Genomic DNA, 57,671 nt, shown 5'->3' with positions numbered 1-57,671 from the left:
TGAAGGTCAGATATATGGAGTGTTCGTACCTGGCTACGTCGACGCCACCGAGGTGCCGCACGTCGCCGTGCATGCCGATGGCACCCGGATCGGTATCGCGCCCGCGACCGACACCCTCGACCTGGCCCCGGTTTCCGACCCGGTGATGCCCGAGGCACTCCCGGCCGGTTCCACTCGGCGCGCCGCGCTCGGCACGATCGCCGGCGCCCGCAGCGGCGACAAGGGCGGGTCGGCCAACGTCGGGGTGTGGGTACGCACTGACGAGGCGTGGCGCTGGCTGGCCCACACGCTGACCGTCGACAAACTTCGCGAATTACTGCCCGAGACAGCCGATCTGCCGGTCACCCGGCACGTGCTGCCGAATCTGCGGGCCGTCAACTTTGTGATCGAAGGCATTCTCGGCAAGGGCGTCGCGTATCAAGCCCGGTTCGATCCGCAGGCCAAGGGGCTGGGCGAATGGTTGCGCAGCCGTCATCTCGATATCCCGGAGGAACTCATCAAGTGAGCATCTGGACTTCGCCCGAGCGTGAGGCATTGCGCAAGACCGTGCGCAGTTTCGCCGATCGCGAGGTGCTGCCCCACGCCGACGAGTGGGAGCGCACCGGCGAGCTACCGCGCGAACTGCACCGCAAGGCCGGCGAGGCCGGCCTGCTCGGGGCCAATTTCCCCGAGTCGGTCGGCGGTGGCGGCGGTGACGGCGCCGACGCGGTGATCATCTGCGAGGAAATGCATTACGCGGGTTCACCCGGCGGCGTATTCGCCTCGTTGTTCACCTGCGGCATCGCGGTGCCGCACATGATCGCCTCGGGCGATGAGCGCCTGATCGAGACGTATGTGAAGCCCACGCTGCGTGGGGATCTCATCGGATCGTTGGCCATCACCGAACCCGGTGGCGGCTCCGACGTCGGGCACCTCACCACGAAGGCCGCCCGCGATGGCGATGATTACATCCTCAACGGCGCCAAGACCTACATCACCTCGGGTGTGCGGGCCGATTACGTCGTCACCGCGTCCCGCACCGGCGGTCCGGGCGCGGCGGGCGTCTCGCTGATCGTGGTGGACAAGAACACTCCCGGGTTCGAGGTGAGCCGCAAGCTCGACAAGATGGGTTGGCGATCGAGCGATACCGCCGAGCTGTCCTACACCGATGTGCGGGTGCCGGTGGCCAACCTGATCGGGGCCGAGAACTCCGGCTTCCTGCAGATCGCCGCGGCATTCGTGTCCGAGCGGGTCGGGCTGGCCGTGCAGGCCTATGCCAGCGCGCAGCGCTGCCTGGATCTGACCGTCGAGTGGTGCCGTAACCGGGAGACCTTCGGCAAGCCGCTGATCGCCCGGCAGTCGGTGCAGAACACGTTGGCCGAGATGGCCCGGCGGATCGACGTGGCCCGGATCTACACGCGCCATGTGGTCGAGCGGCAGCTTGCGGGCGAGACGAATCTGATCACCGAGGTGTGCTTCGCCAAGAACACCGCCGTCGAGACCGGTGAGTGGGTGGCGAATCAAGCCGTCCAGTTGTTCGGCGGTATGGGCTACATGGCCGAGTCCGAGGTCGAGCGTCAGTACCGTGACATGCGCATCCTGGGTATCGGCGGTGGCACCACCGAGATCCTGACCTCGTTGGCCGCAAAGACATTGGGGTTCCAGTCGTGACCACTCTGAAGTCCACCATCGATCCCCGCTCCCCCGGGTTCACCGAGGCCGCCGAGGCGATGGCGACCAAGCTCACCGAACTCGACACCGAGCACGCCAAAGCCGTGGCCGGTGGCGGGCCCAAGTATGTCGACCGCCATCACGGCCGCGGCAAGCTCACCGCCCGCGAGCGCGTCGAGCTGCTGCTGGATCCGGACGCACCGTTCCTGGAGCTGAGCCCGCTGGCCGCCTGGGGCAGCGATTTCACCGTGGGCGCCAGCGTCGTCTGCGGTATCGGCGCCGTCGAAGGTGTCGAGTGCCTGATCGTCGCGAATGATCCGACGGTCAAGGGCGGCACCAGCAACCCGTGGACGCTCAAGAAGATCCTGCGCGCCAACCAGATCGCGATGGAGAACCGGCTACCGGTGGTCTCCCTGGTCGAGTCCGGTGGCGCCGATCTGCCGACGCAGAAGGAGATCTTCATCCCGGGCGGGCAGATGTTCCGCGACCTGACCCGGCTGTCGGCGGCCGGCATCCCGACCGTCGCTTTGGTGTTCGGCAACTCGACCGCCGGCGGCGCGTATGTGCCGGGCATGTCCGATCACGTGGTGATGATCAAGGAACGCTCCAAGGTGTTCCTGGCCGGTCCGCCGCTGGTCAAGATGGCCACCGGTGAGGAGTCCGACGACGAGTCGCTGGGCGGTGCCGAGATGCACGCCCGCACTTCGGGTCTGGCCGACTACCTGGCCAACGATGAACTCGATGCCATCCGGATCGGCCGGCGCATCGTGGCCCGACTGAACTGGCGCAAGGAGGGACCCGTCCCCGCGCCGGTGGTCGAGCCGCTCTTCGATCCGGATGAGCTCATCGGCATCGTGCCCGCCGATCTGCGTATCCCGTTCGACCCGCGCGACGTGATCGCCCGCATCGTCGACGGCTCGGATTTCGACGAGTTCAAGCCGCTGTACGGGTCGTCGCTGGTGACGGGATGGGCCACGCTGTACGGCTACCCGATCGGCATCCTGGCCAACGCCCGCGGCGTGCTGTTCAGCGAGGAGTCGCAGAAGGCCACCCAGTTCATCCAGCTGGCCAACCGTTCCGACACCCCACTTCTGTTCCTGCACAACACCACCGGCTACATGGTGGGCAAGCAGTACGAAGAGGGCGGCATGATCAAGCACGGCTCGATGATGATCAATGCCGTGTCCAATTCGACGGTGCCGCACATCTCGCTGCTGCTCGGCGCCTCCTACGGTGCAGGCCACTACGGCATGTGCGGACGCGCGTATGACCCGCGATTCCTGTTCGCCTGGCCGTCGTCCAAGTCCGCCGTGATGGGCGGCACCCAGCTTGCCGGGGTGCTCTCGATCGTCAGCCGCGCCGCCGCCGAGGCCCGCGGCCAGGCGGTCGACGAGGCCGCCGACGCCGCGCTGCGCGCCGCCGTCGAGGCACAGATCGAGGCCGAGTCGCTGCCGATGTTCCTGTCCGGCCGGCTGTACGACGACGGGGTGATCGATCCCCGGGATACCCGAACCGTGCTCGGAATGTGCTTGTCCGCCATCGCCAATGGCCCGATCGAGGGGACGTCGAACTTCGGCGTCTTCAGGATGTGAGGCGCGTCATGACTATCTTGCGCACCGAGACTACGCATTCTGACGAATTTCGGCCGAAATCCATCACAAACCGTATTGCCGACGGAGAAACGAAATGAAAACAGTCCTCGTCGCCAATCGCGGCGAGATCGCCCGCAGGGTCTTCGAGACCTGCCGCCGCCTGGGTATCGGTACCGTCGCGGTCTACACCGATCCTGACGCCGGTTCCCCACATGTCGCCGAGGCCGACGCCCGGGTGCGTCTGGAGGGCAACAACGGCTACCTCGATTCCGCCCAGATCATCGCCGCGGCCCGGGCCTCCGGTGCCGATGCGATCCACCCCGGTTACGGGTTCCTCTCGGAGAACCCCGATTTCGCCGCCGCCGTGATCGATGCCGGGCTGACATGGATCGGTCCGCCGGTGAAGGCCGTGCAGGCCATGGGCTCCAAGATCGAGGCCAAGAAGATGATGGCCGCGGCCGGCGTTCCGGTGCTGGCCGAACTCGATCCGTCCACCGTGACGGCCGATCAACTGCCGGTCCTGGTGAAGGCATCCGCCGGCGGCGGTGGCCGCGGCATGCGCGTCGTGCGTGAACTGGCGGATCTGCCAACCGAAGTGGCCGCAGCCCAGCGTGAGGCACAGTCGGCGTTCGGCGACCCGACCGTGTTCTGTGAGCGCTACCTGGCCGCCGGTCACCACGTCGAGGTGCAGGTGCTGGCCGATCAGCACGACACGGTGTGGGCGGTCGGCGAGCGCGAGTGCTCCATCCAGCGTCGCCACCAGAAGGTCATCGAGGAGGCCCCCTCTCCCCTCGTCGAGCGCACCCCGGGTATGCGGGAGAAGTTGTTCGACGCGGCCCGCCTGGCCGCGGAGGCGATCGGCTACGCCGGTGCCGGCACGGTCGAGTTCATGGCGGACGAGAAGGGCGACTTCTACTTCCTGGAGATGAATACCCGCCTGCAGGTGGAGCATCCGGTCACCGAGGCCACCACAGGCCTCGATCTGGTCGAGCTCCAGATCGCAGTTGCCGACGGCGGCCGGCTCGACGCCGAGCCTCCGGCCTCGCACGGTTCGGCCATCGAAGTCCGCCTCTACGCCGAAGATCCGGCCAAGGGCTGGCAGCCGCAGGCCGGCACTGTGCATCGGTTCGACGTACCCGGGCAGGTCCGCGTCGACACCGGTATCGAGGACGGCTCGGTGGTGTCGATCTTCTACGACCCGATGCTGGCCAAGGTCATCTCGTACGCCCCGACCCGCCGTCAGGCCGCGACCGTGCTCGCCGACGCGTTGGCCCGCACCCGGATTCACGGACTGCGCACCAACCGCGATCTGCTGGTCAATGTGCTGAGACATCCGGCGTTCCTGGACGGGGCCACCGACACGGCGTTCTTCGACACGCACGGCCTCGACGTCCTGGCTGCCCCCCTGGCAGATGCCGGAGTGGTGACGCTTTCGGCGATCGCCGCCGCCCTGGCCGGCGCCGCTCACAACCGCGGCAGCGCACGGGTTTTCGCTGCCGCACCGAGCGGCTGGCGCAATCTGCCCTCGGGATACCAGTCCCGGACCTACCGCGATGCCGCGGGCGAGGACGTCCCGGTGCGCTACCGGTTCACCCGCGCCGGAGTCGAGTTGCCCGACGACGACGGCGTTTCCCTGGTGTCGGCGACACCGGACCGCGTGGTGCTGGCCATCAACGGCGTTGAGCGTGCGTTCGACGTGGCGACGTACGGCGATCAGGTGTTCGTCGACTCGCCGCTGGGCCCCGTACAGCTCAATGCGCTACCCCGCTTCCCTGATCCCGACGATGCGGTGGCGCACGGCTCACTGCTGGCGCCGATGCCCGGTTCGGTGGTGCGAGTCGGCGCCTCCGTCGGCGATACCGTCACCGCCGGACAACCCCTGATCTGGCTGGAAGCCATGAAGATGGAGCACACCATCGCCGCCCCCGAAGACGGGGTGCTCGCCGAACTCAATGTCGCCGCAGGCCAGCAGGTCGAGGTCGGCGCTACGCTAGCCCGCTTGGAAATCGGCGCAACCACTGAAGGAGAACAGTCATGAGCTTCATCGAGACCGAGGAACAGAAGGCATTGCGCCAGGCGGTCGCCGCGATGGCCGCCAACTACGGGCAGGACTACTACCTGGAGAAGGCCCGCTCCGGTCAACACACCACTGAATTGTGGAACGAGGCAGGCAAACTCGGCTTCATCGGGGTGAACCTGCCCGAGGAGTACGGCGGCGGCGGCGCCGGCATGTACGAGCTGTCCATGGTGATGGAGGAGATGTCGGCGGCCGGGTCGGCGCTGCTGATGATGGTCGTCTCCCCCGCGATCAACGGCACGATCATCTCCAAGTTCGGCACCGAGGAACAGAAGAAGCGCTGGATCCCCGGTATCGCCGACGGGTCGATCACCATGGCCTTCGCGATCACCGAGCCGGATGCGGGTTCCAACAGCCACCGCATCACCACCACCGCGCGCCGCGACGGCAGCGACTGGATCCTCAAGGGCCAGAAGACGTTCATCTCCGGCATCGATCAGGCGCAGGCCGTGCTCGTCGTCGGACGCACCGAGGACCACAAGACCGGAAATCTCAAGCCCGCGCTGTTCGTCATCCCGACCGACACTCCGGGCCTGAGCTGGACCAAGATCGAGATGGAGATCGTCAGCCCGGAGAGCCAGTTCCAGGTGTTCCTCGACGACGTCCGGCTGCCTGCCGATGCGTTGGTCGGTTCGGAAGATGCCGCGATCGCGCAGCTGTTCGCGGGGCTGAACCCCGAACGCATCATGGGCGCAGCCAGCGCGGTGGGTGTGGGCCGGTTCGCGATCAACAAGGCGGTCGACTATGTGAAGACCCGCCAGGTATGGAAAGTGCCGATCGGCTCGCACCAGGGTCTGTCACATCCGCTGGCGCAGAACCACATCGAGGTGGAGCTGGCCAAGTTGATGATGCAGAAGGCCGCGACGCTGTATGACGCCGGCGACGACTTCGGCGCCGCCGAGGCAGCCAACATGGCCAAGTACGCGGCAGGTGAGGCGTCGGTGCGGGCGGTCGATCAGGCCGTGCAGTCCCTCGGCGGCAACGGCCTGACCAAGGAGTACGGCATCGCCGCTGCGGTGACTGCGTCGAAGCTGGCCCGGATCGCGCCGGTGAGCCGCGAGATGATCCTGAACTTCGTCGCACAGACCTCACTGGGCCTCCCCCGGTCGTACTGACATGACGACCCTGGTCCACTACACGGTCAAGGGCAGCGTCGCGCGGTTGACGCTGGACTCCCCGCACAACCGCAACGCGCTGTCCACGGCTCTGGTCGAGCAGTTGCTCCAGGGCTTCTCGGATGCCGCCGACGAACCCGGGGTCCGGGTGGTGGTACTCGGACACACCGGTGGGACCTTCTGCGCGGGAGCAGATCTCAGCGAGGCTGCCGGTCAGGATCCCGGTGACATCGCGGTGGACCGGGCCCGGGAGATGACCAAGCTGCTGCGGGCCATCTTGGAGCTGCCGTTGCCGGTGATCGGCGCGATCGAGGGACACGTGCGGGCCGGCGGGATGGGGCTGATCGGTGCGTGCGATCTCGTCGTCGCCGGTGCGCAGAGTACGTTCGCGCTGACCGAGGCACGTATCGGCGTTGCGCCGTCGATCATTTCGCTGACGCTGTTGCCGAAGATGTCGCCGCGGGCAGCAGGACGTTACTTCGTCACCGGTGAGAAGTTCGGCGCCGCCGAGGCGGCCGAGATCGGACTGATCACGCAGGCTGCTGACGACGTCGAATCCGCGGTGGCCGCGCTGGCGGGTGAGATCGCGAAGGGTTCACCGCAGGGGCTGGCCACGTCGAAGGCGCTGACGACGGCTTCGATCCTGCGTCGGTTCGATCGTGACGCTGAAGATCTGACCCGGCTGTCGGCACGGTTGTTCGTCTCCGATGAGGCACGCGAGGGCATGATGGCGTTCCTGCAGAAGCGCCCGCCGAGCTGGGCGGGCTAGCGGCACCACCCGTCACCCACTCCAGAATCCGCAACCTCCGCACTATTGTCAGTTCGATGACGCGAGTCCGGCTGATCACCGCGGTGACGCTATTTGCCGTGCAGCTGACGGGGTGTTCAACCGCGATCGCGGGCAACGCGATGAAGGCCCAGCCCAGCCCGGTTGAGCGTGGGATGCCGACCCTCCCCGAGTTGGGGCAGACCCTAGGCGAGTCTGTGCAGGTGACCTCGCCGATCCAGGTCGGTGGCATCGAGGTGCTGAGGGGCGACCCGGAAAACATCTCGCCCGCTGAATGTGCAGCGCTCACCCACGCCAGAATCCGCTTTGTGTATCAGCATGTTCCGGCCGGTGCCGCCGCCACCGGTATCTGGGAATCACCAAAGGATGCCCGCAGTGCTCGGTCTGTCACGGTGTCGATCGCCGTCATCGACGTGGACACACCAGACGATGCACGTGCCTGGTACCGCGACACCGCTCCACAGTGGCAATCATGTCGGGGCAAGACCGTGACCCAGCCGATGGACGCTATAACCCTCAGCGACAAGGTCATCCAGGCTGACGACGCAGACGGGTTCTTGACGGCCAACCTGGTGGTGTCGACAACAGACGGCATCATCACACCGATGCCGCTACAGCGCGCCGTCACCACGGCGTCCCACTACATCGTGGATGTCGATGTCCTCGGCACCGCAGCAGCAGGCGACACGGCTTCGAACGCCGACACCGCAGTCGCTGTCGCGCGCCTCGTCGCCAAAAAGCTCACTTCGGCCGGATAGGCGCGGACCGCGCAGCGCAATGGCGCGGTCCTGACGCTCCGCGCGCCGCCCCGGCCCGTCGGCGCCGGACCGAATCCCAGGGCAAAATCTGCGGCACCGGTCGACACCTCCGCGGCAGACGCAGCAGCTCAGACATTGCGCGCGAAGTTGACGGTAATTGCCTGTGACAGCAAACGCTGCGGCGTCTCTGTCGCATTGCTGATCGCGGTTCTACCGTTTCTTGTGCGGACGTCCTCTGCCGTGCGGTTTCCCCATGAAAGGCCGGAATCATGGCCGATGATCAGAACAAGGCGATTTCCCGACGCATCTGGGAGGTATTTGCCTCCGGCGACCTCAGCGAGCTGGACGATCTCGTCGCTCCGGGTGCCGCCTTCCACGACACCCAGGATCCGTTCGGCGACCAGCGCGGCCCCCAACACATGAAAAGCCTCATGGGGATGTATCGGACGTCTTTCTCCAACATGCGATTTGACGTCAAGATGCAGATCGCCGAAGGCGATCATGTCTGCACGATGATCGAGGCACAGGGCGACAACACCGGCGAGATCATGGGCCAGCCCGCCACCGGCAAGCACAGCCGGATCAACCTGACCAATGTCGACCGGATCGAAGACGGCAAGATCGCCGAAAGCTGGGTCACCTGGGACACCCTGGGCATGTTGCAGCAGCTCGGCCTGATACCGGCTGGGGCACAACAGAAGGCACCCGCTTGAGCTAATTGTCCGGTGGGTCCGGGGCCGGCCGCGGCCCTGGACCCACCACCTCCGATGCTCGAAGTTGTCCGCGTGGGCAACGCGATGAAGGCTGTCCACGACAGCGCGAGCACCTTCCAGGCCCCATAGTCCGCCGGTGGTTGCTGACGAACCAACGTCGCGCCACCCGTGACTTCACCATTTGTTCGAGGGCCTCATAAGTTTGCTAGACGAGCACCCATTTCTCGGTGCAGGTGGGGGCCTAGATGCGGCTGCGATCAACGCGGTCGAAGTTCTCAGGTTCGCTGCCGGATCGCCCAACTCAGACGCAATTTGGACGCCTGCGCAAATTTGCAACGTGCCAAAAATACGTTGCTACAGTGTGCGAGCACTGTAGGCCACATCACACTCCAAAGGCGGCGCGCTTGATGTCACAGCCCACCTCTCCCCGTCTGCACAAAGCGAAGGCAGCAGCCACCGCGGCGGCGATCGTCGCGACTACGGCGGCGCTGACCGCCGGCGTCGCCTCTTCCGCGCCGGAGGCGCTGGCGGCCCACAACCGCAGTGTGCAAGCGGATGTCGAGCTGACCGCGTCCTCCGACATCGGCAAGATCCCCGACATCGTCGGGATCTACGGGGTGGGTCCGATCTTCTGGACCGCGCAAGCCCTCGGCATCACGCCCGAGAACGTGATCAAGGCCGCCGGCGGCTTGACCGGCAATACCGCGTTGGCCGACACCGTCATTGGGCTGCTGAACCTGCTCGACGCCGTTTCACCGATCGAGGCCGGGGTCAAGGGCCCGATGCCCGATGACGTCTACAACGCGGTCAACGGGCTGGACTACACCCTCACCGGCCTCGCCAAGATGTTCGGCCTCGACGGGGTGCCCTTTATCAACCAAACCCTCGCGGGACTGGTCAAACAGTGGCCGATCCTGAATCAGCGCCGCTCCATCATTCTCTCGGAGAGCCTGGGCGGGCTCACCACGTCGCTGGCCTACCGCGACATGATCAATGCGGTGCAGTCCAACGACCCGAACTGGGGCGATGGGGTCACCGGCCAGTGGCTGATTTTCGTCAACAACCCCAGCCGCCCCGGCGGGGGATTGTTCGCGCTGGCAACACCTTTCACCAACCTGTTCGGGCTCGATCTCACGACGCCGGATGCGGGCAGCTACACCAACGAGGACGCCAACGGCGGCAAGATCACCAAGGTTCTCAACACCTCGATCCTCGACATCACCTGGGCCTACAATCCGCTCTCGGATGTGCCCACCACGCTGAGCCCACTTGCCTGGGCGAACTCGGCTGCGGCCGGAGTGTTCCTCACCTACCTCCTGCCCGACGAGGGCAACAACATCGGCAGCCACGTCCTGCCGAATTTGATCGGCGGTATCGCTGACGGCGTGAAGGTGATGATCGACCCGACCGGCGGCCAAGGCGTGCAGATGATCCCGGTCATCGGCGACTTGCTGAAGCTCTTCAACGTGAACTTCCTCGACTTCCCCGGCAAGGCCACGTACATCACCTACGATTCAGGCAATCTCCCGTTGCTCGAGCCGTTCCGGATGGTTCCGCATCTGGCCAATCTCGTTCCGGGCGTTCATATCCCGACCCCATTGACCGACAGCGTCGAAGACGCGCTGCGCAAAATGGTGAACATGGGGTACCAGGACGTCAACCCCGCGAACCTGGAACGCACCTTCGCCGAAGCCGGCGACCAGGCCTACCTATGGCATTCCCCGCTCACCCCGACGCAGCAGCTGGCGGCCAATGAGATCGTGTTCGACGCGCTGATCGACGGTATTCAGGCCCACGCCCTGAACCCGGATGCCTGGGTCCCGGCACTGCCGGGGGCGGACTTCAAACCGATCGTGAAGAACGCCGTGTCGGTGGCAGTCGCCAAGGCCTTGTCTGACGCCTTGGAGGCCGTGCAGAAGGGTGCCGACCCGGTCTTCGATGCCGTCGAGAAGGGCCTGGCCCCGGTCACCCATGCGCTCGATGACGCGAATGCTCAGATGGAGGCCGCCATCGACAGCATGCTGAAGGTCAACGGATCCACGGCCGACAAGCAGTCCGCCAAGAAGTCCCTCACCTCGGCCCCATCGGGCGACGGCCTGCTCAAGACTCTGAGCCTCGAGGCGCCCACCGCCGGTCAAGAAGGCACCGACAACACCGACGCCAAGCCGACTCCGGCCAAGGACGTCCTCAAGGCCTTTGGGGTGGACAAGGACTCGCTGAAGGCCAAGGCCAAGGCGCGCCATGCCGCCGACGCGAAGGACCCGGTCAAGAAGACCGTCCAAGAGACGGTCGCCAAGGTGCGCGACGCGGTCGACAGTGCCGCCAAGGACGTCAAAGACTCCGTCGATAACGCGGCGAAGGACATGAAGGACGCCACCAGCGGCAAGAAGGATACGAACAAGGCGAAGAAGCCCACGACCAAGAAGGTCAAGGCCGAGAAGAAGGAGAAGTCGGCCAACGCGGCCGCCTAATTGCTGACAGCCCCGGTGACGCGTCGGTAGCGTGGCGGGCATGCCACGCACTGTGCTCGTCACCGGGGCGAGCGGCACTCTCGGCCACCATGTGGTGCCCGAGGCGACCGATGCCGGTCATCAGGTCCGCGCGTTGAGCCGCCGGGAGCGGGTCGGTTACACGGGCGTGCACTGGCACCAGGCCGACCTGCTGTCCCCCGGCGGTTTGAATGCCGCACTCGACGGCGTGGACGTCGTCGTCCATTGCGCCACGCAAGCCACCGGGAGCAAGGACGTCCGGGCGGCCCGGAACCTGATCGAGGCCGTACGACGCAAGGGCGTCGGGCACCTCATCTATATCTCGATCGTCGGGATCGACGACATCCCGCTTCCTTATTACAAGACCAAGTTGCGGGTCGAGCAGGCGCTCGAGACGTCCGGGGTCGGGCACACGATCCTGCGCGCGACGCAGTTCCACGAGCTAATTGAAAAGACGTTCTCGGCACAGCGATTTTCACCTGTTTTGTGGGCGTTGCGCGACGTCCGATTCCAGCCGATCGACACCCGGGATGTGGCCTCCCGACTGGTCGCGCTGATCGATTCAGAGCCGGCCGGGCGGGTGTCCGACATCGGCGGCCCCAGCATCCACAGTCACCCAGAGTTGGGACAGATGTATCTGACAGCACACAACAGCGTGCGTCGGGTGGCCAGATTCACCATCCCCGGCCGGATCGTCGCCGGTTACAGGTCGGGGGCCAATCTGACCCCGGAAAATGCAGTCGACGGCATTTCGTTCCAGGACTATCTCGTAACTGGCGGATAGATCACCGGCGCCGGGCAGGGTCCACTTCCTCCACCCCGGCGACACAGTTTGGCTACTGGTCTTGCATGTGACAGCGATAGTCGTAGGCTCGACAGCGATGAGCACTTCAGCGCCGCAGGACAGGTCGATGCGGGCTGCCGACACCGACCGCATCCAGGTGGCGCAGCTGCTCACCGATGCTGCCGCCGCGGGCCGGCTGCCGATGAACGAATACGAGGACCGGCTAGCAAAGGCCTACGCGGCGCAGACCTATGACGATCTGGCCCGGCTCAGCCGCGACCTTCCCGGCGCGGTGAACTGTTCGGCCGGACACTGTCGCCCCGCCCCCTCGACGCTGCTGCTGGCGATCATGAGTGGGTTCGAGCGCCGCGGCCGGTGGAACGTGCCGAAGAAGCTGACGACGTTCGCGCTCTTCGGTGGCGGAGTGGTCGATCTGCGCTATGCCGATTTCACCGCACCCGACGTCGATGTCCGCACCTATTCGATCTTCGGCGGGCAGACCATCCTGGTGCCACCCGAGGTGAATGTGGATGTCGATGGTGTGGGCGTGATGGGGAACTTCGATCACAGCGTCGACGGGGCCGGCACGTCCGGGGCGCCGCGGGTCCACATCCGCGGTTTCTCCCTGTGGGGCAGCGTGAGCGTCAAGCGCAGGAAGCGCCGTAACCAGACCGATTGAAAGACAGAACGGGCGGGCCCGAAGGCCCGCCCGTCGTGGTATCAGGTGAACGTCAGCAGCTGGCTGCCTGCGCGCTCACCTTCATGCCGCCCGCCGCAACGCAGTTCGACGGCTTGGCGGTGGAACCCGACTTGGCCGAGGCCGTCGAGGTGTTACCGCTGGCCAGCTTGGGCAGGACGCCCGGCAGGTTCTTCTCCTCGGGCAGCGCAAGGCCGCGCGCCTGGAGGTCGTCGTAGTAGTACTTGCCGGCGTTGACGTTCAGCTCGCCCTTGACGACGCCGTTGGTGCCCGGATCAACCTTGCCTGTCTTGGGGTCGACGACGCCCGTGCTCGAGGTCCCGTAGTTCAGGTGGTAGACCTTGCCCAGATCGCTGTCATCGAGGGCCTTGTTGACCGGGGTCTTCTGGTTGAAGACCTGATCGCCGACGGCCTGCGTGACACGCACGCCCGGCGCCGGGTTACCCAGATCAGGACGCCCCACAGCGTCGGCGGACGGGTTACCGGTGTTGGTGGGTACGGCGAGCGCCATCCCGGCCGGCCCAGTCATCGCCAGCGCACCGCCCGCGAGGATCCCACCTACCAACGTCCGGCCTCGTACCGACCGCTCGGAGATCTTCCGATGTTTTGCCATGCCTGTAACCTCTCGTGATTGGCGTTGCGCCACAGCTGAATTGGAGCCAGGCAGCTGACATAGCCACTGGCCCGCCAGCGAACCTAAGGCACGGCGAGCAGGCGCGATAGGTAGTGGCGACGTTGTTCATTTGCTGTTCGGCACATGATCACGAGAATTCACAGGGCGTACACAGGTACCGCCCAAGAACATGAAAACGCAACGGCCCCCTCCGTTTTGGAGGGGGCCGTGACGTGAGTCAGGTGCTACTTGTCGCTCTTCTTGTCTTTGTCGCCGGAATCGGAATCGGCGTTGCCGTCCTTGGCCTTCTCGTGCGTGTCCGCACCGGCCTTGGTCTTAGGCGTGGCCTTGAAGGCCTTCTCCAGATTCTTCGTGGCGTTATCGACGAACTTCTCACCGGCCGACTTCTTGCGCTCGGCGGACTTGCGCTCGGGCTTGGCCACCAAGCTGTCGCGGACCAGCGAGCTGCCGGTGCCGGACTTGCTCTCGGCGCCGGGCTTGGTCTCGGTGCCGGGCTTGGTCTCGGTGCCAGCCTCGGTGCCGGACTCGGCGTCGGTGCCAGTCTCCGTCGAGGCCGCGGTCTCGACGGCGTCCACGGTCTCGATCGTGCGTTGCGGCAGCTTGATTTCCGGGAGCTTGATCTCGGGCAGCTTGAGCTCAGGAAGCTTGGGCGCCTTGACTTGTGGAGTCTCGGGGTTCGAAACCTCAACGACGGGCGTGGCTGCCTCGGTGCCGCCCTCGGCGGTCTCGTCGACCGTGGTGTCCTCGGTCTTGAGGTCGAGAGTCTTGACGAGCTTGGACTCGGCGGGCCCCTCGAGCTTCTCCACGAGCTTCTTGAACGGCGACTCGACGTTGGTCGGCAGGCTCAGCAGCTTGCTGAGGTTCGGCAGGCTGGTGGACGTCACGGAACCCGGCTCGGCTTCCGTCTTCGCCGTGGTTTCCTGCTGCGCCGACAGGAGGCTGAAGCTGTCGCCCTCTGCTGATTCGGGCGGAGCAATCAGCTCCCTCACGGTGTCAACGATGTAGGTGACGGCGGCGGTGATGCCCGTGGCGTCGCCGTACCCGAAGAAGAACGAGTTGCTCAGATTCTGTACAAAACTGCCATCCGGCAGGTTGTCGTTGAGAATGCTACCGACGACCGTAGCTGCCCCGCCCCCGAAGAACTCGTCGACGCGCTTCGACAGCTGGAGACGTTGGGTCGGGTCGAACGCATCGACGATCGAGGCGCCGATCACCGAACCGAGATAGGCGAATTCGGTGGCGCCGGCCTCGAAGAAGATGTTGTCGAAGACGTCGAGAGGCAGAATGTTGTCGCTGAGGTAGTACGCCAGACCGGTGAAACCGTCATGGCACATCGCGCCGGTTGCGGAGCAGTTGCCCGGGTCGTAGAAGTTCTCGTTGACCTTTTTGCCGGCCGCGTCATAGAACTGGACGTCGTCGCCCATGTCCCCGACCGTGGCGAGGATCTTGCCCTCCGCGTCGCGGTAAAGGGGCTTTCCGTCCGGACCGAGGAGAGCCGTGGAGTCCGGGGTGTCTTCCCCCGGAGCTACGAGCTTGCCCTCCTTGAGGATGTAGCCGGGGGTGGGGGCGGGAACATAGCCCTGGTAGTAGTAGCCGCCGTAACCATCGAGGAAGGAACCCAAGGCTCCTTCCAGCGAAAGCGCCACGAGACTGATTTGCTCCGCCGTCATGGTCCGGTGCACTGGGGCTTCGGCACTCGAGGCGGCGACCGTGATCTCGTCACGCGGAACGAACAGCGCAGGGGTACCGGCAACCAGCGCACCGGCGCTGAGCAGGGCCACACCTGTGGTGACGAGTGGACGGACTGCCATGTGGGTGTGGCCCCTTATCTCGAGCGCGGGGCGGATTCCTGAGAATCCGTCCCGCGTATCTGCGTATTACCTTAAAAGTCCTTGAGAAGGGTAATTCCCGCCACCCCCTCCCGCAACCTCTCTCGACGCGGGACAGGAGCCCCTGACGCGCCGCCGCAGCGCCGCTTTTGCGGGACGACTCCGACAAATATTTCGATGCCGAACGCGAAATTCCCGATCGATTCACGTTCAGCTAATTTCGCATTCCGTTGCCGCCGCGCTCGTCGGGCACAAAAGTGCGGGTTGGCGCGTACGGAATCCGCGGCGCAACCGCCGGAGGTACCGGTCCGGCACACTCGCGCGCCCGGCCGGGCCTACGGGGCGCAGACCCCGAGGCGAGACCACTCATATCCCTAGGTCAGCGCGCATGGCACCGGCACCGGCCGTCACCGATCCGCCGTGAGTCGGGTGCGGGCCCCGCCCCGGCGTGGCGCCCACCCTGGCCTCAACGGCCCGCGGCCGTCAGCCCGCCAAAAACCCCCGCCGAAAGCCAGCTCTCTCCCCTGGCGAAAAGCGATCGTGGCCGCCATTTATTGGGGCGGCATTTGCCGATGCAGAACGACGCCGAGAAACACCGGCCAGACTTCGCCTTACGTAGCAGTCAATAAGACCAGGTCACGGGCGTGAGCGAACATCCGTGACCGTCGTCAGATACTGAGAAAAAGCTGAGACCGCGCTCAGTTTTCGTGACGCACCGGCTACTTGTCGCCGCCGCCGTCGGTTCCGTTGTCCTTGCCGGCGCCGGTGGCATCCTTGATTGCCTTGTCCAGCTTCTTCAGGAACTTGCTGCCGTTGGACTCCCCCTTCGGGCCGCCGTCGCCGAAGAGGATGGGTGGGGTGACCTTGTTACCGGTCTTGGTGTTGACACCCGTGTTCGTGTCGCCTTCCACCGCAGGCTCTTTGTCCTTGACCGTGCCCTTGGGCGTGAGGTCGGGCTTCAGTTCCGGAGCCTTGAATTCGGGTGTCTTCAGCTCCGGCACCTTGAACTCGGGAACCTTCAGCTCCGGCACCTTGAACTCGGGCGCCTTGGGCATTTCGAACTTCGGGGCTTCCGGCGTCTGAATCTCGCCGCCCAGGGGAATGGCTCCGATGCCGCCCTCGACCGGGTTCTCGGGGCCCTTCACCACGTCCTGTTCGGTGGCGTCAAGGTCCGTGACGAGTTTGGTCTCATCTGCGGCAGGAGCCTTGAACGGCAACTTCAGCAGGTCCTTGAACGGCGACTCGAACTTCTTGGTCGACAAGGTCAGCAGCGACCCCGGCCCGGGCAGGGTGGTGGAGCTCAGGCCGGTGTCCTTCTTGGCCAGCAGCATGGTGTCGCTGTTGTTCTCTTCCTCGGTCGAGAGCAAGGAAGGGCCGGAGTCGAGCGGATTGATCAGATTCGGCGTGGGAGTGGGAGTGCCCTGGGCGATGGCATCCACCACGTAGGTGAACGCTGCGTAGACGCCGGAGTTGTCGCCGTACCCGAAGAAGAACGAGTTGGTCAGACCGTAGGCGTAGCCGTCCTGTGGCAGGTTGTCGAGCAGCAGGTTGCCGACGAGTTGCGTTGCGCCACCTTCGAAGAAGTCGTCGACACGCTTGGTCAGATCGAGCCGGCCGGTCGGGTCAACCGCATCGATGGCCACGGCTACGGTACGGATGGCCTGATGCGCGAGTTCGGTGAACCCGCCCTCGAAGAAGATGTTGTCCACGTCGCCCAGCGGCAGGATGTTGTCACTGAGGTAGTACGCGAGCCCGGTGAACCCCTTCTGGCACACCGCGCCTTCCGCAGTGCAGTCCCCGGGTGCATCGACCATCACCGGGTTTCCATCCGCGTCGGTGACGATTTCGCCGGTGACCGGATCGATCTCGGGGACCTTGCCGGGAATGTAGATACCGCCGTACCCCTGGGTGAACGACTGCCACGCGCCCTGCAGCGACAGCGCAAGCAGATCGACCTGCTCCTGCGTCAGCCTTGTCGGGGCCAGCGCCGAGGTCGGCGCGGCGATGGTGATCTGATCACGGGGGACGAACAACGCCGGAGTCGCGGCGACGAGTGCGCCGGCGCTGAGCAGTGCGGCACCAGTGGTGATGAGCGGACGTACAGCCATGCGGTGGACCCCTTGACTAGAGGACGAAACGGCCGTTTCCGAGAATCCGCACCTGCACCAGCGGCAACTTAGAAACTCCTGAGAATGCTAAGGGTCGGCCTGCCCTCCTGCAACCGATAAACGCAGGAAAACATTATCCAATCCGGCGACCGCAGCCCACAATCAAGATCGACAGATTGCGTTCCAATTGGGCCATATCGTCACCAGCGTGTTCGACGCATATCCATACCCGGGCATGCACACCGCACGGCGCGAGGGCCCGCCTCTCCACCACCTACCCATTCCCCAGGTCAGCGCAATATTCTTCCCGTGCGGTCACCTCAAATCGCCGGGATCGGTCGATCACCGGCAGCCCATTTGATTGCCAATGCAATGAATCAAATCAGCCGCCTCCGAACGGCCTGATAATTGTTGCAGTACGCAAGAGTTGCATCGCCGAAACGTGGCTAAGCCCTCCGCCGCGGCTCGTTTTATTGCCAATGCAATCAAAGGAGGGGTCACAGTCAGATTTTGGGCAATTTGCGTGGGTGTTACGGCATTGTTCCGCGCAGGCATTTCCTCAGGGGGTGGCCGCATCGGCCACCAGATTGCCCGGCTCCAATGCGCGCAACGCGGAGACCAGCGGCAGGCCTCTCACCTCAGCGCGGCATCGCGATCCGCAACCCTGCCAGCATCACCTGCGCGTCGGCCATGAAGGTGGGATTGTTGGGCGCCGTGCTCTGCGCCAGCGCCACAATGTTCCAGACCTTCGCTCCGAGCGGCACCATCACCGATACGGAAGTCACGTAGCTCGTCTTGCTGATCTTGTCGTCGGGCGGCGTCGTGTAGTTGACCATCAACGCCGGGAAGCCACATATCTCGGACGGCACCTGGGTGATGTTCTCCGCACCTATGGATTGGAAGCCCTTGATGGTGTCATTCAGCAGGTCCTTGGGTGGACGGTCCCCGTCCGTCGCATCTCCGATCGACACCGAGATGGCCGGATTCGTCACACCGTCGCTGAGGGATTCATTGCGTAGTACCAATTTGACTGGGCCCTTGGCGAACTCAGGCACAGGGACCCAGCCCGGCGGTTGCGCGACACGCACCCTTGGCTCGTCGGGCCCGGTCCCTGGAACTTCGATCCAGGCATCCGAGTGCAACTGCTCGCAGGTTTGGGCCTTGTACCCGGGTGCTCCTGACGCTGCCGACGACGACCCCCCGGGTGGTTCGAACCCGGCCGTCGCGGTGCCGTCGGTCATCTGCGTGCATCCGCTGAGAATCAGTCCGGCCGCCAACGCGACCACACCCGCAACGCGTTTCATGACCCCCATCGCTCCCAGAGACTACGCGAGCCCGAAAAAGCTACCGCCGACGCGAGTGCAGGTAGTCGCCGACGACGGCGGCGCCCAGGCCGTCGAGATCGGGCACCACCACCCGGCCCTGCACGCGGCGGGCCACCTGGTCGATGAACCGGGCCAGGCCGGGATCGGAGCCCAACCGGAAGATCGTCACCTGGGCGCCGAGACGGGCCACCTCGTCAAAACCACGCACCGTGTGGGCGATGGTGCGCGGATGAGGTGGGTAGTCGAAGAAAACGGACGATCCTTCGCCGTCCCCGAAATCCTCCAGATGCGCGGTGGGCTCGCCGTCGGTCACCACGAGCACGACCGGCTGGGCATTGGGGTGACGACGCAGGTGCCGCGTCGCCAGGGCCAGCGCGTGGTGCAGATTCGTGCCCTGCTCGTACACGCCCTCCAGCCCGGTCAGCTCACCGGCGGTCACCGTGCGCGCGTAACGGCCAAAGGCAATGATCTGCAACTCATCTGAACGGAACCGGGTGCTCACCAGATGATTGAGCGCCAGCGCCGTCCGCTTCATCGGCAGCCAGCGGTTCTCCATCACCATCGAGAACGAGGTGTCCACCAGCAGCGCCACACAAGCCTGGGTGCGGGTCTCGGTCTCAGAGATCTCGACATCCTCGACCGCGAACCGGATGGGCCCTTCGACGATCCCGGTACCGGCCTGGCGCAGCACCGCATTGGTCACCGTGCGGGTGACGTTCCACGGCTCGGTGTCGCCGAACTGCCAGGGCCTGGTGGCCCCGGTCAACTCCCCGGCCGCACCGGCGCGACGGGTGTCCCGCTCGCCGTGTCGACCCGAAAGCTGTTGCGCCACATCACGCAATGCGGTCTGGCCGAGCTGCCGCATGGCCTTGGGTGAAAGCCGCCACTGCCCGTCGGAGCCACGGTCGATGAAGCCCTGGTTGACCAGGGCTTTCTCGAGTTCGGACAGGGTGCGGGCGTCGATCGCGGCGTCGTCGCCGAGCTGGCGCGCCAGCGCCTCAAGGTCGACGTCGTCCATCGACGCCCCGGCGTAGCTCTGCGACAGCGCGTCGGCCAACTGCTCCAACTCGGCAATGTCGGACAGCGCCTGGGCGCCCTCCCCCATACCCAGCGGGTCGCCACCGGAGAACCGTTCCGAACCGTTCCAGTCCTCACCGGGGCGCGCGGCCTGGAGGTGCGAGTCGAGCCGGTTCAACGCGTTCATCAACGACGGTGAACCGAAAGCCTGCTGTGCCAAGGCATCCAGCTCGGCACGCTGCTCGGCCGACAGGCTGTTGCGGAACCGCTGCGCGGCGGCGGCGCGCTTGGCCAACGCATCCAACAGTTCGTCGATGTTCTGCGGATTTTCCGGGAAGTACTCGCCGTGCTTGTCCATGAAATCTTGGAAGTCCTCAGGCGAATCTTTCCCCTGGGCGTGCTTGTCCAGCAGATCATTGAGGTCATCGAGCATGTCGTTGACCCGCTGCCGGTCCTCGTCGGTGGCGTTCTCCAACGCCTCCTTCATGCCGGCAAAACGCTGATCCAGCATCTCGCGGCCCAGCAGATCCTTGATCTGCTCGTACTTCTGCCGCGCCTCGGGGCTGCGCCAGTCGTAATCGGCGAGCTCCTGCACGGCCTTGGCCGGTGACGGCGAAAGCGCCTCCATCTGCAATTCGCCGAACCGTGCGTTGTCGTCGAGGGCGCGGGCCAACTCCTTGCGCTCGGCGAGCACAGCCTCGTCGAGCAGCTTCTTGATCTCCTGCAACGTGCCGTCAAGGTTGTGACGCTGCAACAGCTCCCGGCGTTTGCGGTTGGCCTCGGCAGCCAGCCGGTCGGTGCCGCGCATGCCCTCGGTGCCGCGACGCATCAACTCCGAGAGCGCGCGACGCGGCGAGCTGCCCTCCATGACGCTCTGACCGATCTGCTCGAGCGCGTCGCGCAGATCGATCGGCGGTGCCAGAGGGTCCGGGCCACCGGTGTATCGCGAATACCGCGAGGTGTGCCCATGCCTCCGACCGGGATCAGCCATAGACCGTCTCGCCCTCCCCCGTCATCTTGTCCACACGCTTGGCCAGATACAGCGCCTCCAAAGCCAATTCGATGGCCGCGGCCCGCTGACCGACCGACACCGCGCCCACCCTGGAGGCGAGCGCGTCGACCACGGCCAGATCGGGCAGGGCGGCCAGGACGTCCTTGGCCGACACCCGCTCGCCGGTGGTCACCGGCGAGCCCTCCTCGACCGCGGCCACCAACGGGGCGACGTCGATACCGCCCAGCAGTCGTTGCGCGGTATCGGCGGTGGCACGCCGCAACAGGTGCTCCAGCACGGCCTGCTCACGTCCCTCCTCGCCGGACTCGAACTCCAACTTGCCGCGCAGCACGTCGATCACGGTGTCCAGATCGACCACCCGGGCCACCGGATCATCCTCGCCGAGAATGGCGGAGCGGTGCCGCGCCGAGGCCGCCACCGTCTCGGCGGCCGCGATCGCGAACCGGGCCGACACACCGGAACGCTGGTCGATCGAACTCGATTCACGCAGATTGCGGGCGAACCGGGCCAGCACACCGAGCAGGTATTCCGGGACCTCGGCGGCCAACTGGGCCTCCTGGCGGATCACCCCGACCTCGTCGTCGATCTCCAACGGGTAGTGCGTGCGGATCTCGGCACCGAACCGGTCCTTGAGCGGGGTGATGATCCGGCCGCGGTTGGTGTAGTCCTCGGGATTGGCGCTCGCGACCACGAGGACGTCGAGCGGCAGCCGCAACGTGTAGCCGCGGACCTGAATGTCGCGCTCCTCCATCACGTTGAGCATCGACACCTGAATCCGCTCGGCCAGGTCCGGCAGCTCGTTGACGGCCACGATGCCGCGGTGCGCCCGCGGGATCAGCCCGTAGGCGATCGTTTCCGGGTCGCCCAGGCTGCGACCCTCGGCCACCTTGATCGGATCGATGTCGCCGACGAGATCGGCCACGCTGGTGTCCGGGGTGGCCAGCTTCTCGGTGTAGCGCTCACTGCGGTGGCGCCACTCGATCGGCAGATCGTCGCCGGAATCGGCGGCCCGGCGGATCGACTCCGGCGTGATCGGGCTGTACGGATGCTCACCCAACTCAGACCCGGCGATCACCGGCGTCCACTCGTCGAGCAGCCCCGTCAGCGCACGCAGCAGCCGCGTCTTGCCCTGGCCACGCTCACCGAGAAGCACCACGTCGTGCCCGGCGATCAAAGCCCGCTCCAGCTGCGGGATCACGGTGTCGTCGAACCCCAGGATCCCCGGCCACACGTCGCGGCGGTCGGCGAGTGCGGACAGCAGATTCTCCCGAATTTCGGCTTTGACGCCCCGCTCACGATGGCCGGAGGCACGCAGCTCACCGACGGTCCGAGGCAGATCCTTGGGTTGGCTCACCACTCCACGCTACGACTGAACCCGCCCGCGCACATCGCCACCCGGCAGAACTAGCACCCGGCACGCACGAGCCACTCCCCCGGCATAGTCGTTGCCCGAGCGTTGCTACCGGTAGTCTGCGCTCCATGCCGTTGGCTAGCGGTCAGGAATTCGCAGGGTTCACCATCGTGCGGTTGGTGGGCACTGGTGGCATGGGCGAGGTCTATTTGGCGTCCCACCCGCGGTTACCCCGCGAGGACGCTCTCAAAGTGCTGCCAATCAGCGTCAGCTCGGACAACGAATTCCGGCAGCGGTTCATCCGCGAGGCCGACATGGCGGCCACGCTGTGGCATCCGCACATCGTCGGCGTGCACGACCGCGGCGAGTTCGAGGACCGGTTGTGGATCTCGATGGACTTCGTCGACGGGCACGACGCCGCCCGGCTTCTGCACGATCAGTACCCGAAAGGCATGCCGGCCGAGGACGTCATCGAGGTCGTCACCGCCGTCGGCGACGCACTGGACTATGCGCACCAGCGCAAGCTGCTGCACCGCGACGTCAAACCCGCCAACATCCTGCTCACCAGCAAACAGGGTTCCAAGCGTCGCATCATGCTGACCGACTTCGGCATCGCACGGCGCGCCGACGAGGTCAACGGGCTCACCTCGACCAACATCACGGTGGGCTCGATGTCCTACACCGCGCCCGAGCAGTTGATGGGGCAGCCGCTCGACGGCCGGGCCGACCAGTACTCGCTGGCCGCTACGGCCTACCGCCTGTTCACCGGCACCCCGCCGTTCGCGCACAGCAACCCGGCCGTGGTGATCAGTCATCACCTGAACTCCCCGCCGCCCAAGCTTGCGGATTCGAAACCCGAACTGGCCGTGTTCGACTCGGTGATGGCCAAGGCCCTGTCCAAGGACGCCAAGGACCGCTACGCCACGTGCCACGACTTCGCCGTCGCGCTGACCGAGGCAGCCACCGGAACCACCCCCGAGGTGCGCACCCCGGCACCGGCTCACGAGCCGGCACCGCCCACCACGCCGATGATCATCCCGAAGCCGGTGAACCTGCCGCCGACGCCACTCTCGCCGTCGAACCCGCGGCAGGCGCCGCCGTCGGAACCGCCGGTGTTCACCTCGTCGTGGGCAGGTAACGAAACCTCTTCCCGCAAACCCGTCGCGAGTAATACGCCGGTCGGTATGCACGGCCTCGGCGGGCCGTCGGGACCGCCCGGACCGGTCGGGCCGCCGCAGACCAACTTCGGGCCACCCCCACTGCCACACACCCCGATTCCGCAGAAGTCGACCAACCGGCGCAACCTCGTCCTCGCTGCGGCCGCGATCGCCGGGGTGATCCTGCTCGTCGGCGGTATCGCGTTCGCGGTCACCTCGGGAGGCGAGGAAAACAACGGCGGCGGCGGCGAGACCACGTCGGCGATAGCCACGGACACATCCGGCGAGGAGACCACGACCGCGCCCAAGCTGGGCGCACACGCCTTCACCATCGCCGACTACATCAAGCAGAGCGGCATCGTCGAAACACCGGTCCATCGCGGCGATCCAGGCGCGCCGGTGTTCAACTGGCCGACTCCGCCCGGATGGATCGATGCCGGCACCCGCACACCGGCCTGGGCCTACTCGGCGATGGTCAATGACCCGACCAACCCGCCGGATCCGCCGTCGGTCATCTCGTTGATCTCCAAGCTGACCGGTGACGTGGATGCCAACAAGCTGCTCGAGTTCGCCCCCAACGAGCTGCAGAACCTGGCGGACTACAAGCCGAACGGTGACGTGTCCCGTGGCGAGATCGGCGGGTTCCCCTCGGTCCACCTGGCCGGGTCCTACGCCAAGGGTGATCAGCGCCGCGCGATCACCCAGACCACCATCGTGATCCAGGCGCCCGGCGCCGTCTACGTGCTGCAGATCAACGCCGACGCCCTGGACCGCGACAAGGGTGCGCTGACCGACATCAACAAGGTGATCGAGGCCCAGGCCACCATCGCCCTGCCCTGACGCCCGCCCCGATCCGAGCGAGTTCAGGTACCCGGTACCCTGGGTATCGTGAATTCGCTCGATTGGCGTAGCCGGCCGGCCACCGTGCACTTCGGCCCCGCATCCCTGCAGTCCAGAGCCCTCGGCTGGACCACCGCGATCTTCGTCCGCCCATTGCTGGGTCTGCTGACCCTGATCGGACTGGGCATCAACCGCGTCGCCCCAGCACTGCTGCAGCGCGCACATCTCGATGTCATCGACCGGCCCCTGCGGTTCATCAAGCCGCTGCCCGGCACCGAGGTGACGCCGGTCGCGCTGCCCAACTGCCCGGCCGAATGGGTGATCGCCCCCGAGGCCCGCGACTCCGATCAGGTGATCGTCTACCTGCACGGCTCGGCACTGGTGACCCTCGGGCTGAACTCACACCGGCGTTTCGTGTCGAAGCTGTCGGCCAGCACCGGGGCGCGTGTGCTCAACGTCGGGTACCGACTGGCCCCGCAGGCCGACATCGACGACGCCGTGGCCGACGGGCTCGATGGCTACCGCCTCGCCCTGTCGCTCGGCTTCGCACCCAATCAGATTGTGCTGGCCGGTGATTCGGCCGGCGGGCTGATGGCCGCCGACACCGCCCTGGCGGCTCGCGACGCCGGACTTCCGGTGCCGGCCGGGCAGATCCTGCTCTCGCCGCTGACCTCCTCCGACATGGACCTCAAATTCCGTGCGCTGCAGGAACATCGCGATGTGCTGTTCCCATTCATGACGGTGAAGTTCATCTACGACGTGTTCGCCACGGTCAACGGCACCCGTCCGACTCCCGTGATGCCACCCGAGGCAGACCTGCACGGGCTCGGGCCGTTCCTGTTCCAGGTCGGCACTCACGAGATGCTGCTCAACGACACCTTCGTCCTGGCCGACAAGCTGCAGGCCAGCGGTGTCCCGACCTGGGTTCAGGTGTGGGACAAGGCAATGCACATGTTCCAGCTGAGCTTCGACATCAACCCCGATGCACGTCATGCGGTCGAGGAGATCACGTCGTTCATCGCGTACGCGACCGCCGACGCCGAGGCGGAGGGTGAGGCGAGCGCTTAAGTGCGCTTGGGTGGTTGAGCCTTGCCTCTGCACCGTTTTCTACACCTGGGCTGTGACCGCTAGCTCGTCACAGCCCAGGTGTAGAAAACGGCGAACAAGACTAGTGCGCGAAATGCCTTGCGCCGGTGAGGTACAGCGTGATGCCCGCGGCCTCGGCAGCGGCGGTCACCTCGGCGTCACGGACCGACCCACCGGGGTGCACGACGGCCTTGACGCCGGCGTTCGTCAACGTCTCCAAGCCGTCGGGGAACGGGAAGAACGCATCGGAGGCACCGACCGAACCGGGCACCCGGTCGCCCGCACGCTGCACGGCCAGCCCGGCTGCGTCGACGCGATTCACCTGTCCCATACCGACACCCACGGTGGCGCCGTCCTTGGCAATCACGATCGCGTTGGACTTCACCGCGCGGCAGGCCCGCCAGGCGAACACCAGATCGCTCAGCGTCTGCGGATCGGCAGGCTCACCGGTGGCCAGCGTCCAGTTGGCCGGATCGTCGCCCTCGGCGTCGAGTGCGTCGCGCTGCTGCAGCAGCACCCCGCCACTGATCTGGCGGAGTTCGATGCCGCCGACCAGCGGCTCGGACGCCACCAGGATGCGGATGTTCTTCTTGCGCGCCAGGATTTCCACCGCGCCGGCCTCATATGCCGGGGCGATGATGACCTCGGTGAAGATGTCGGCGACCGTCTCGGCCATCTCGACACTGACTTCGGTGTTGGAGGCGATGACGCCGCCGAACGCGCTCAGCGGATCGCACTCGTGAGCCTTGCGGTGCGCATCTGCCACCGACTCCGAGGAGATCGCGATGCCGCACGGGTTGGCGTGCTTGATGATCGCCACGCAGATCTCCTCGTGGTCGAACGCCGCCCGCCACGCCGCATCGGCGTCGGTGTAGTTGTTGTAGGACATCTCCTTGCCGTGCAGCTGCTCGGCCTGGGCCAGTCCGGGCCACGCGGCATCGTCGCGGTACACCGCGGCCTGCTGATGCGGGTTCTCGCCGTAACGCAGCACCGCGCTGCGATGCCAGGTGCCGGCGAACCACGCCGGCAGCGGCTGCTTGGGCTCTTCCGGTGCCAGGGTGGAACCCATCCAGCCGGCGACCGCGACGTCGTACTCGGCGGTGTGCCGGAATGCCAACGACGCCAGCTTCTTCCGCTCATCGAGGGTGAACCCGCCGGCCCGGACCGCGGCCAGCACGCCGTCATAGCCCAGCGGATCGACCACGACGGCCACACTCGGATGGTTCTTGGCGGCCGCACGCACCATCGACGGCCCGCCGATGTCGATCTGCTCGACACACTCGTCCACCGATGCCCCGGACTCCACGGTCTCGGAGAACGGGTAGAGGTTCACCACCACGAGTTCGAACGCCTCGACCTTGAGTTCCTGCAGCGCCGCAACATGTTCGGGCTTGCGGGTGTCGGCCAGCAGGCCGGCGTGCACGCGCGGGTGCAGGGTCTTGACCCGGCCGTCGAGCACCTCGGGGAAGCCCGTCACCTCTTCGACCGGGGTAACCGGAACACCGGTGGCGGCAATGGTTTTGGCGGTCGACCCGGTAGAGACGATGGCCACGCCCGCCTCGTGCAGGCCACGGGCCAGATCGGCAAGGCCGGTCTTGTCATAGACACTGATCAGCGCTCGCCTGATCGGTTTCTTCTCGCTCACCCTATGGTCGCCTTTCGTCCAGTCCAGGTCACGCCGCGGGTTGCCAGCGCGGCCAGCACATCCACCAGCAGTCGTCGTTCGACCACTTTGATGCGCTCATGCAAAGTCTCTTCGGTGTCATCATCGAGCACCTCGATGGCCTGCTGGGCCAGAATCGGCCCGGTATCCATCCCGGAGTCGACGAGATGCACGGTGCAGCCCGTCACCCGCACGCCATACGCCAGCGCTTCGGGCACCGCGTGCGCCCCGGGGAACGCGGGCAGCAACGCCGGATGCGTGTTGACGACGCGGCCCGGGAAACGGGAAAGGAACTGGCTACCCAGAATTTTCATGAATCCGGCCGAGACCACCAGGTCCGGTTGGTGTTCTGCGGTGGCCTCGGTGAGCGCGGCATCCCAGGCGTCGCGCTCCGCATAATCGCCCAGCCGCACGGTGTACGAGGGCACCCCGGCCGCTGCCGCGATGTCCACCGCGGCACATTTGCGGTCGGTTCCGACCGCGACCACCCGCGCCGGATAGTCGTCTGCCGCAGCGGCCAGTAGCGAGGCGAGCAACGAGCCTGTCCCCGAAGCCAGCACTACCAGCCGCGCTGGCGCACTCGGAGGCACTTGTAGCGGTTGCTGCACGCGCAGCAGCCTAGTCGCCCGCGCGGCGCGGCTGATCGCCGGTCGCGTCGTCGTCGACGATGAAGTGGTCCTCGGGATCGTCATCGAGGTCTTCATGGCTCCGGGGGCGGGGTTCGTGGACGGTTTCCTGCACGTCGTCGTACTCGAGGTACCTATCGACGTACTCGGGCGCGGGCTCGTCCGCTTGCGGCTCCTCGGCCGACCACGACACCAGCGGTTCGTCCGGTTCGAGCTCGGGTTCGGGGTCCGGTTCGAGCTCGGGTTCGGGACCTGGTTCGACGTACTCGATGTCGTCCTCGTCGACGACGCCGTCTTCGGGCTCGTCCTCACTCTCGTACTCGGGCTGCGGGGCTACCGGCTCCGGCTCGGGCGGGGCCGCCGGGCGGGGCTTGCGGGTCAGGCCGCCGGACATCGCCACCGTCAGCCCGCCGATCCCGACGAACCACAGGAACACCGCCGGCGCGAACGTCGCCTGATCCACCCCGACAGACCCGAAATTGCCCAGCCGGCCGCCGCCGGCGAATCCGGCCAGCGCCATCGTCACCGCGGCCAGCGCCGACGCCACCAGCAACTTCCCGGTGGCCGCCCCGACCGGGAGCGGGCGTCGTGCACACTGCTGACCCACCGCCACCGCCGAGGCCGCCCCCACGATCAGGAGCGCCACCCAGATCGGGCCCAGCGGCGGCGTGGGCACCGCGGCCAGAACCGGCACCGCGGGGATGTCGCCGCCGAACACGGTGAACGAACTGAACGCGGCCAACCCGACATGGGCACTGGATCCGACCGCGATGGCCGAGGCCCCGACGATCACGTTGGGGATATAGAGGATCGACAACAGAGTCAAGCTGAGCTGGCCGAACAGACTGTCGGTGATCGCGAACAGATCGTGCATCGTGCCCCAATGCACCACCAGGGACGCCGCGGTCACCGCACCGGAAAGCCCGAACAGGGCGAGCACACCGGCGGTGGCGGCCCGAAACGCATCGGGCAGCCAGCCCGGCAGCGGCGAAGCGGCCAGCGTGCGTCGGCCCACCTTCGAACCGACACCGATCAGCGCGCCGATCACATGCACGACCAGCACGCTGCAGAACGCTCGCAGGGCACTGGGGGTCTGCAGTTCGCTGATCACCGAGGCTGCGTCGTGAATGACGGCCAACAGGATGGCCGCGACCAGAATGGGCCCGCCCAGCGCCGAGGCGACGACCCAGCGGGTGACGAACCAGGAGGAATTCGGGGCGGTGGCCGCCGCCGTCGTGCGGGCGGTGCCCCAGATCATCGTCATCACCGGCAGCAGCGGCATCACGCCCAGCTCGCGGCCGCCGATCGACACCGGCACCTGGTGTACGCCCAGCCACATGCTGGCGATCGCACCGAGCGCGCCCGTCATATCGCTGTTGGCGATCAGCAGTTGCAACAACACAACCGCGGCGATGATCACCAGCGCGACGACCGAGGGCCCGAACGCGACCCGGAGCAACTCACGTGCCTGGCGGGTGCCGACTGGCCGGTTACTCACTTGGTGGGCTGCTCCTCGCAATGATCGGCGCGTACGCGGGAAGCGCACGCGCCGATCAGCTTACGACGGCGCAGGGCCAGATTGCTGTGAAGGCGGCTGCTGTGCCGGACCGGCAGGGCCCGACTGCTGCGGCTGGCCGTAGGTGGGGTATCCGGTCGGAGGCGTCGGCGGACCGCTCGGCTGCTGCCCCTGCTGCCCCTGCACCGGGAAACCACCGGTGTTCGGACCACCGGAGTAGCCGCCGTACTGCGACGGGTAGCCGGGCTGCTGCGGCTGAGCCTGCTGGTAGGGCTGGCCACCGTGCTGCGGCTGGTGCTGCTGACCGTAGTACTGCGACGGGCCACCGTACTGGCCGTACTGCGGCTGCGGCTCGAACTGCGGCTTGGGGGCCGGAGGGGTGATGATGCCCGCTTCGAAGAGGAGCGCGGCGATCGCGGCTCCGGCCTGGATCAGGGTGAGGACCAGCATGGCGTACAGCGCCCAATCCGACTCGGCGCCGGGCGCGGCCAGCACGACCGGGATCGAGAGCAGGAATGCGACGGTGGACAGCACGACAGCCGCGGTGACGCGGTTCTTCTGCTTGGGCAGCACGCTCACTCCGGCCAGGAGTGCGGCGAGCAATGCCAGCGGTACGACCAAGGTGCCGACCACGATCGCAATGTCGAGGGCGAAGCTCACGAAGTAGGTGAGCAGACCGGCAACGGCCACCACGGCCAGCAGGATCTCGGGCAGCTTGTTCTCGCCGGGCTCCGCAGCGGCCGGGGCCGCCGCCGGGGCTGACGGAGCCGGAGCGGGGACCGCCTTGGCGAACTGCTGGGTCGCATCGAACTGCGAACCCGATTGCGGGGCCGGCGGGTAGCCGGGATTACTGGGCGGGTAGGTCATGACCTCTCCTGTGCTATCAAGCTTCGCGACGTGTGTTCACGCAGGCATGAATACCGACCACGTGAGCGATTCGAGCTTCCACGCTAGCGCACCCGGCTGGGTGCCGGGCGCGCGTGCGCGGTGTCAGAGCGGCCTCAAGCCGATACCAGGACGGGCGTGTCGGCGGAATCCGTTTCGGCTGCCTCGATTTCGCGGACCAGGGGCAGCACGTTGGTGCCGAAGTACTCGATTTCCTCTTGGAAATGCAGGAATCCGCCGAGGATCAGGTCCACGCCACGTTTGCGGTAGGCGGCGATGCGTTCGGCAATCTGCTCGGGTGTCCCGATCAACTGGCTGCGGAAGCCGTCGTTGTACTGCACCAGATCCTCGAAACTGGAATCGGCCCACATGCCCTTCTTGTCCCCGGTGGAATTGCCGGCCTGCTGCACCGCGCTGCGGAAGCCTTCGACAGCGGGCTTGTTCGCCTTGGCCACGATCTCTCTGAGGACTTCCTTCGCTTCCTTTTCCGTGTCGCGGGCGATGATGAACCCGTTGAGACCGAACTTCACCTCTCTGTTGGCGTTGCGGGCGTGGTCACGCACCTCGACGACCTGTTCGGTGAGGCCGTCGAAGTCTTTGCCGTTGGAGAAGTACCAGTCGGCGTAGAGGCCGCCGTTGCGGCGGGCCGCGGTGGAGTTCCCGCCCTGGAACAGCTCGGGATTGGGACGCTCGGGAGTGTTGAGCGGCTTGGGCTTGAGGGTGAAATCGTGGATCCGGTAGAAGTCGCCGCGGAAATCGACGTCGTCCTCGGTCCAGATCTTGCGGAGAACCTGCAGAAATTCCGCGCTGCGCCGGTAGCGCTCATCGTGCTCGAGCCACGGTTCGCCCAGGTGGGTGAACTCGTCTTTGAACCAGCCCGAGACCACGTTGACGGCGAAGCGGCCATTGCTGAGGTGGTCGGCGGTCGCGCCCAGTTTGGCCAACACCGCCGGCTGCCACAGCCCCGGATGAACTGCGGCGATAACTTTGAGCTTCTGCGTGGCCAGCAACAGGGCGAGGCTGAAGCTGGTGGATTCGTGCTGGTACTCCGCGCCGTAGCTGGCCTCATAGCGAACCTGCGACAGTGCGTACTCGAAGCCGTTGTTCTCCGCGGTCTGCGCGAGTTTCTTGTTGTATTCGTAATTCCAGTCGGTGCGCTGCTCGATATCGCTGGTGACCAGGCCGCCACTGACATTGGGCACCCAGTAGGCGAACTTGACGTGGTCGGCGATGCGTTCAGTCGTCATGCCGGTGATCCCAGCAAACCCGTGGGCGGTCGTCGCGGGTATCGCTCGCGATGAAGTTTTCTTCTTTCCGACACACTTAACGAGACGGTCCGTCTTGCTACTGAGACTGAAACACGTTCTAATTCTGGTCATGGACTACGGGCTTGTTCTCTTCACCAGTGACCGCGGCATCGCCCCGGCCAAGGCCGCCAAACTCGCCGACGATCACGGCTTCACGACGTTCTACGTCCCCGAGCACACCCACATCCCGATCAAGCGCGAGGCCGCTCACCCGACCACCGGCGACGAGTCCCTGCCCGATGACCGCTACATGCGCACCCTCGATCCGTGGGTGTCGCTGGGCACCGCGTGCGCAGTGACGTCGCGGGTGCGGTTGTCGACGGCGGTCGCGCTGCCGGTCGAGCATGACCCGATCACCCTGGCGAAATCCATCGCCACCCTCGATCACCTGTCCGGTGGACGCGTGTCGTTGGGCGTCGGATTCGGTTGGAACACCGACGAACTCGCCGACCACAAGGTTCCCCCGGGCCGTCGCCGCACCATGCTGCGCGAGTACCTGGAAGCCATGCGCGCACTGTGGACCGAGGAAGAAGCCTCCTACGACGGCGAATTCGTGAACTTCGGACCCTCCTGGGCCTGGCCCAAGCCCGTGCAGTCACACATCCCCATCTTGGTGGGCGCGGCCGGCAACGAGAAGAACTTCAAGTGGATCGCCAAGTCGGCCGACGGCTGGATCACCACACCGCGCGACTTCAACATCGACGAACCCGTCAAGCTGCTGCAGGACACCTGGGCCGCCGCCGGGCGCGACGGGGCACCGCAGATCGTGGCGCTGGACTTCAAGCCGGACCCGGAGAAGCTCGCGCACTGGCGTGAACTGGGCGTCACCGAAGTGCTGTTCGGGCTGCCGGACAAGTCCGAGGCCGAGGTGTCGGCGTACGTCGAGCGGCTCGCGGGCAAGCTCGCGACGCTGGTCTAGCACTGGGGTCGGCCTCGACTGGTCGGCCTTTCGCGCCGAGATCAACGCCATGGTCGTGAAATTCCGAGGAGAACGACCATGGCGCTGATCTCGCGGTTACGCTGACGCGGGTGCGCACCGCTGGACGCCTCGTCGTCTGCTTCGGCGCGCTACTTGCCGCCTGCTCACCCGATACCGGTACCAGCGACGGCATCGGCTTTCCCGATTTCAGTGAATACGCCCCCGCCGACCATGACACCTATTTCTCTGGCGGGCAGAGATATTCGGGATACCGCTTCCGGACGCCGAGCGGCCTGACCTGTTCCTCCAACGACTATCCCGATCCCAAGTACGCGCGGATCCAATGCTGGGGTCCGCGGCCAGACAAGGGACCCGGGCTGTGGTTGGTGGCAGCCGAACGACGGTCTGCCGCCGCGATTCGTGAGCTCACCGACCCGGCCGATCCCCAGGCCGCCCCACCTCCGTTGCTGCCCGCCGAGCACGTGGTGCGGTACCCGAGGGATGACCTTGTCTGCGGGGTCGGCACCCATATCACCGCCTGCCGTATCGGCGAGCACGGGTTCGTGCTGGGTCCTCGCTGGACGAGGCTCTTCTGAGGTGACGGGCGTGAAAGTTACTGCCGGCGTGACGGCCGTGTGTTCACTACTGCTGGTCGCAGGGTGTACGTCGACGAGCGATTTTCCCGACATCTCCGGCTACGCCGACTCCGGTTCAACATACGAACAGGTGAATGTTCCACGCGCACAGGGGTTCAGATTCACGACGCCGAGTGGGCTGATCTGCACGAGCAACGCCTACCCGGACACGGCGTACGAAAGTGTCGACTGCTTGGGGCCACTCCCCCACCAAGGCCCTGGCGACTGGTCGGTGAGTGCCGGACGGACTTCGGCGGCCATCGTCGAATCCGTCAACGGCGATCCCGATTTCCCGCAGGACAAGATACATCCGCCGCCACCGCTGCCTCCGATGCACCGATTGACTGCCGGCAAGGGTGACGCCGTGTGCGCGGTCGACGACAAGGGCATGACCGCGTGCCGCGTCGGCGAACACGGGTTTGTGTTGATGCCGGACCGCACGACGCTCTTCTGAGCGGGTCGATCTAGGCCAGTGTCGCGGTGTTCCGCTTCTCGCCGGAGGTCACGATGATCGACGCGCCCAACGGTTCCCCATCGGAGAGCAACTCCACCAGCGCCTCGTCCGTCGTCGTCGCCAGGAAGCGGCTGCCGTCGGAATCGAGGCGGCCGATGATGATGCCGGTGCGCGGCGTCCAGTCGTAACGGACCGTGTAGGTTTCGATTTTCGCTGGGCCGTCGGCCTTTTCGGCGATGGCGACGCGCTGCTGCGTATTGAACTCATCCTGCAGGGCGGCGCTGCCGTCGGCCGCCCAATCTGCGGGCTCGGTGGAGTAGATGCCGACCGAGTACTTGCTCGCGATACCGCCGTTGCCGCCGACCAGTGCGAATTTCCCTGGTTTGTCGCGCATTTCATTGACGGCCTCGGCGATGCCGTGCATTGAGTAATTGTTGCCCGGGCCGCCGAAGAAGGGCAGACCGCCGGTGAGCGTCAGGCCGCGCTCGTCGTCGGGTGCCAGGCCGGTGCCGTCACAGATGTTGAACACCGGGAACGGGAAGCAGCTGTAGAGATCGAAGGCCGCGATGTCGTCGAGTCGGATGCCGGCGATCCGCAGCGCCTCGTTGACCGCGATCACCGCGGCTTCGCTGTAACCGAGTTCGGCACGCTCGAGCAGCTTGATTTCCTTCATGTCGGCGTGCCCGCGCAGGTACACCCACTTCTCCTCGGGCACACCGAGACGACGCGCGGCCTCCACCGACATCAGCAGTGTGGCAGCGCCCTGGTTGACCTGATCGCGCGCCACCATCATGCGCGGGTACGGGTCGCAGATCATCCGGTTGCTCTTGGTGACGGTGGCCAGCTCCTCGGCCGAACGCTCCACCGGCGCAGACGAATACGGGTTCTTGGCGGCCACCTTGGAGAACGGTGCGAACAGCTCGGCCATCGCCTGCCGGTAGTCGCCCACCGACAGTCCGAGGCGGGCGCGGCGGGCGTTCTCCAGCAGGCCGTACTGCACCGGGGCGCCGATCAGCCCGTGCTTGATCGTGTACTCGTCGAAGATGCCGTCGTAACCGTAGCCACGGTCTTCCAACTGGCCGTCGATCGTCTCGGAGTGGTCCGGCTTGTCCTCGCGCTTGGAGAAGTGCCGCAGCGTCGAGGTGTTCTCCGAACCGAACAGCAGCACCACCTCGGCCTCGCCGGCCGCAATGGCTCCCCCGAACTCGGTGACGAGGTGTTGCGGGCTCTGTCCACCGATCACCTCGAGGATTGCCCGAGCCGGTTCGGCGCCGACGTTGCGCGCCACCGAACGCGGGTAGTTGTCGGACACCCCCAGCGTCGGCGTCTGCGGACCGGAGATCTCGAACTGCCGCGTGCCCGCCACGGTGTCGATGGCCTGCGCCACGGCGGCAGCGTCGGCGCCGCAATCGTGCAGTGCCGCCCTGACAGCCTCGGTGGCCAGCTCGACCGAGGACATCCCGCGGTAACCGTCGAGGTCGATGCGTTCGGTGAACTGTCCGACGCCGACGATGACGGGTGTGCGCGGATCGACCATGACAATCTCCTTGACGGGTGTTAATTCGTGAGGCTAACCGATCAGTCTGGCGAGAGCGAATTCACTGGTTATCAGCCTCAGCAGCGGCATTGCGGATGGGTGACACAGCCGCTGAGAGTCGATACCGACACGTGGAGAGGCCTGCCAAGTACTTGGCGCGTTCGGTCACTCGCTCAACGGATGGCAACCTCCGGGATGTGCGCGGGTCGTCGCCAGTCGGGGCGCGGACTGTGGGGCGAGTCCGTGTCCTCACGCGGACGAACTGTTGATCGTGGGTCCGCCCGAATTCGCGGAACGAGTGCGACGCCGGCCCGAAGAGTCGGAACTTCCAGAATCTGGAGGGTGGCCAGTCTGCTCATTCCAGGAACTCAAGTCCGGTTTTCCACAGCTTTGCGGCGTTGTCGGGGTCAAGCGCGTACGGTGCGACGCCGGTGTAATCGTCCGGGCGCTCTGTGACCATCGGTGCTTCGTTGCAGTCTTCGAAGTAGCGGCCGCCGACTCCCTCGACGAGCGGTGATGCTGCCAGCAGCACGGAGGTTGCAGCGCCTTGCTCGATCGTTTTGCGGCGATCGACAGGGGTTTGCAGGCCGCCGGTGTGCTTTTGGAGTCCAGTGGCGATCGCCCCGGGGTTCAGGGCGTTGCCGACGATTCCCTCGTTGTGCCAGCGTCGGGTCAGTTCCACGGCAAGAAGAACGTCGGCTGTTTTTGATTGTCCGTAGGCCGTCCACGGGTCGTAGGGCCGGAAACGGTAGTCGAGGTCGTCGAATACCGCCGGCGACAACAGGTGTCCACTGGAGCTGACCGATACGACGCGTGCTCCTCGTGCGGCTGTGAGTGCTGGGTGCAACCCGAGGGTGAGTGCGAAGTGGCCGAGATAGTTGGTGGCGAACTGCATCTCGTGGTCCTGCGCGGTCCGCGTCAACGTCGGCAGCGCCATGATGCCCGCGTTGTTGATCAGCATGTGCACCGGTTCGGTGCTGAATCGGGCGGTGAAGTCTCGGACGGACATGAGGTCGGCGACGTCGAGGAGCGCCGCTGTGACAGCGTCATTCCCGGTCGAGGCCGTGATCTCGGCGGCGATTCGGCGGCCGACGTCCAGCCTGCGAACGCCGAGGAGGACGGCGGCCCCGGCAGCCGCGAGCGCGCGTGCGGTCTCCACTCCGATGCCGGAGGTGGCGCCGGTGATGATGGCGCGTCGCCCCGAAAGGTCGACACCGGCAAGGACATCGGCACCAGTCGAGGTGAATCCGAACGGGGTTGACACCAGTGACATCGAAATCCTCTGTTCGTCAGGGTTTTACGCGGCGGCGCGCATTGCGGCGACGACATCCTCGGTCCAGACGACCCCGTGGGCAAGGAAGGCGTAGTTGACCAGCGCGGCCTGGTAGCCATCCCCCCACTCGGGGTGGCGCGGGCCTGCGATGGCGTCGCGGACGACGTAGACCTCGAAGCCTTGCTCGAGGAGATCGCGTAGGTGCGATTCGACGCACATGTTGGCGAGCATCCCGCCCAGGAGGACCTTGTTGATCCGCCGTTTGCGCAACTGCAGAACGAGGTCGTTGGTCTGCGACCCGAATACCTTGTGCGGGCTGACGACCACCGTGCCCGGGTCGTTGATGAAGGGCTTGAACTCTTCGAGCCAGTCGGCTCCTGAGCCGGTAAGCCCGTCCAGGTTCAATGGACCCGGCCGGTCGAACGTGCCGGTGCGCAGTTCGTCGGCTTCCAGTGCGCCGTTGAACAGCCAGCGGTGATCGGTGGGATAGAAGTAGTGCGGTGAGATGAACATCCCGAACGATGCGGCCTTCGCGGCTTCGAAGATGGCGAGCATGTGCGCGACGGTGTCATTTTCGGTGACGCTGGCGCCGGTGGCCGCCCAGTTGATTCCGGTAGGGCTCAGGACGTCGTTCTGCGGATCGATGAATACCACGGCGGTGTCGGCTGGGTTCCAGTTCATCGGAGTGCCTCTCGTGTCGGTGTTACGTCGTAGGAAACTGTATGAACGGATGATTCCGCCCATTGGTGGCGGAGGTCGTCAGGGCTCGCCGCCATCGAGGGTTCCCGTTGGCCGCCAGGTACCTGCCGGCCGGTATGACGTTGTCCGCCAGACGGGTGATGGCTGGCTAGGAATTCGGTAGAACGGCTACTTTCCCTGTGACCGAACCCTTTTCGAAGATCTCGTGGGCATCGTTGACCTCGTCGAGCGTGAAGGTCCTCGAGTCCAGCCGGGGCACCAGCCGACCACTCTCGGCCAGCATGGCTGCCTGGGACATGATGTGGCCGTGGTGCTCACGGCTGCGGCCGGTCAACAGTGGCATCAAGGTGAACACCCCCGAGTAGGTGGCTCCCCGGAAGGACAGCGGCGCCAGACTGTGAGTGCCCCATCCCAATGCGCTGACGACGTGGCCGGTGTAGCGCTTGACCGCGGCGAACGAGGCGTCAAGGGTGTCCCCGCCGACGTTGTCGACGATGACGTCGAAGCCCTCTCCGCCGGTGTACTCATCGACGTATTCATCGACGGCGCGCGTCGTGTAGTCGATGGGTGTCGCACCAACCTGGCGGATCGCCTCCTGGCTCGACGGGCCTCCGGTGGCGAAGACCTGCGCGCCGCGGGAGAGGGCGATTTGCACCGCGAGGAACCCGACCCCGCCCGCGCCGCCATGGATGAGCACCTGCTGGCCGGCAGCAACGTCGGCTCGATCGACCAGACCCTCCCAGGACGTGATGAACCCCAACGGCAGGGCCGCGGCCTGTTTCATCGACAGTGCCGTGGGTTTGTGAGCGATCAGCCGGGCGTCGACCGCGGCCAGTTCAGCCAGCGAGCCGGCCACGCCACCGACCCCACCGGTCATGCCGAACACTTCGTCTCCGACACGGAATTGGTCGACCTGCGCCCCCACCGCCTCCACCACCCCGGCCATGTCGATGCCGAGAATCGCCGGCGGTGCCATCTTCGCGTGTGCGGCCTCGCCTCGGCGGATCTTGATGTCGAGCGGGTTCACACCGCTTGCCATGACCCGAACCAGGACTTCACCGGGGCCGGGAGTGGGATCGGGGATCTCGCGGATCTGCAACGGTGTGCCGTAAGCGGTCAGGACTGCAGCGCGCATGTCGTCTCCTCGGAATCAGCTGTCATCTTCGCCCCGCCCGTGGCTGCGGCGCGGGCGATCCGGTCGACCACGCGATGCAGCCGCACCGCGTCACCGAATGACGGGGCGGTCGTGGTGCCTTCGGCGAGATCGCGAGCGAAGGCCGTGTAGAGCGCGGCCACATTGCGAGCCGGGTTACCCAACTCGGTGCCCGACAGGGAATCCGGTGCGAGGACCGGTGCGACGTGAGTTTCCGGCCCGCGTCCGCCGGCAAGCACCAACTCGGTGGCTTGCACGTTTCCGTTGGGCACCGGGCTGGTGACCAGTAGATCGCCGTCGGTCCCGTTGATCTCCCACCGGAAGTCACCCGCACGAGACAGCCCGCCGCGGTAGAAGATCGAGGCCACGGCCCCGTTCTCCAGCGCTCCCGTCACTGCCACCTGGTCCGGCGTGGTGGATCGGATGGGCGCGCCGCCCAGCACGTTGATCTCCCGGTGGCCGACATTGAGCGTCGCGGTGACCGAGTCGACGTCTCCGAGGACGAACGTCAGGGCGTCGAGCGCGTGACCGACGGACACCGACAGCGGGGTGACACCGTTGCGGTGGTCGTAGGCATAGATGCGCGACGGCTCGGTGGACGGGCCCCAGGCCTGGCCGGAGCCAACAAGATTCGTGGCCAGCACCCGGCCGACATAGCCCTGCCGAACCAGATCCCGGAGGTGGGCGATCACCGGGTCGAATCGCGCCTGCAGACCGATCACGGTCGCTACGCCGGCAGCGGCCGCTTTCGCGGTCAGGTCCTCGGCTTGGGCGAGATCGACACCCAGTGGCCACTCGCTGAAGACCATCTTCCCTGCGGCGAGTGCCTGGGTGACGAGGTCGTGATGATCGGGGACCTTCACGGCGACGACGACGAGATCGACGTCGGGGTGCTCGATCAGCCGCTCTGGATCGTCAAAGGCATCGACATTCCATCCCGCCGCAGCGCGCTGAGCCGATTCGCGGCGGCTGGTCGCAACGGCACGAAACTCGTACTGCGGCAAGGCCTGCAACGCCGGAACATGCGTGGCGGCGGCCCACCCGTTGCCCGGGCTGGCGCCGATGATGCCGACTCCGATGGGTTTCATCTCGGTTGTCTCCTAGTTCTCGTCGAAGGTGAGGACGAGACGGCCCCGGACGCCGCCCTGTTCCATGGCACGGTGTGCTGCGGCGGCATCGGCCGCGGGAAAAGTCCGCGCTACCCGCAGGGTGACCTTGCCCTGCTCGGCCAGTACCCGTAAGTGGTCGAGCCTGTCGGTCGAGTGGGTGTAGTCGGGGACCCACACGTCGCGGACCGTGATGCCCCGCTCGGGATGCAGCGCCGAGGTGCCGCGCTCGCCTGGACGACGAACGACGGCGATCTGACCGCCGTCGCGCAGCGCGGGCAGTACCTCGTCGCCTTGCAGTGCGGCGTCGACGACGGCCGCCACCCCGTCGGGGTGCAGCTCCCGGATGCGTTGTCCCACCTCATTGCCGCGCGGAACGACCTCGTCCGCGCCGAGGGCCGAGACGAGGTACTCGTCGGCGGGGGCGGCATCGGCGATCACCCGGAGCCCGTCGGCCTTGGCCAGTTGCACGACATAGCCGCCGACCGCACCCGCGGCCCCGGTGACGGCGATTGTCCGACCGGGCTCCAGGTTCAGCACGTCGAGCGCCCGGCGGGCGGTGAGGCCGTTCATCGGCAGGGTGGCGGCCTCGGCGTGACTGCTCCCGGCAGGCGCGGCGGTGACCTGGTCCGCGTCGACGACGACGTATTCGGCGTAAGCACCGCCGGAGTCGTCGATGGGCATCATGATCGCCATGACGCGGTCGCCGATGCGGAGGTCGGTCGAGGTGTCGGGGCCGATCTCGTCGACCAGCCCGGCGACCTCCATGCCGGGCCGGTACGGCGGCGACAAGGTGCTCGCGCGCAACGCGTCGTCGATGTCGCCGACCCGGAGAAGCGCGTCGGCCGGGTTGACCGTTGCGGCATGCACCCTGATGCGGATCTGGCCGCGGCCGGCGCGGGGCTCGTCGATTTCGACCTGCTGAAGAACCTCCGGGCCGCCGTACTCGGTGACCACCACTGCTCTCATCTTCGGCACCTCCTATTCGGGGAATGTTCCCCATTTAACCCGATGTACGATTAAATGGGGAGGTATCCCCGAATATTCCCTCTGGGTCAAGGAGGTTCGCCGGTGCGTGCTGATGCCCAACGCAATCGGATGGCCGTGCTGGCCGCCGCGGAGGCGGCGTATGCCGAGCAGGGTGTGGACGTGTCGCTGAACGAGATCGCGCGGCGCGCGAACACCGGCAACGCGACCTTGTACCGTCATTTCCCGACCCGCGAGGCCTTGCTCGCCGAGGTCTACACCGGCCACCTCGAGCGCTATTGCGCGCTGGCCGAGGACGCCGCCCGAGCGGATGATCCGGCAATTGCGTTGCGGGACTGCGTCTTCGCCACCTGTGCGTTACAGGCCACCAACCGCGGTCTGGCTGATCTCCTGACATCCCTGCGGCCGTTGTCGCCGCACGTCGAGGAACTCCGAGCCCGCCACTACCGTGCCGTCGCCACGCTGTTCGAGCGGGCGGTACGCAGCGGTGAGGTCCGGGCCGACGCCGGACCCTCCGACCTGGCGGTGCTGCTGATCGCCAACGCCGGCCTGATCCACCGCACCACCGAGCACGCTCCAGGGTCCAGCGCTCGGCTGGTGGCACTGTGGCTGGCCGGCCTCATCACCGCGGACATTCCGGTAGAAACGCCGGCAGCCCCCTCCGACCCCGAGATACGTCGAGCCCTCGACGGCTGAGCGGCTGAGCGGGAGCGCCGGCCTGTGCCGCCCTGTCAAACCCGCTCGCCGAAGGGCGTCGATACGCGACCGCGCCCACGACTCAACGTGCTGGTCCACCAGAGGAGTTCGGCCACAAGCGCATCGAGCTTCGGGTCCAGTGCCGCGAAGAGTCCGGCTTCGTAGGTGGATGCCGTCATCGCCGGCACCAACACGTCCGGCAAGATGTGCACGGCAGGACGAATGGGAGCCATCCCGAACTCGATTGCAATGGAGCGCAATTGCTCCACGGCGCGCGCACCGCCGACATTCCCCCAAGCAACGAATGCGATCGGCTTATGGTCCCATTCCGCGAACAGATGGTCGGCCGCGTTCTTGAAAACACCGCTGTAACCGTGGTTGTACTCCGCGGCGAGCACGATGTAGGCGTCGGCCTCGTCGATTCGACGTCCGAACTCCGCGATCTCCGGGGTCGAGTACTGGCGCGGGGCATACATCGGCGACCGGCCGTCGAAGCTGGGCAGGTCGTGGTCGCGCATGTCGATCACATCCACGTCCAGTCCCTCGCGGCGTAGGCGCTCCACCACCCACGCCGCCGGCCGATCGGCGAAGCGCTCCCGGCGGGTGCTGGTGATGATCACGGCGATCCTGGTCATGACGTCTCCTAGCGGACAGGTAGGACCCAAGTGGGTAACAGCCAACTTAAACGGGGATACCTCCCCAGATATTCCGGGACGTCAAGGCGATCATGTGGAACCGGACCGAGAGCGACGACCCGACGCGACCGGCAGGGATTGTCCCGCCTTGACGACCCTGTCACTTAGTGACACATTGGAGCTGTCACTAAGTGACAAAGTTCTGGAGGTGAGGGCGATCGGCGAAAAGCAGGACCTGGCGCGTCTCGCGGTGTCACGACATGCCTGCAAGCTGTTTTGGGAGCAAGGCGTCGCCGCCACCAGCGGTGACGACATCGCTGCGGCCGCAGGGCTTTCGACCCGCACGATCTGGCGTTACTTCCGCGCGAAGGAAAGTTGCGTCGAACCTGTATTGGCCAAATCGGCGGACCGGTTCATCGACATCTTGAACCGCTGGCCGCATGACCTGTCGTTGGCCGAACATCTTGCCGCCGACGGGCTTTCACATCCGTTGGCGCCCCAGGATGTCGAGGACGAGATCAGCGCGATGCGGATCGCCACCATGACCGGGTCCGAGCCCGCCCTGCGCACGGCCTACCTGATGGTGCATGACCGGATGGAGCAGGGCTTCCTCCCGGTGATCGCCGAGCGCTTGGGCCTACCGGAAACAGATCTCACGGTCCGGCTGTGCGCCGCCGCGGTCACCGGCGCGTTCCGCGTCGTCGATGAGGACGTCAGCATCGCGGTGATCGTCGAAGGCAAGAAGGTCACCGAGGAGCAGGCGCTCGCGCTGATCGACCGGGCCATCCGCGACGCCACCAACGGGCGCCTCGGCGGTCCTGTCGCGTCCTGAACCACCTCCGAAAGAGCTTGTCCGCATCCATGAAAGGAGCGTCATGGCGTTACCCGAACTCATCTCGGTAGAGGATTTCTTCAGCCCGCCCGAACGCACCGCCGCCAAGATCTCACCGGACGGAACCAAGATCGCCTACCTGGCCCCGTGGAAGAACCGCCTGAATGTGTGGATTCAAGACCTCGACGGTGACGCACCGCCTCGGTGCGTCACCGCAGACGAAACCCGCAGTGTCTACATCTACGACTGGACCGACAATCCGCGGTGGCTGCTGTACATGCAAGACAGCGGAGGCGACGAGAACTGGCATGTATACCGCGTCGATCTGGACCAACCTGACACTCCTGCAGTGGATCTCACGCCTTTTCCGGGTGCCAGGGCGAGTTTCGACCTGCCCAAGGGGCGACCTGGAAAAGCAATCGTGCAGACCAACAATCGCAGTCCCGAACTGATGGATGCGTATGAAATCGACATAGCCACTGGGGAACTCACCCTGCTGGCGGAGAATCCCGGGAACGTCATCGCCTGGCTGTGTGCCCCGAGCGGCGATCTGTTCACCAATACCCTGACGGCCGAGGGCGACGTCGCGATATCGCAATGGGACTCGGCCACCGCATCATTGCGCTCCATCAAGGTCTACGACGGCACTGACTATCCCGTGGGGATCTTTCCGGTCGTCATCTCGCCGGACGGCACCGGCATCTGGCTGGGTTCCAACGAAGGCGGTGACCGCACCCGCCTGGTGCGACTGGACGTGAGCACCGGCGAGGAAACCGAGGTCGACAGTCACCCCACATTCGACCTCGGCAATCAGATGGTGCTGCCGTCACCGATGATCCTGAGTGAGAGCACGGGCGAACTGATCGGCGCCCGCTACTACGGCGAACGGCAGGTGATCCACGCCCTCGACCCGAATTTCGCTGCGGTACTGGAGAATCTGACCAAACTGTCCGACGGTGACCTCGGCGCGATTTCCTCCGACGACAGCGGTCAGCGGTGGGTGGTCAACTTCACCCACGACCGCGACCCCTGGGCGACCTACTTCTACGATCACGCGACCGGCGAGAGCCGGCTGCTGTTCCGGCCGTATCCGAATCTGAACTCAGATTCACTTGTACCGATGGCCCCGGTGACCATCACCGCGCGCGATGGGTTGTCACTGCACTCCTATCTGACCCTGCCCGTCGGCGTCGAGCCCACCGACCTGCCGTTGGTGCTGCTGGTGCACGGCGGCCCCTGGTCACGGGACTGCTGGGGCTTTCAGCCGGATGTGCAGATGCTGGCCAACCGCGGATATGCGGTGCTACAGGTCAACTTTCGGGGCTCGACGGGCTATGGCAAGGCCTTCACCAAAGCCGCGATCGGCGAGTTCGCCGGCAAGATGCACGACGATCTGATCGATGCGGTGGACTGGGCCGTCAAGCAGGGTTATGCCGATCGCGACAAGGTCGCCATATTCGGCGGCTCCTACGGCGGGTACGCCGCACTCGTCGGTGTGACGTTCACGCCCGACATCTTCGCGGCAGCGATCGACTATGTCGGCATCTCCAGCCTGGCCAACTTCATGCGCACGCTGCCGACGGTGGCCCGGCCGTTCCTGGCCACCAACTGGCACCTGTACGTCGGCGACCCGTCCGATCCGGCGCAGGAGGCCGACATGCTGGCCCGCTCCCCCATCACGAAGGTCGATCAGATCCGCACGCCACTGCTGGTGGTTCAGGGCGCCAACGACTCTCGCGTGGTCCAGGCCGAATCCGACAACCTCGTCGAAGCCCTGCGCAAGCGCGGCGTCGAGGTCGAGTACATGGTCAAGGACGACGAGGGGCACGGATTCCTCAACCCGGACAACCAGATCGACATGTACCACGCCGTCGAGCGGTTCTTGGCCGAGCATCTCGGCGGAAGGGTCTAGCCCACATCGAGTCTGCGATCAGATCGTGAAAACCGACGAAAACGCGATCTGAGCGCAGGCTCGGCGCAAGAAGAAAGGCCCCCGCCGCAGCGGGGGCCTTTCCTTGTAAAGAGTGTCAGAGACTTACAGGTTCGCGAGCAGCTCGCGCGCCTTCGCGGCGGTCTCGGACGGCGTCTTGCCGACCTTCACGCCCGCGGCCTCCAGGGCCTCCTGCTTGCCGGCGGCAGTACCGGCGCCGTCGGACACGATGGCGCCGGCGTGGCCCATCGTCTTGCCCTCAGGAGCGGTGAAGCCCGCGACGTAGCCGACGACCGGCTTGGTGACATTGGCCTTGATGTAGGCCGCGGCCTTCTCTTCGGCGTCGCCACCGATCTCACCGATCATCACGATCAGCTTGGTCTCGGGATCCTTCTCGAATGCCTCGATGGCATCGATGTGGGTGGTGCCGATGACCGGGTCGCCGCCGATGCCGATGGCGGTGGAGAAACCGAGATCGCGCAGCTCGTACATCATCTGGTAGGTCAGGGTGCCGGACTTGGAGACCAGTCCGATCGGGCCCTTGCCGGTGATGTTGTTCGGCGTGATGCCGACCAGCGACTCACCGGGGGTGATGATGCCGGGGCAGTTCGGCCCGATGATGCGGGTCTTCTCACCCTTGTCGACGTTGTAGGCCCACGCGTAAGCGCTGTCCTGCACCGGGATTCCCTCGGTGATGACCACCAGCAGCGGGATCTCGGCGTCGATGGCCTCGATGATGGCGTCCTTGGAGAAAGCCGGCGGCACGAAGGCGATCGACACGTCAGCGCCGGTCTCCTTCATGGCCTCGGCGACCGAGCCGAACACGGGCAGCTCGACGTCGTTGCCGTCCTTGTCCTTGTGCGACACGGTGGTTCCGGCCTTGCGGGCGTTGACGCCGCCGACGACCTGGGTGCCGGCCTTGAGCATCAGAGCGGTGTGCTTGGTGCCCTCACCACCGGTGATGCCCTGGACGATGACCTTGGAGTCCTTGTTCAGAAAAATCGACATGTCAAGTCTCCCTTACTTGTTCGCCAGCTCGGCGGCCTTGTCGGCGCCGGCGTCCATGGTCTCGGCCTGGACAACCAGGGGATGGTTGGCCTCGGCGAGGATGCGCCGACCCTCTTCGACGTTGTTGCCGTCCAGGCGGACGACGAGCGGCTTGTTGGCCTCGTCACCGAGGATCCGCAGCGCCTGCACGATGCCGTTGGCCACCGCGTCACAGGCGGTGATGCCGCCGAACACGTTGACGAACACGCTCTTGACCTGGCTGTCGTTCAGGATGACGTCGAGGCCGTTGGCCATGACCTCAGCCGAGGCGCCGCCGCCGATGTCGAGGAAGTTGGCGGGCTTCACGCCGCCGTGCTTCTCACCTGCGTAGGCGACCACGTCCAGCGTCGACATGACCAGACCGGCACCGTTACCGATGATGCCCACCTCGCCGTCGAGCTTGACGTAGTTGAGGTCGTTCTCCTTGGCCTTGAGCTCCAGGGGATCCGTCGCGTCCTTGTCCTCGAACTCGGCGTGGCCGGGCTGCCGGAAATCGGCGTTGGCATCGAGGGTGACCTTGCCGTCCAGCGCCAGGATCTGGTCGTCGGGCGTGCGCACCAGCGGGTTGACCTCAACCAGCGTGGCGTCCTCGCCGACGAACACCTCCCACAGCTTCTGGATGGTCACGGCAGCGGCGTCGAGCACCTCGGCGGGCAGGTGACCCTGCTCGGCGATCGACCGAGCGAAGGCCAGGTCGACGCCCTTGACCGCGTCGACGGGCACCTTGGCGAGCCGCTCGGGCTTGGTGGCAGCGACTTCCTCGATCTCCATGCCGCCTTCAACCGAGCACATGGCCAGGTACGTGCGGTTGGAACGGTCGAGCAGGAACGAGATGTAGTACTCCTCGGCGATGTCGCTCGCCTCGGCCACCAGCAACTTTTTGACGACGTGACCCTTGATGTCGAGACCCAGGATGTTGGTCGCGTGCTCGAGGGCGTCTTCGGGGGTGGCCGCATACTTCACGCCGCCGGCCTTACCGCGGCCGCCGACCTTCACCTGCGCCTTGATCATCACGGGCTTGCCGATTTCGGTGGCGATCGCCTTGGCGTCCTCGGCCGAGTCGGTCACGCGGCCCGGGGTCGTGGGGACGTTGTGCTTGGCGAACAGCTCTTTTGCCTGATATTCGAAGAGATCCATGTGCTTCCTAGATAGGCGTTGTCTGTCTGCGTTGACTTAGAAACTGCCCGGCCTGTACTTGCCGGACGGGCCCGCTGGCACTTTATCCATCACTGAGTGACGGGTTAGCATCGCCTCCGGCTCATGTGGTAGATCTCACCGCCCACGGGAGGTGATACGGATCACATTCTGGCGCGGAATAGACCCATAAGTTGCCACCATCATTGGGATTTGGTTAACGTGCCTCTGGTCCAGATAACGTTCAGGTCACGACGAAGAAGGATTCTCGAGTCTTGTCGCAGCATCGTTCGTCCGCAGCTCCGCGAGGAGTGTCGACGGACGCGCGCCAGCGCAGACGCCGTGTTTCGCCTGAAGAACTGGACGCCGCGGAGATCACCGACGTCATCCCGTTCAGCGCTTTCGAAGCGTTCGATGACCACTCCGACCATGATGATCGCGGATCGGACGACCACGAATCCGGCGTGATCTTCGCCCCCGAACTCGACGACATGGACGACACCGACGACCTGGTGCCCGTCCGCCTTGCCGTCCCCTCACGCTTCCGTCCCGAGGCAGGCAGTGACCGCGGCTCCCGTTACGCGTACCGGGACAGCCACACCGACGTGAGCGACGGCGTCGCCGCCACCGACGTGATCAACCTGTCCGGCCGGCGCGGTGCCCACCGCAAGGAGCACGCCGGGGCCGTCAAGAGCCGCCTGATGATCGCCGCCATGGCTGCGGGTGCCACCGCCGCCGGCGCCTACTCGCTGGGTAACCCCACCGAGACCAACGCTGACGACACGATCCTTGCCTCCGAGGGCAGCCACATCGAAGGCGCCTCCGTCACCGGCTCGGTGGACGGCATGCAGATCGTCTCGGTCTCCTCGACCGCCGACACCTCGGTGCACGCCGAAGAGATCACGAAGGCCGCCGCCTTCGCCCAGGAACGCGCTGAGCGCGAGGCCCGGCTGTCACGCCCGCTGTTCGTCATGCCCACCAAGGGTTACGTCTGGACCTCGAACTTCGGTTACCGCTGGGGCGTGCTGCACGCAGGCATCGACCTCGCGAGCCCGATCGGTACCCCGATCGTGGCGGTCTCCGACGGCGTCGTCATCGCCTCGGGCCCGACCGCCGGCTACGGCGCGTGGGTCAAACTGCGCCACGCCGACGGCACCGTCACGCTCTACGGTCACATCAACACGTGGCTCGTCAGCGTGGGCGACCGGGTGATGGCCGGCGATCAGATCGCCACCGTCGGGAATCGGGGCTACTCCACCGGCCCCCACCTGCATTTCGAGGTTCTGCAGAACGGCACCAGCCGCATCGATCCGGTGCCGTGGCTGTCCAAGCGAGGCCTCAGCCTCGGCAGCTATGTTGGCTGAGTGAGCGACGACGGACCAGCCGATCACCCCGACGAAGACGACGACCACACCCGCATCATCCGGCGCCAGCCACAGGAGCCGATTTCCCGGCCCGTACCGGTGGCCGACGAACCGCACACCAGCATCATCCGGCGTCATCCCACCGGCGCCATTCCCACCGCGGGTAGCGCGGAGCCTCAGACCAGCCTGATCGGCCGTGCGGACGACGACGCCAGCACGAGCTATGTGCCCCGCGCCCGGCCCGTGATCGTCCCGCGCACCCCGGCGGGCGCCAATCCGCGTACGGCGATCGTGGCGGCCACGTTGGCCATCCTCAGCGGCTGGGCCACCGGCGTGATCGCGACCGATCTGATCGCGGGCTGGTGGCGCACCGACCGATTGTTCTGCGTGGCCATCGGTTTCCTGGCGGCGATCTCGGCTGCAGCAACCATCGGGGGGCTCATCGCATTGTTGCTGCGGCGCCGGATGGGCCGGCTGCTGGTCGTCGTCGGCGCGGTCATCGGCCTGCTGATCTTCGGCAGCCTGTTCATCGCCGGGGCCAGACTGCACCCCGTCGTCTACGCGATGCCGGCCCTACCCGTGGCCACCATCCTGTTCACCGCTTTGCCCTCGACCGCGCGCTGGAGCGCACGCCCATAGGTGCCCGGCGCACCTAGAATTTGACCGGCAACCTTGCCCACCCTCGAACACTGGAGGTATGGGCGCGAAAAGCGTTGGCGTAGTCGACCTCCCAGTCCGTCCACCGCTTGAGCACCTCCTCGAAGGCGACCCGGGCCTCCAGCCTCGCCAGCGCCGAACCCAGGCAGAAATGCAGGCCCTGACCGAAGCTCAGATGCCCGCCCGCGCGATGGATGTCGAACCGGTCCGGATCGGTGAACTTCGACTCGTCGCGGTTGGCGGACCCGTTGAGCAGCAGCATGTAGGAGCCCTCAGGGACGGCCTGCCCGTAATGCTCGACGTCGCAGGCGACGTACCGGGCCTGCACCGGTGACGGCGGTTCGAAGCGCAACGTCTCCTCCACTGCCTTCGGGATCAGGCCCGGATCGGCCACGAGTTCGCGGCGTTGGTCCGGATGCTCACCGAGCAGCTGGCCCATGAAACCGATGAGCCGCGCGGTGGTTTCATTGCCCGCGCCGGCGATCATCGCGGTGTAGGCCAGTACCTCGGTGCGCGTCAGCGGCCGCTGTCCGCCATCGCCGTCTTCCACTTCCGCGGTGAGTAGATCTGTCATCAGGTCGTCGGAGGGATGCGATGCCCGCCATTCGATGTACTCGGCGAACATCGCGATGGCGTCGGCGAAGATCGTCGGGCTCACCCCGTCGGCACTCGCATCGACCGACGCGACGGTGATGGCCTTGTCGTTGCGATCCCGGATGCTCTGTTGCTCCGCCTCGGGAATGCCCAGCAGGTAGCCGATGGTCCGCATCGGCATGAATGCCCCGAGATCGGCGACGAAGTCCAGTCCGTCCTGCCCGCGCAGGGGATCCAGTGCCTTGGCGCAGAATTCGCGCACCAGGTCCTCGACTGCCAGCATGCGGCGCGGCGTGAAGACTTTCGACAGCAGCCGACGGTGCAGATCGTGCAGCGGCGGGTCCTCGAACAGCAGGATGCCCGGCGGGACCTCGATGCCGCTGAACAGGATGTCGGCCGTGGTGCCCCGCCCAGACCGGTAGGCCTGCCAGTTGGGTAGCTCGCGGGCCACATCGCCCCAGCGGCTGAGCGCGTAGAAGTTGTACTTCTCGTTGTAGTAGAGCGGCGCCTCGCTGCGCATCTGCTTCCAGATCGGGTACGGGTCGTCGTCGATGTCGTTGTCGAACGGGTCGTAATACAACTCCACAGCCTCTTGCGTCGTCACCGATCCACTTTCCCGTCCACCCGGTACCAAATAGTTGTTCCACCGTACTGTGCGGTTCGCCGGACGGTCAATCACCCTCACAGTGCCTTTCAAGCCAGCCGCCTTCCAGATCTGCCTGAGCCAAACCGTCGACCCGGAATCGGGCCGGGCGTCTACTGGGGCCGATTCGCGTGTGCTCACGCCTTGACACCCCGGAGGCCCGCTCCCATGTTCAACCGCCTGTTGCGCACCGCATTTGCGCTCACCGTCATCACCACCGCAATCTCTTGCAGCGCCAACGACAACAACGCCGACGGCTACACCCTGCGCGTCGGGGCGACCTCGGTGACCGGAACCCCCGCGGGGTCCCTGGGCTGGGGCGACCGACAGGGCATCCTGAACGAACAGCTGAAATCCGCCGGGGTCGGCAAGATCGAGTACTCGTTCTTCCAGTCCGGCAGCGATGTTGCCTCAGCGCTGTTCGCCGGCGCCATCGACGTCGCCGCCATCGGCGACAACCCCGGATTGCGGGCACGCAGTCGTGACCCGAAAGTGATTCTGCTGTCGCTGGATTCAGTGAACGGCGACGCCTGGTTGGTGGGCGCCAAGGGCGGACCCACCGAGATCAAGGGGCTGGCCGGCAAGGACATCACCGCGCCGCAGGGCACCATCCGCGACCGCGCCGCCAGACAACTCATCGACGCCGCCGGCCTGACCGGCCAGATCCACGTGCGTGACGTCCCCACCCCCGAGTCCATCGCCGGGCTGAGTTCCGGAAAGATCGACGCGGCCATCGTGACCGGCTCCAGCGCAGCCGAGCTGGAATCCAAGGGCTTCCCGATCATCGACAGCCTGTCACGGCACGGCTTCGGCAGCACCGGCACCAACATCGCCCTGCGCTCGTTCACCGACGCCCACCCCGAGTTCGCCGGCGCCTGGCAGCAGGCGGTCACCACCGTCAATCGCGACATCACCGAGAACTTCGACGACTATCTGTCCTGGGTCGCACAGACCGACGACACCGACCTGAAGTTCGTCCAGAAGTCCACCCGTGCCGAGGAATTCAATACCGAACCGTTCCCCCAGGTCGGTGTGGACCAGCTCGAGGCCGCCTACAAGTTCCTCAACGCCGACGGGTCGTTCGACCACGAGTACTCGGTCCGGGAATGGGCCGGGGCGAAGTCATGACCGCCGCAGTGAGCACCGCGACCGCCGTCCGGGCCCGAGCCGTGCGTCCCGAACTCATCGAGGTCGTCGGCGGCCGAGGCCGCCGAAAAGGCCTGTGGGCGCGCCTTCCTCGGCCCGTGCGCCGTCTGATGAGTCCCGCGCTGATCCTGGCGATCTGGACCGTCGGCTCCGCCACCGGGTTCCTCAACACCGACCTCTTTCCGCCGCCGACCCAGGTGGCCGCCACCGCGTGGCGCCTGCTCGGCGACGGGCAGCTCGCCACACACGTCGGCGCTTCGGCCGTCCGGGTGCTGACCGGCACAGTGCTGGGCATCGTCATCGGGGTCGGGCTCGCGGTCCTCGCCGGCCTCACGCGCACCGGTGAGGACCTGCTCGACTGGACGATGCAGATCCTCAAGGCGGTACCGAATTTCGCGTTGACCCCACTGCTGATCATCTGGATGGGCATTGGCGAGGGTCCCAAGATCGTGTTGATCACCACGGGCGTGGCGATCGCGATCTACATCAACACCTACTCCGGAATCCGTGGTGTGGACCGGCAACTCGTGGAGATGGCGCAGACTCTCGAGGCCCCACGCCACACCTTGATCACCCAGGTGATCCTGCCCGGGGCGATGCCGAATTTCCTGGTCGGCCTGCGACTGGGGCTCTCCAGTGCCTGGTTGAGCCTGATCTTCGCCGAGATGATCAACACCACCCAGGGCATCGGCTACCTGATGTCACGAGCCCAGACCAACCTGCAGTTCGACGTGTCACTGCTGGTGATCGTCATCTACGCGGTCGCGGGCCTGCTGTCCTACACCCTGGTGCGGCTGCTGGAACGGCTCCTGCTGTCCTGGCGCAACGGTTTCGAGGGTCTCGGAGCGCCCGCATGAACGCACCGGTCGTCGAGGTACACGGCCTGCGGCGCGCATTCGGCGATCAGCAGGTGCTCGACGACCTCGAATTGCGGATCGCCGACGGCGAATTCGTCGCGATGCTCGGCCGGTCCGGTTCCGGCAAGAGCACCCTGCTGCGCGTGCTGGCCGGGCTAGACGACCAAGTCACCGGCTCGGCGAAGGTGCCCCGCTCGCGGGCGGTGGTGTTCCAGAACCCGCGGCTGCTGCCCTGGCGGCGCGCCCTGGCCAACGTGACCTTCGCACTGCCCGACGCCGGACCCGACGCGCCCAGCCGGACCGCGCGCGGGCGGGCCGCGCTCGAGGAAGTAGGCCTCACCGACAAGACCAGGGCCTGGCCGTTGTCACTGTCCGGCGGTGAGGCGCAACGGGTTTCCCTGGCCCGCGCCCTGGTCCGCGAACCCGACCTGTTGCTGCTCGACGAACCGTTCGGCGCGCTCGACGCGCTCACCCGGCTCAAGATGTACGGCCTGCTGCATGAGCTGTGGTCACGCAGGCACATGGCAGTCCTGCACGTCACCCATGACGTCGACGAGGCGATCCTGCTGGCCGACCGGGTCGTGGTGCTCTCCGGCGGGCGCGTATCCCTGGACCGTCGTGTCGAACTGCCCTTCCCCCGCACCCGCAGCGACGACGGTTTCGACGATCTGCGCCGCGCGCTGCTGGCCGAACTCGGCGTCCGAGAGGAAGTAGGCCATGACCGCTCCCGCTGACCCTCATGCACTGAGCACCGACGTCCTGGTGATCGGCGGGGGGCCCGCAGCCACCTGGGCCGCCATCTCCGCCACCGAGTCCGGTGCCCGGGTCGTCCTGGTGGACAAGGGCTATTGCGGCACCAGCGGGGCGACGGCCGCCGGCGGCAACAACCTGTGGGCGGTCGGCCCCGGCCCGCGGCGCGAGGATTCAGTACGCGAACGTGAGCTGGCCGCGGGTCGGATCACCGACTCCGAGTGGATGTTCCGGGTCCTGGCGACTTCGTGGGACCGGCTCAAGCAGCTCTCCGAGTGGGGCTATCCCTTCCCGGTGGGCGCCGACGGCCGGGAGATGCGCAGCAGCCTCCAGGGCCCGGAGTACATGCGCCGGATGCGCCGCAAGGCTCATCGCAGTGGAGTGCTGATCCTCGACCACCACCCGGCGCTGCAGCTGACCGCCGACCCCGACGGCGTCGTCACCGGCGCCACCGGTATCGCCCGCCAGGACGGCGGCCGGCCCTGGCAGATCACCGCGGCTGCCGTCGTGCTGGCCACCGGCGGAACCGCCTTCCTGTCCGGAACCTTCGGCACCAACGTCGACACCGGCGAGGGTCTGCTGATGGCGGCCGAACACGGGGCGCATCTGTCGGGCATGGAGTTCTGCACCGCCTACGCACTGGCCCCCGAATGGGGCGTACACACCAAGGGCCGAATGCTGCAGTGGGGCAGCTTCTATGACGAGCACGGTCGACCGTTCAGCACGCAACGTGGGTTGAGCGGACGGCAGGACGCCCAGCGGGCACTGACCCGCGGCGAGCGAGTGTTCACCCGGCTGGACCGCGCCCCCGCACACATCCGCCAGACCATGCGCGACGCTCAGCCGAACTACTTTCTGCCGCTGGACAAGGCCGGTATCGACCCGTTCACCACGGCCTACCCGATCCGGATGGTCTACGAGGGATCGGTGCGCGGCACGGGTGGCCTGCGGCTGGTCGGGCCGGATTGTGCGACGACGGTTCCCGGACTGTATGCGGCCGGCGATGCCGCGACCCGCGAGCTCATCACCGGCTCGCTCTCGGGCGGCGGCAGCCGCAACGGCTCCTGGGCGATCGCCTCGGGCACGTTCGCCGGACGGGGTGCCGCGGAGTTCAGCCGCACCCGACGGGTCCCCACGGCCGCGGCGGCACCGCCCACTCCGCCGGCACGCTCCGGCGCGCCCACCGTCGAGGAGGTGGTGACAGTGGCCCAGTCGCACGTCCTGCCGCCGCAGCGCAGCTATCTGAAATCAGCTGAGCGGCTTCATGAGTCGGCCGATATCCTGGAAACCGTGTGGCGCGACATCGCCGACGGCCTGGCCCCGGTTCCGGCGCGCGAGGTCTACAAGCAGCGTCAGGCGGTCGCCATGGTGGCTGCGGCACGCTGGATCACGGCCGCTTCCCTGGCCCGGCCCGAGACCCGCGGCCTGCACCGCCGCGAGGATCTGCCCGAATCGGATCACCGCTTCGAGCACCGCATCCTGGTCGGCGGCCTCGACGAGATCTGGACCGGCCCTGATCCCGTTGCCCCGCAACTCATCTCTTCGGAGGCCGTGGCGTGATCGAGATCGTCAGCGCCACCGCATGCATCAAGTGCGACGTCTGTGTCAAGGTGTGCCCCACCGACGTCTTCGACCGTGGAAGCGACGGGGTGCCCGTCATCGCGCGCCAGTCCGACTGTCAGACCTGCTTCATGTGCGAGGCGTACTGCCCCACCGATGCGCTCTACGTCTCGCCGGTCTCCGTGCCCGCCGGCGCCGACAGCCCGCATGCGAATGAATCCGCGGTCGCCGAGGCCGGCCTGCTCGGCGGCTACCGGGAGATGGTCGGCTGGGGCCGGGGCCGCTCCCCCGGGTCCCGCCTCGACCAGAATCCCGCGCTGGCCTCCATTCCACCCCTGGCCGAGCCTCGGCTGGGCGCCCCCGCGATACTGGCCGACGGGCCCTGGAATCACCCGGGACCCGTTGCCGCACAGCCGTCCGGCGGTCATCCTTGACCCATGTCTGACGACGCGACTGCGGAAGCCAAAGGATCGGAGCCATCCGAGAACAAACTATTGCTCCACGGAGCAACCGTTTTCGCACGGCTGGCTTTGGCCGCGGCATTCCTGTCCGCCGTCGCCGACCGGTTCGGGCTGTGGGGACCGCCTGGTACACCGAATGTCGGTTGGGGGAACTTCGAGTCCTTCACCGCCTATGTCGGGGTCCTGGCGCCTTACCTTTCCGGCGTCTGGCTGGACCTGACGGTCTGGCTCGCGACAATCGCCGAGATCATCCTCGCCGTGGGACTGCTGTTGGGCGTCGCCCTGCGGTGGGTGTCGTTTGCCAGCGCCGCGACACTGATCGTCTTCGGCCTCTCGATGTTCTTCTTCGCCGGATTCGAGACACCGTTCAGCGCATCAGTTTTCACCGCCGCCGCGGCAGCCCTGCTGCTGGGCCTGGCGCCGGACGTGAGCCACGTCCTTCGGTTGGACCGGCTCGGCAAGCCTTAGAGCTTTTGCACCGGTGCGTGATTGTGCATGAGCTTGACGCGGCCCGCACTACCGAAGTCGATCAGTGACATCGCCGATTCGCCCATGCCCGAGACTTCCTCGACGCGGCCCAGGCCGTACTTGTCGTGAGTGACCCGGTCGCCGGGCTCCAGCGTGATCACCGGACGGTTGCGGGCCGGCGCCGGCCGTGACGGCGACGGACGCGGGCTGCCGTAGCGGCCGGCATTGCCGACCGGCGCACTCATCGACGACGACGGCTGCTCGACACGTCGCCAATTGATCAGGTCTTCCGGAATCTCGCGCAGGAACCGCGATTCCGGGTTGAGCATGGGCTGACCCCACGACGACCGCACCTTGGCCCGGCTCAGGTAGAGGCGCTTACGGGCCCGGGTGATGCCTACGTAGGCCAACCGGCGTTCCTCGGACAACTCATTGGGATCGCCCAGTGCCCGCATGTGCGGGAACATGCCGTCCTCCCAGCCGGTGACGAACACCGCCGGGAACTCCAGCCCCTTGGCGGTGTGCAGGGTCATCATCGTCACCACGCCCGCACCGTCTTCGGGGATCTCGTCGGCGTCGGCCACCAGCGAAACCCGTTCCAGGAACTGGGCCAGCACCCCGGTGTCGGGGATGTCCTCGTCGACCGGCTCGCCCTCGCCCTGTTCGGCCAGGGCCCGGGCATTGGCCAGGTCGGTGCTGAATTCGTGTGCGACGCTGACCAATTCGTTGAGGTTGTCCAACCGGGCCAGATCCTGCGGATCGCTGGAGGCCTCCAGCTCGCGGCGGTAGCCGGTGCGCTCGAGCACGGCCTCCACCAGGTCGCCGAGTTCGTCATCGAGCTTGGCCCGCAACTGGTCGAGCATCTGCACGAAGCTCGCGATGGCCTTCTCCGAGCGGGAGTTGAGCATCGGCACCCGACCCTCGGCGGCGGCCTGCAGCGCATCGTTGAAGCTGGCGCCGGTGTTCTCGGCGTAGACCGCGACGCAGGCCTCGGCCCGGTCACCGATGCCGCGCCGCGGCGTGTTGAGGATGCGACGCATGCTCACCGAGTCACCCGGATTGTCCAACACCCGCAGGTAGGCGACGATGTCGCGGATCTCGCGGCGCTCGTAGAACCGCACCCCGCCGACGACCTTGTACGGGATGCCGGCGCGGATGAACACTTCCTCCAGCGCGCGCGAGGAGTTGTTGGTGCGGTAGAACACCGCGACGTCACCGTATTTCAGGCCCTCGCTGTCGGCGAGCGAGTCGATCTCCGAGGCGACGAACCGGGCCTCGTCGTGTTCGTTGTCGGCCACATAGCCGACGATCAGCTCGCCCTCGCCTTCCTCGGTCCACAACCGCTTCTCCCGGCGGCCCGTGTTGCGGGCGATCACCGAGTTGGCCGCGTTCAGGATGGTCTGGGTGGAGCGGTAATTCTGTTCCAACAGGATGGTCGTCGCGTCCGGGTAGTCGCGCTCGAAGTCCTCGATGTTGCGGATCGTCGCGCCGCGGAATGCGTAGATGGACTGATCGGCGTCACCCACCACGCACAGCTCGGACGCCGCCACCCCGTCGTTCTCGTCGAGATGATGCCCCACCAACTCGCGCACCAACACGTACTGCGCATGGTTGGTGTCCTGGTACTCGTCGACCAGGATGTGGCGGAACCGGCGGCGGTAGTACTGGGCGATCTGCGGGAAGGCCTGCAGGATCCCGACCGTCTCGCCGATCAGATCGTCGAAGTCCAGCGCATTGGCCGCGCGCAGCCTGCGCTGATACTCGCCATAGACCTGGGCGATGATGCCGGCCATCTCCTCGGCCGCCTCCGAGGCCTCGGCCGCCGCCTGCTCGGGGCCGATCAGCTCGTTCTTCAGGTTCGAGATGCCGTTGGCCAGCAGCCGCGGCGAATACCGCTTGGTGTCCAACCCCATGTCCTTGCCGATCATCATCAGCAGGCGCCGGGAATCGTCCGAGTCGTAGATCGAGAAATTGGAGTTCAGCCCCGGCAGCAGCGAAGCCTGGTTACGCAGGATCCGCACGCAGGTGGAGTGGAAGGTGGACACCCACATATTTCGAGCCTTGGGGCCGACCAGGCTCACCACCCGCTCGCGCATCTCGGCGGCCGCCTTGTTGGTGAAGGTGATGGCCAGGATCTGCCCCACGCCCACGTCACGTGCCGCGAGAATATAAGCGATACGCCTGGTCAGCACGGCTGTCTTACCCGACCCGGCACCCGCGACGATCAGCAACGGCGTCCCTTCGTGCAGCACCGCCTGGCGCTGCTGAGGGTTCAGGCCTTCGAGCAGATCCGAGTGGAGTTGGTCCGTGTCACTGGAGACGGGGGAAGTGGTCATCTTGCGTTCAAACTTACCGCTGAGCGGGGACAGTTTTGCGCTGGCACGGGCCGACTGAGACGATCAGCCTGTGCCTGAGATCGATGACCTGCGCCGGGAGATAGACGAGCTCGACGCCACCATCCTTGCCGCGGTCCAGCGCCGCGCCGAGGTTTCCAAGCTGATCGGCAAGGCCCGGATGGCCTCCGGCGGCACCCGCCTGGTGCACAGCCGCGAGATGCAGGTCATCGAGCGGTACAGCGTGCTCGGCCCCGAAGGCAAAGACCTGGCCATTCTGCTGCTGCAGCTCGGCCGCGGCCGACTCGGCCACTAGGCCCTAGCGCACCGCCGGTTTGGCCGGTCCCGCCGGTTTGGCGGGCGTGTTGAGCGAATCGAGCAGCCACGGCGTCAGCCACTGGACCGCCTCGGACGTCGGGTGCACGCCGTCGCTGCGCATCCGGACCCCGTTGATCTTCGCGGTGTACTTGCCGTCCGGGTTGAGCTTGTCGTTGAAATCCAGCACCGACACGCCTGCCCGTTGGCTGGCCACATTGCGCAGCATGGTGTTCCAGGCCTGCACCCGGCCCGGCTGATCCTCGGGATACAGCGTCCCGTCGGACCGCTCGCCGCGCCGGTTGTACGGCGCCGTGGTCACCACGACGCGGGCGCCGGTCGCGCTGAGGATGTCCAATGCGCGCTGCAGCTCACCTTTGAGATAGGCGTCGTAGGCGTCGTTGCCGACGTGCATCCACCGCCCGTGCCAGGTCCGGTCCACAACCTCCCAGCGCCCGATCATCAACA

At 66.2% G+C, this 57,671-nt stretch carries 51 protein-coding genes and 1 pseudogene (2 of these 52 cut by a window edge); 29 read left to right on the top strand and 23 right to left on the bottom strand.

The window, feature by feature from the left end:
* The 11 genes from AB0I14_RS20840 to AB0I14_RS20790 form a co-directional block, all read left to right on the top strand.
* A protein-coding gene (locus AB0I14_RS20840; protein ID WP_358025436.1) for an acyclic terpene utilization AtuA family protein crosses the window boundary here: on the top strand, positions 1 to 505 show its 3' portion. 1,202 nt of this gene lie to the left of the window's left edge; the window shows 505 of its 1,707 coding nt (coding positions 1,203–1,707); its start codon lies beyond the left edge, outside the window; its stop codon occupies positions 503 to 505.
* Positions 502 to 1,650 carry an acyl-CoA dehydrogenase family protein gene (locus AB0I14_RS20835; protein ID WP_358025434.1) on the top strand — a complete coding sequence of 383 codons (1,149 nt, stop codon included), beginning with the start codon at positions 502 to 504 and terminating at the stop codon, positions 1,648 to 1,650. Before AB0I14_RS20840 ends, AB0I14_RS20835 begins: the two co-directional genes overlap by 4 nt.
* A 59-nt stretch (positions 1,651 to 1,709) precedes the next feature.
* Positions 1,710 to 3,242, top strand: coding sequence for an acyl-CoA carboxylase subunit beta (locus AB0I14_RS20830; RefSeq protein WP_358025521.1), 1,533 nt, complete (start codon positions 1,710 to 1,712; stop codon positions 3,240 to 3,242).
* Between the two features lie 94 nt (positions 3,243 to 3,336).
* Complete coding sequence (locus tag AB0I14_RS20825; RefSeq protein ID WP_358025432.1) at positions 3,337 to 5,280, top strand: biotin carboxylase N-terminal domain-containing protein; 1,944 nt, start codon at positions 3,337 to 3,339, stop codon at positions 5,278 to 5,280.
* A complete protein-coding gene (locus tag AB0I14_RS20820) occupies positions 5,277 to 6,434 on the top strand; it encodes an acyl-CoA dehydrogenase family protein (protein WP_358025430.1) in 1,158 nt (385 codons plus the stop codon). The genes AB0I14_RS20825 and AB0I14_RS20820 overlap by 4 nt, the downstream gene beginning before the upstream one ends.
* Before the next feature lies 1 nt (position 6,435).
* Complete coding sequence (locus AB0I14_RS20815) at positions 6,436 to 7,203, top strand: enoyl-CoA hydratase family protein (RefSeq protein ID WP_358025428.1); 768 nt, start codon at positions 6,436 to 6,438, stop codon at positions 7,201 to 7,203.
* Between the two features lie 56 nt (positions 7,204 to 7,259).
* Positions 7,260 to 7,979, top strand: a complete 720-nt coding sequence (locus AB0I14_RS20810) for a sensor domain-containing protein (protein WP_358025426.1) — start codon at positions 7,260 to 7,262, stop codon at positions 7,977 to 7,979.
* Between the two features lie 269 nt (positions 7,980 to 8,248).
* Positions 8,249 to 8,692, top strand: coding sequence for an ester cyclase (locus tag AB0I14_RS20805; protein WP_358025424.1), 444 nt, complete (start codon positions 8,249 to 8,251; stop codon positions 8,690 to 8,692).
* A gap of 407 nt (positions 8,693 to 9,099) precedes the next feature.
* Positions 9,100 to 11,163, top strand: coding sequence for a PE-PPE domain-containing protein (locus AB0I14_RS20800; protein ID WP_358025422.1), 2,064 nt, complete (start codon positions 9,100 to 9,102; stop codon positions 11,161 to 11,163).
* A 40-nt stretch (positions 11,164 to 11,203) separates the two neighbouring features.
* Positions 11,204 to 11,965: an NAD(P)H-binding protein gene (locus AB0I14_RS20795; RefSeq protein ID WP_358025420.1), complete on the top strand. Its 762-nt coding sequence runs from the start codon at positions 11,204 to 11,206 to the stop codon at positions 11,963 to 11,965.
* A gap of 97 nt (positions 11,966 to 12,062) precedes the next feature.
* Positions 12,063 to 12,644, top strand: a complete 582-nt coding sequence (locus AB0I14_RS20790) for a DUF1707 domain-containing protein (RefSeq protein WP_358025418.1) — start codon at positions 12,063 to 12,065, stop codon at positions 12,642 to 12,644.
* A gap of 52 nt (positions 12,645 to 12,696) precedes the next feature.
* Here AB0I14_RS20790 and AB0I14_RS20785 read toward each other — a convergent pair whose 3' ends face one another.
* The 6 genes from AB0I14_RS20785 to AB0I14_RS20760 all read right to left on the bottom strand — a co-directional run bounded on the left by AB0I14_RS20785 (position 12,697) and on the right by AB0I14_RS20760 (position 21,941).
* On the bottom strand, positions 12,697 to 13,275 hold the full coding sequence (locus AB0I14_RS20785; protein WP_358025416.1) for a hypothetical protein: 579 nt from the start codon (positions 13,273 to 13,275) through the stop codon (positions 12,697 to 12,699).
* A 245-nt stretch (positions 13,276 to 13,520) separates the two neighbouring features.
* Complete coding sequence (locus tag AB0I14_RS20780) at positions 13,521 to 15,107, bottom strand: hypothetical protein (protein WP_358025414.1); 1,587 nt, start codon at positions 15,105 to 15,107, stop codon at positions 13,521 to 13,523.
* Between the two features lie 737 nt (positions 15,108 to 15,844).
* The gene (locus AB0I14_RS20775; RefSeq protein ID WP_358025412.1) at positions 15,845 to 17,233 is read right to left on the bottom strand and encodes a hypothetical protein; all 1,389 of its coding nucleotides are present in this window, start codon (positions 17,231 to 17,233) and stop codon (positions 15,845 to 15,847) included.
* Between the two features lie 638 nt (positions 17,234 to 17,871).
* On the bottom strand, positions 17,872 to 18,537 hold the full coding sequence (locus tag AB0I14_RS20770) for a hypothetical protein (protein ID WP_358025410.1): 666 nt from the start codon (positions 18,535 to 18,537) through the stop codon (positions 17,872 to 17,874).
* A gap of 40 nt (positions 18,538 to 18,577) precedes the next feature.
* Positions 18,578 to 20,566, bottom strand: coding sequence for a VWA domain-containing protein (locus AB0I14_RS20765; RefSeq protein WP_358025408.1), 1,989 nt, complete (start codon positions 20,564 to 20,566; stop codon positions 18,578 to 18,580).
* Positions 20,559 to 21,941, bottom strand: a complete 1,383-nt coding sequence (locus AB0I14_RS20760; RefSeq protein ID WP_358025406.1) for a sigma 54-interacting transcriptional regulator — start codon at positions 21,939 to 21,941, stop codon at positions 20,559 to 20,561. Before AB0I14_RS20760 ends, AB0I14_RS20765 begins: the two co-directional genes overlap by 8 nt.
* A 125-nt stretch (positions 21,942 to 22,066) precedes the next feature.
* Between AB0I14_RS20760 and AB0I14_RS20755 the strand changes: the two are divergent.
* From AB0I14_RS20755 to AB0I14_RS20745, 3 genes and pseudogenes are all read left to right on the top strand, one after another.
* Positions 22,067 to 22,888: pseudogene (locus AB0I14_RS20755) on the top strand (serine/threonine-protein kinase); the annotation flags it as partial.
* 78 nt (positions 22,889 to 22,966) lie between these two features.
* Positions 22,967 to 23,935 (top strand): LpqN/LpqT family lipoprotein, encoded by a 969-nt coding sequence (locus AB0I14_RS20750; protein WP_358025519.1) that lies wholly within the window; start codon positions 22,967 to 22,969, stop codon positions 23,933 to 23,935.
* 48 nt (positions 23,936 to 23,983) lie between these two features.
* On the top strand, positions 23,984 to 25,003 hold the full coding sequence (locus tag AB0I14_RS20745) for an alpha/beta hydrolase (protein WP_358025404.1): 1,020 nt from the start codon (positions 23,984 to 23,986) through the stop codon (positions 25,001 to 25,003).
* Between the two features lie 100 nt (positions 25,004 to 25,103).
* Here AB0I14_RS20745 and purH read toward each other — a convergent pair whose 3' ends face one another.
* The 5 genes from purH to sfnG all read right to left on the bottom strand — a co-directional run bounded on the left by purH (position 25,104) and on the right by sfnG (position 30,958).
* Positions 25,104 to 26,666 (bottom strand): bifunctional phosphoribosylaminoimidazolecarboxamide formyltransferase/IMP cyclohydrolase, encoded by a 1,563-nt coding sequence (purH, locus tag AB0I14_RS20740; RefSeq protein WP_358025402.1) that lies wholly within the window; start codon positions 26,664 to 26,666, stop codon positions 25,104 to 25,106.
* Complete coding sequence (gene purN, locus AB0I14_RS20735) at positions 26,663 to 27,292, bottom strand: phosphoribosylglycinamide formyltransferase (protein ID WP_358025400.1); 630 nt, start codon at positions 27,290 to 27,292, stop codon at positions 26,663 to 26,665. Before purN ends, purH begins: the two co-directional genes overlap by 4 nt.
* Positions 27,293 to 27,302: 10 nt before the next feature.
* The gene (locus AB0I14_RS20730) at positions 27,303 to 28,808 is read right to left on the bottom strand and encodes a DUF6350 family protein (protein ID WP_358025398.1); all 1,506 of its coding nucleotides are present in this window, start codon (positions 28,806 to 28,808) and stop codon (positions 27,303 to 27,305) included.
* Between the two features lie 60 nt (positions 28,809 to 28,868).
* The gene (locus tag AB0I14_RS20725; RefSeq protein ID WP_358025396.1) at positions 28,869 to 29,693 is read right to left on the bottom strand and encodes a DUF5336 domain-containing protein; all 825 of its coding nucleotides are present in this window, start codon (positions 29,691 to 29,693) and stop codon (positions 28,869 to 28,871) included.
* A 134-nt stretch (positions 29,694 to 29,827) separates the two neighbouring features.
* Positions 29,828 to 30,958 carry a dimethylsulfone monooxygenase SfnG gene (gene sfnG / locus AB0I14_RS20720; RefSeq protein WP_358025394.1) on the bottom strand — a complete coding sequence of 377 codons (1,131 nt, stop codon included), beginning with the start codon at positions 30,956 to 30,958 and terminating at the stop codon, positions 29,828 to 29,830.
* Between the two features lie 130 nt (positions 30,959 to 31,088).
* Between sfnG and AB0I14_RS20715 the strand changes: the two genes are divergently transcribed.
* The 3 genes from AB0I14_RS20715 to AB0I14_RS20705 all read left to right on the top strand — a co-directional run bounded on the left by AB0I14_RS20715 (position 31,089) and on the right by AB0I14_RS20705 (position 33,026).
* Entirely contained in the window at positions 31,089 to 31,937 is an 849-nt protein-coding gene (locus AB0I14_RS20715; protein ID WP_166906294.1) for an LLM class F420-dependent oxidoreductase, read from the top strand.
* A 110-nt stretch (positions 31,938 to 32,047) separates the two neighbouring features.
* Positions 32,048 to 32,533: a hypothetical protein gene (locus tag AB0I14_RS20710; protein ID WP_358025392.1), complete on the top strand. Its 486-nt coding sequence runs from the start codon at positions 32,048 to 32,050 to the stop codon at positions 32,531 to 32,533.
* 10 nt (positions 32,534 to 32,543) lie between these two features.
* Positions 32,544 to 33,026, top strand: a complete 483-nt coding sequence (locus tag AB0I14_RS20705) for a hypothetical protein (RefSeq protein ID WP_358025390.1) — start codon at positions 32,544 to 32,546, stop codon at positions 33,024 to 33,026.
* Positions 33,027 to 33,036: 10 nt separating this feature from the next.
* Here the strand turns inward: AB0I14_RS20705 and AB0I14_RS20700 are convergent, their stop codons facing one another.
* The 6 genes from AB0I14_RS20700 to AB0I14_RS20675 form a co-directional block, all read right to left on the bottom strand.
* A complete protein-coding gene (locus tag AB0I14_RS20700) occupies positions 33,037 to 34,563 on the bottom strand; it encodes an acetyl-CoA acetyltransferase (RefSeq protein WP_358025388.1) in 1,527 nt (508 codons plus the stop codon).
* A 355-nt stretch (positions 34,564 to 34,918) separates the two neighbouring features.
* A complete protein-coding gene (locus tag AB0I14_RS20695) occupies positions 34,919 to 35,836 on the bottom strand; it encodes an SDR family NAD(P)-dependent oxidoreductase (RefSeq protein ID WP_358025386.1) in 918 nt (305 codons plus the stop codon).
* Positions 35,837 to 35,860: 24 nt separating this feature from the next.
* Entirely contained in the window at positions 35,861 to 36,517 is a 657-nt protein-coding gene (locus AB0I14_RS20690) for an isochorismatase family protein (protein ID WP_358025384.1), read from the bottom strand.
* 166 nt (positions 36,518 to 36,683) lie between these two features.
* Positions 36,684 to 37,670 (bottom strand): zinc-dependent alcohol dehydrogenase family protein, encoded by a 987-nt coding sequence (locus AB0I14_RS20685; RefSeq protein ID WP_358025382.1) that lies wholly within the window; start codon positions 37,668 to 37,670, stop codon positions 36,684 to 36,686.
* The gene (locus tag AB0I14_RS20680; protein WP_358025380.1) at positions 37,652 to 38,776 is read right to left on the bottom strand and encodes a Gfo/Idh/MocA family oxidoreductase; all 1,125 of its coding nucleotides are present in this window, start codon (positions 38,774 to 38,776) and stop codon (positions 37,652 to 37,654) included. Before AB0I14_RS20680 ends, AB0I14_RS20685 begins: the two co-directional genes overlap by 19 nt.
* Positions 38,777 to 38,788: 12 nt before the next feature.
* Positions 38,789 to 39,763, bottom strand: coding sequence for an NADP-dependent oxidoreductase (locus AB0I14_RS20675; protein WP_358025378.1), 975 nt, complete (start codon positions 39,761 to 39,763; stop codon positions 38,789 to 38,791).
* A 102-nt stretch (positions 39,764 to 39,865) separates the two neighbouring features.
* On the opposite strand from AB0I14_RS20675, the gene AB0I14_RS20670 reads away from it, so the two are divergent.
* Positions 39,866 to 40,477 (top strand): TetR/AcrR family transcriptional regulator, encoded by a 612-nt coding sequence (locus AB0I14_RS20670; RefSeq protein ID WP_358025376.1) that lies wholly within the window; start codon positions 39,866 to 39,868, stop codon positions 40,475 to 40,477.
* Between the two features lie 35 nt (positions 40,478 to 40,512).
* Here AB0I14_RS20670 and AB0I14_RS20665 read toward each other — a convergent pair whose 3' ends face one another.
* Entirely contained in the window at positions 40,513 to 41,097 is a 585-nt protein-coding gene (locus AB0I14_RS20665; protein ID WP_358025374.1) for an NAD(P)H-dependent oxidoreductase, read from the bottom strand.
* Positions 41,098 to 41,329: 232 nt separating this feature from the next.
* Between AB0I14_RS20665 and AB0I14_RS20660 the strand changes: the two genes are divergently transcribed.
* Both AB0I14_RS20660 and AB0I14_RS20655 read left to right on the top strand, forming a co-directional pair.
* A complete protein-coding gene (locus AB0I14_RS20660) occupies positions 41,330 to 41,944 on the top strand; it encodes a TetR family transcriptional regulator (protein WP_358025517.1) in 615 nt (204 codons plus the stop codon).
* Positions 41,945 to 41,987: 43 nt separating this feature from the next.
* Positions 41,988 to 43,856, top strand: coding sequence for a S9 family peptidase (locus tag AB0I14_RS20655; protein WP_358025372.1), 1,869 nt, complete (start codon positions 41,988 to 41,990; stop codon positions 43,854 to 43,856).
* Between the two features lie 123 nt (positions 43,857 to 43,979).
* Here the strand turns inward: AB0I14_RS20655 and sucD are convergent, their stop codons facing one another.
* Entirely contained in the window at positions 43,980 to 44,882 is a 903-nt protein-coding gene (sucD, locus tag AB0I14_RS20650; protein WP_358025370.1) for a succinate--CoA ligase subunit alpha, read from the bottom strand.
* A 12-nt stretch (positions 44,883 to 44,894) separates the two neighbouring features.
* Positions 44,895 to 46,058 carry an ADP-forming succinate--CoA ligase subunit beta gene (sucC, locus tag AB0I14_RS20645; protein ID WP_358025368.1) on the bottom strand — a complete coding sequence of 388 codons (1,164 nt, stop codon included), beginning with the start codon at positions 46,056 to 46,058 and terminating at the stop codon, positions 44,895 to 44,897.
* Between the two features lie 272 nt (positions 46,059 to 46,330).
* Here sucC and AB0I14_RS20640 point away from each other — a divergent pair, with 272 nt between their 5' ends.
* Together AB0I14_RS20640 and AB0I14_RS20635 are read left to right on the top strand one after the other, a co-directional pair.
* Complete coding sequence (locus AB0I14_RS20640; RefSeq protein WP_358025366.1) at positions 46,331 to 47,419, top strand: M23 family metallopeptidase; 1,089 nt, start codon at positions 46,331 to 46,333, stop codon at positions 47,417 to 47,419.
* A complete protein-coding gene (locus tag AB0I14_RS20635; protein ID WP_358025364.1) occupies positions 47,420 to 48,058 on the top strand; it encodes a hypothetical protein in 639 nt (212 codons plus the stop codon).
* Positions 48,059 to 48,071: 13 nt separating this feature from the next.
* Here the strand turns inward: AB0I14_RS20635 and AB0I14_RS20630 are convergent, their stop codons facing one another.
* A complete protein-coding gene (locus AB0I14_RS20630) occupies positions 48,072 to 49,274 on the bottom strand; it encodes a cytochrome P450 (protein ID WP_358025362.1) in 1,203 nt (400 codons plus the stop codon).
* A gap of 207 nt (positions 49,275 to 49,481) precedes the next feature.
* Between AB0I14_RS20630 and AB0I14_RS20625 the strand changes: the two genes are divergently transcribed.
* The 6 genes from AB0I14_RS20625 to AB0I14_RS20600 are packed head-to-tail and all read left to right on the top strand — an operon-like array spanning position 49,482 to position 54,555.
* A complete protein-coding gene (locus tag AB0I14_RS20625) occupies positions 49,482 to 50,441 on the top strand; it encodes an ABC transporter substrate-binding protein (RefSeq protein WP_358025360.1) in 960 nt (319 codons plus the stop codon).
* Complete coding sequence (locus AB0I14_RS20620) at positions 50,438 to 51,316, top strand: ABC transporter permease (protein ID WP_358025358.1); 879 nt, start codon at positions 50,438 to 50,440, stop codon at positions 51,314 to 51,316. Before AB0I14_RS20625 ends, AB0I14_RS20620 begins: the two co-directional genes overlap by 4 nt.
* Positions 51,313 to 52,050 (top strand): ABC transporter ATP-binding protein, encoded by a 738-nt coding sequence (locus AB0I14_RS20615; protein WP_358025356.1) that lies wholly within the window; start codon positions 51,313 to 51,315, stop codon positions 52,048 to 52,050. The genes AB0I14_RS20620 and AB0I14_RS20615 overlap by 4 nt, the downstream gene beginning before the upstream one ends.
* Positions 52,034 to 53,626 (top strand): FAD-binding protein, encoded by a 1,593-nt coding sequence (locus AB0I14_RS20610; RefSeq protein ID WP_358025354.1) that lies wholly within the window; start codon positions 52,034 to 52,036, stop codon positions 53,624 to 53,626. The genes AB0I14_RS20615 and AB0I14_RS20610 overlap by 17 nt, the downstream gene beginning before the upstream one ends.
* Positions 53,623 to 54,060, top strand: a complete 438-nt coding sequence (locus AB0I14_RS20605; RefSeq protein WP_358025352.1) for a ferredoxin family protein — start codon at positions 53,623 to 53,625, stop codon at positions 54,058 to 54,060. Before AB0I14_RS20610 ends, AB0I14_RS20605 begins: the two co-directional genes overlap by 4 nt.
* A 3-nt stretch (positions 54,061 to 54,063) precedes the next feature.
* A complete protein-coding gene (locus tag AB0I14_RS20600; protein ID WP_358025350.1) occupies positions 54,064 to 54,555 on the top strand; it encodes a hypothetical protein in 492 nt (163 codons plus the stop codon).
* Here AB0I14_RS20600 and pcrA read toward each other — a convergent pair.
* Positions 54,552 to 56,891 (bottom strand): DNA helicase PcrA, encoded by a 2,340-nt coding sequence (gene pcrA / locus AB0I14_RS20595; protein ID WP_358025348.1) that lies wholly within the window; start codon positions 56,889 to 56,891, stop codon positions 54,552 to 54,554. The genes AB0I14_RS20600 and pcrA overlap by 4 nt on opposite strands.
* A 70-nt stretch (positions 56,892 to 56,961) precedes the next feature.
* On the opposite strand from pcrA, the gene AB0I14_RS20590 reads away from it, so the two are divergent.
* Entirely contained in the window at positions 56,962 to 57,204 is a 243-nt protein-coding gene (locus AB0I14_RS20590) for a chorismate mutase (protein ID WP_090518080.1), read from the top strand.
* Positions 57,205 to 57,207: 3 nt separating this feature from the next.
* On the opposite strand, the gene AB0I14_RS20585 is transcribed toward AB0I14_RS20590, so the two are convergent.
* On the bottom strand, positions 57,208 to 57,671 hold the final stretch of the coding sequence (locus tag AB0I14_RS20585) for an acyltransferase family protein (protein ID WP_358025346.1). The gene runs 1,564 nt beyond the window's last position; only the last 464 of its 2,028 coding nucleotides appear in the window; the start codon falls outside the window, past its right edge — the gene reads right to left on this strand; its stop codon occupies positions 57,208 to 57,210.

It is taken from the genome of Mycobacterium sp. NPDC050441 (assembly GCF_040655355.1).
Lineage (GTDB): Bacteria > Actinomycetota > Actinomycetes > Mycobacteriales > Mycobacteriaceae > Mycobacterium.
This window is presented reverse-complemented; position numbering and strand designations above follow the sequence as displayed.

What these genes read in the sequence shown, in the direction of transcription:
- AB0I14_RS20655 (WP_358025372.1), top strand. Translation starts at nt 41,988, where the DNA reads ATGGCGTTACCCGAACTCATCTCGGTAGAGGATTTCTTCAGCCCGCCC.
- AB0I14_RS20770 (WP_358025410.1), bottom strand. Translation starts at nt 18,537, where the DNA reads ATGAAACGCGTTGCGGGTGTGGTCGCGTTGGCGGCCGGACTGATTCTC.
- AB0I14_RS20810 (WP_358025426.1), top strand. Translation starts at nt 7,260, where the DNA reads ATGACGCGAGTCCGGCTGATCACCGCGGTGACGCTATTTGCCGTGCAG.
- AB0I14_RS20830 (WP_358025521.1), top strand. Translation starts at nt 1,710, where the DNA reads ATGGCGACCAAGCTCACCGAACTCGACACCGAGCACGCCAAAGCCGTG.
- pcrA (WP_358025348.1), bottom strand. Translation starts at nt 56,891, where the DNA reads ATGACCACTTCCCCCGTCTCCAGTGACACGGACCAACTCCACTCGGAT.
- AB0I14_RS20620 (WP_358025358.1), top strand. Translation starts at nt 50,438, where the DNA reads ATGACCGCCGCAGTGAGCACCGCGACCGCCGTCCGGGCCCGAGCCGTG.
- AB0I14_RS20785 (WP_358025416.1), bottom strand. Translation starts at nt 13,275, where the DNA reads ATGGCAAAACATCGGAAGATCTCCGAGCGGTCGGTACGAGGCCGGACG.
- AB0I14_RS20600 (WP_358025350.1), top strand. Translation starts at nt 54,064, where the DNA reads ATGTCTGACGACGCGACTGCGGAAGCCAAAGGATCGGAGCCATCCGAG.
- AB0I14_RS20715 (WP_166906294.1), top strand. Translation starts at nt 31,089, where the DNA reads ATGGACTACGGGCTTGTTCTCTTCACCAGTGACCGCGGCATCGCCCCG.
- AB0I14_RS20805 (WP_358025424.1), top strand. Translation starts at nt 8,249, where the DNA reads ATGGCCGATGATCAGAACAAGGCGATTTCCCGACGCATCTGGGAGGTA.
- AB0I14_RS20615 (WP_358025356.1), top strand. Translation starts at nt 51,313, where the DNA reads ATGAACGCACCGGTCGTCGAGGTACACGGCCTGCGGCGCGCATTCGGC.
- sucD (WP_358025370.1), bottom strand. Translation starts at nt 44,882, where the DNA reads ATGTCGATTTTTCTGAACAAGGACTCCAAGGTCATCGTCCAGGGCATC.
- AB0I14_RS20780 (WP_358025414.1), bottom strand. Translation starts at nt 15,107, where the DNA reads ATGGCAGTCCGTCCACTCGTCACCACAGGTGTGGCCCTGCTCAGCGCC.
- AB0I14_RS20775 (WP_358025412.1), bottom strand. Translation starts at nt 17,233, where the DNA reads ATGGCTGTACGTCCGCTCATCACCACTGGTGCCGCACTGCTCAGCGCC.
- AB0I14_RS20800 (WP_358025422.1), top strand. Translation starts at nt 9,100, where the DNA reads ATGTCACAGCCCACCTCTCCCCGTCTGCACAAAGCGAAGGCAGCAGCC.
- AB0I14_RS20815 (WP_358025428.1), top strand. Translation starts at nt 6,436, where the DNA reads ATGACGACCCTGGTCCACTACACGGTCAAGGGCAGCGTCGCGCGGTTG.
- AB0I14_RS20680 (WP_358025380.1), bottom strand. Translation starts at nt 38,776, where the DNA reads ATGAAACCCATCGGAGTCGGCATCATCGGCGCCAGCCCGGGCAACGGG.
- sfnG (WP_358025394.1), bottom strand. Translation starts at nt 30,958, where the DNA reads ATGACGACTGAACGCATCGCCGACCACGTCAAGTTCGCCTACTGGGTG.
- AB0I14_RS20625 (WP_358025360.1), top strand. Translation starts at nt 49,482, where the DNA reads ATGTTCAACCGCCTGTTGCGCACCGCATTTGCGCTCACCGTCATCACC.
- AB0I14_RS20765 (WP_358025408.1), bottom strand. Translation starts at nt 20,566, where the DNA reads ATGGCTGATCCCGGTCGGAGGCATGGGCACACCTCGCGGTATTCGCGA.
- AB0I14_RS20750 (WP_358025519.1), top strand. Translation starts at nt 22,967, where the DNA reads ATGATCATCCCGAAGCCGGTGAACCTGCCGCCGACGCCACTCTCGCCG.
- AB0I14_RS20610 (WP_358025354.1), top strand. Translation starts at nt 52,034, where the DNA reads ATGACCGCTCCCGCTGACCCTCATGCACTGAGCACCGACGTCCTGGTG.
- AB0I14_RS20695 (WP_358025386.1), bottom strand. Translation starts at nt 35,836, where the DNA reads ATGTCACTGGTGTCAACCCCGTTCGGATTCACCTCGACTGGTGCCGAT.
- AB0I14_RS20690 (WP_358025384.1), bottom strand. Translation starts at nt 36,517, where the DNA reads ATGAACTGGAACCCAGCCGACACCGCCGTGGTATTCATCGATCCGCAG.
- AB0I14_RS20820 (WP_358025430.1), top strand. Translation starts at nt 5,277, where the DNA reads ATGAGCTTCATCGAGACCGAGGAACAGAAGGCATTGCGCCAGGCGGTC.
- AB0I14_RS20825 (WP_358025432.1), top strand. Translation starts at nt 3,337, where the DNA reads ATGAAAACAGTCCTCGTCGCCAATCGCGGCGAGATCGCCCGCAGGGTC.
- AB0I14_RS20700 (WP_358025388.1), bottom strand. Translation starts at nt 34,563, where the DNA reads ATGGTCGATCCGCGCACACCCGTCATCGTCGGCGTCGGACAGTTCACC.
- sucC (WP_358025368.1), bottom strand. Translation starts at nt 46,058, where the DNA reads ATGGATCTCTTCGAATATCAGGCAAAAGAGCTGTTCGCCAAGCACAAC.
- AB0I14_RS20795 (WP_358025420.1), top strand. Translation starts at nt 11,204, where the DNA reads ATGCCACGCACTGTGCTCGTCACCGGGGCGAGCGGCACTCTCGGCCAC.
- AB0I14_RS20790 (WP_358025418.1), top strand. Translation starts at nt 12,063, where the DNA reads ATGAGCACTTCAGCGCCGCAGGACAGGTCGATGCGGGCTGCCGACACC.
- AB0I14_RS20675 (WP_358025378.1), bottom strand. Translation starts at nt 39,763, where the DNA reads ATGAGAGCAGTGGTGGTCACCGAGTACGGCGGCCCGGAGGTTCTTCAG.
- AB0I14_RS20685 (WP_358025382.1), bottom strand. Translation starts at nt 37,670, where the DNA reads ATGCGCGCTGCAGTCCTGACCGCTTACGGCACACCGTTGCAGATCCGC.
- AB0I14_RS20725 (WP_358025396.1), bottom strand. Translation starts at nt 29,693, where the DNA reads ATGACCTACCCGCCCAGTAATCCCGGCTACCCGCCGGCCCCGCAATCG.